At 64.2% G+C, this 56636-nt stretch carries 51 protein-coding genes (1 of these 51 only partly in view); 23 read left to right on the top strand and 28 right to left on the bottom strand.

From position 1 onward, the window contains the following. Position 1 precedes the first annotated feature (1 nt). The 3 genes from paaZ (at position 2) to ACOZK4_RS23045 (ending at position 2917) form a co-directional block, all read left to right on the top strand. Entirely contained in the window at positions 2–2059 is a 2058-nt protein-coding gene (gene paaZ, locus ACOZK4_RS23055; RefSeq protein WP_421594026.1) for a phenylacetic acid degradation bifunctional protein PaaZ, read from the top strand. A gap of 4 nt (positions 2060–2063) precedes the next feature. After that, positions 2064–2564 (top strand): acyl-CoA thioesterase, encoded by a 501-nt coding sequence (locus ACOZK4_RS23050; RefSeq protein WP_421594025.1) that lies wholly within the window; start codon positions 2064–2066, stop codon positions 2562–2564. A 104-nt stretch (positions 2565–2668) separates the two neighbouring features. Beyond that, entirely contained in the window at positions 2669–2917 is a 249-nt protein-coding gene (locus tag ACOZK4_RS23045; protein ID WP_421594024.1) for a hypothetical protein, read from the top strand. Positions 2918–2929: 12 nt separating this feature from the next. Here the strand turns inward: ACOZK4_RS23045 and ACOZK4_RS23040 are convergent, their stop codons facing one another. The 4 genes from ACOZK4_RS23040 to paaG form a co-directional block, all read right to left on the bottom strand. Further along, positions 2930–3526, bottom strand: coding sequence for a TetR/AcrR family transcriptional regulator (locus tag ACOZK4_RS23040; RefSeq protein ID WP_313532162.1), 597 nt, complete (start codon positions 3524–3526; stop codon positions 2930–2932). Positions 3527–3621: 95 nt separating this feature from the next. Continuing rightward, the gene (gene paaK / locus ACOZK4_RS23035) at positions 3622–4932 is read right to left on the bottom strand and encodes a phenylacetate--CoA ligase PaaK (RefSeq protein WP_313532160.1); all 1311 of its coding nucleotides are present in this window, start codon (positions 4930–4932) and stop codon (positions 3622–3624) included. Positions 4933–4977: 45 nt separating this feature from the next. Beyond that, positions 4978–5418: a hydroxyphenylacetyl-CoA thioesterase PaaI gene (gene paaI / locus ACOZK4_RS23030; protein WP_421594023.1), complete on the bottom strand. Its 441-nt coding sequence runs from the start codon at positions 5416–5418 to the stop codon at positions 4978–4980. After that, on the bottom strand, positions 5415–6203 hold the full coding sequence (gene paaG / locus ACOZK4_RS23025; protein ID WP_421594022.1) for a 2-(1,2-epoxy-1,2-dihydrophenyl)acetyl-CoA isomerase PaaG: 789 nt from the start codon (positions 6201–6203) through the stop codon (positions 5415–5417). Before paaG ends, paaI begins: the two co-directional genes overlap by 4 nt. A gap of 100 nt (positions 6204–6303) precedes the next feature. Here paaG and paaN point away from each other — a divergent pair, with 100 nt between their 5' ends. The 10 genes from paaN to ACOZK4_RS22975 all read left to right on the top strand — a co-directional run bounded on the left by paaN (position 6304) and on the right by ACOZK4_RS22975 (position 19111). Beyond that, the gene (paaN, locus tag ACOZK4_RS23020) at positions 6304–7965 is read left to right on the top strand and encodes a phenylacetic acid degradation protein PaaN (protein ID WP_421594021.1); all 1662 of its coding nucleotides are present in this window, start codon (positions 6304–6306) and stop codon (positions 7963–7965) included. A 49-nt stretch (positions 7966–8014) separates the two neighbouring features. Next, the gene (locus ACOZK4_RS23015; RefSeq protein WP_421594020.1) at positions 8015–9154 is read left to right on the top strand and encodes an ABC transporter substrate-binding protein; all 1140 of its coding nucleotides are present in this window, start codon (positions 8015–8017) and stop codon (positions 9152–9154) included. Positions 9155–9224: 70 nt separating this feature from the next. Next, a complete protein-coding gene (locus ACOZK4_RS23010; RefSeq protein WP_421594019.1) occupies positions 9225–10097 on the top strand; it encodes a branched-chain amino acid ABC transporter permease in 873 nt (290 codons plus the stop codon). Positions 10098–10099: 2 nt separating this feature from the next. Next, the gene (locus ACOZK4_RS23005) at positions 10100–11056 is read left to right on the top strand and encodes a branched-chain amino acid ABC transporter permease (protein WP_421594018.1); all 957 of its coding nucleotides are present in this window, start codon (positions 10100–10102) and stop codon (positions 11054–11056) included. Beyond that, positions 11053–11838, top strand: coding sequence for an ABC transporter ATP-binding protein (locus tag ACOZK4_RS23000; RefSeq protein WP_421594017.1), 786 nt, complete (start codon positions 11053–11055; stop codon positions 11836–11838). The genes ACOZK4_RS23005 and ACOZK4_RS23000 overlap by 4 nt, the downstream gene beginning before the upstream one ends. Then, entirely contained in the window at positions 11825–12526 is a 702-nt protein-coding gene (locus tag ACOZK4_RS22995; protein WP_421594016.1) for an ABC transporter ATP-binding protein, read from the top strand. Before ACOZK4_RS23000 ends, ACOZK4_RS22995 begins: the two co-directional genes overlap by 14 nt. A 4-nt stretch (positions 12527–12530) precedes the next feature. Then, complete coding sequence (locus ACOZK4_RS22990) at positions 12531–14591, top strand: 3-hydroxyacyl-CoA dehydrogenase NAD-binding domain-containing protein (protein WP_421594015.1); 2061 nt, start codon at positions 12531–12533, stop codon at positions 14589–14591. A gap of 69 nt (positions 14592–14660) precedes the next feature. Next, positions 14661–15584 (top strand): helix-turn-helix domain-containing protein, encoded by a 924-nt coding sequence (locus tag ACOZK4_RS22985; protein WP_421594013.1) that lies wholly within the window; start codon positions 14661–14663, stop codon positions 15582–15584. 115 nt (positions 15585–15699) lie between these two features. Then, the gene (locus ACOZK4_RS22980) at positions 15700–17106 is read left to right on the top strand and encodes an aldehyde dehydrogenase family protein (protein ID WP_421594011.1); all 1407 of its coding nucleotides are present in this window, start codon (positions 15700–15702) and stop codon (positions 17104–17106) included. Between the two features lie 25 nt (positions 17107–17131). Next, a complete protein-coding gene (locus ACOZK4_RS22975) occupies positions 17132–19111 on the top strand; it encodes a tyramine oxidase (protein ID WP_421594010.1) in 1980 nt (659 codons plus the stop codon). 197 nt (positions 19112–19308) lie between these two features. On the opposite strand, the gene ACOZK4_RS22970 is transcribed toward ACOZK4_RS22975, so the two are convergent. Further along, on the bottom strand, positions 19309–20685 hold the full coding sequence (locus ACOZK4_RS22970) for an FAD-containing oxidoreductase (protein ID WP_421594156.1): 1377 nt from the start codon (positions 20683–20685) through the stop codon (positions 19309–19311). Continuing rightward, positions 20682–21149 (bottom strand): DUF4126 domain-containing protein, encoded by a 468-nt coding sequence (locus tag ACOZK4_RS22965; protein WP_421594009.1) that lies wholly within the window; start codon positions 21147–21149, stop codon positions 20682–20684. Before ACOZK4_RS22965 ends, ACOZK4_RS22970 begins: the two co-directional genes overlap by 4 nt. Before the next feature lie 323 nt (positions 21150–21472). Here ACOZK4_RS22965 and osmF point away from each other — a divergent pair, with 323 nt between their 5' ends. Genes osmF through ACOZK4_RS22945 form a run of 4 tightly spaced genes read left to right on the top strand, consistent with a single transcriptional unit; the run spans position 21473 to position 25275 of the window. Then, positions 21473–22384 carry a glycine betaine ABC transporter substrate-binding protein OsmF gene (gene osmF / locus ACOZK4_RS22960; RefSeq protein WP_298101683.1) on the top strand — a complete coding sequence of 304 codons (912 nt, stop codon included), beginning with the start codon at positions 21473–21475 and terminating at the stop codon, positions 22382–22384. A gap of 55 nt (positions 22385–22439) precedes the next feature. Beyond that, positions 22440–23600 (top strand): ABC transporter permease, encoded by a 1161-nt coding sequence (locus ACOZK4_RS22955; protein ID WP_421594008.1) that lies wholly within the window; start codon positions 22440–22442, stop codon positions 23598–23600. Beyond that, on the top strand, positions 23597–24535 hold the full coding sequence (locus ACOZK4_RS22950; RefSeq protein ID WP_421594006.1) for an ABC transporter ATP-binding protein: 939 nt from the start codon (positions 23597–23599) through the stop codon (positions 24533–24535). The genes ACOZK4_RS22955 and ACOZK4_RS22950 overlap by 4 nt, the downstream gene beginning before the upstream one ends. Further along, entirely contained in the window at positions 24532–25275 is a 744-nt protein-coding gene (locus ACOZK4_RS22945; RefSeq protein ID WP_313531620.1) for an ABC transporter permease, read from the top strand. Before ACOZK4_RS22950 ends, ACOZK4_RS22945 begins: the two co-directional genes overlap by 4 nt. Here ACOZK4_RS22945 and ACOZK4_RS22940 read toward each other — a convergent pair. The 8 genes from ACOZK4_RS22940 to ACOZK4_RS22905 form a co-directional block, all read right to left on the bottom strand. Continuing rightward, positions 25272–25589: a Dabb family protein gene (locus ACOZK4_RS22940; RefSeq protein WP_313531621.1), complete on the bottom strand. Its 318-nt coding sequence runs from the start codon at positions 25587–25589 to the stop codon at positions 25272–25274. The genes ACOZK4_RS22945 and ACOZK4_RS22940 overlap by 4 nt on opposite strands. A 7-nt stretch (positions 25590–25596) precedes the next feature. After that, positions 25597–27252, bottom strand: a complete 1656-nt coding sequence (locus tag ACOZK4_RS22935) for a GMC family oxidoreductase (RefSeq protein ID WP_421594005.1) — start codon at positions 27250–27252, stop codon at positions 25597–25599. Between the two features lie 20 nt (positions 27253–27272). Beyond that, entirely contained in the window at positions 27273–28043 is a 771-nt protein-coding gene (locus tag ACOZK4_RS22930) for a 3-ketoacyl-ACP reductase (RefSeq protein ID WP_421594003.1), read from the bottom strand. Beyond that, the gene (locus ACOZK4_RS22925) at positions 28040–29539 is read right to left on the bottom strand and encodes a GMC oxidoreductase (protein WP_421594002.1); all 1500 of its coding nucleotides are present in this window, start codon (positions 29537–29539) and stop codon (positions 28040–28042) included. The genes ACOZK4_RS22930 and ACOZK4_RS22925 overlap by 4 nt, the downstream gene beginning before the upstream one ends. Before the next feature lie 7 nt (positions 29540–29546). Continuing rightward, entirely contained in the window at positions 29547–30662 is a 1116-nt protein-coding gene (locus ACOZK4_RS22920; RefSeq protein WP_421594155.1) for an ABC transporter ATP-binding protein, read from the bottom strand. A 21-nt stretch (positions 30663–30683) separates the two neighbouring features. Continuing rightward, a complete protein-coding gene (locus ACOZK4_RS22915; RefSeq protein ID WP_421578399.1) occupies positions 30684–31565 on the bottom strand; it encodes a carbohydrate ABC transporter permease in 882 nt (293 codons plus the stop codon). Next, a complete protein-coding gene (locus tag ACOZK4_RS22910) occupies positions 31562–32443 on the bottom strand; it encodes a sugar ABC transporter permease (RefSeq protein ID WP_313531626.1) in 882 nt (293 codons plus the stop codon). Before ACOZK4_RS22910 ends, ACOZK4_RS22915 begins: the two co-directional genes overlap by 4 nt. Before the next feature lie 147 nt (positions 32444–32590). After that, a complete protein-coding gene (locus tag ACOZK4_RS22905; protein WP_421594001.1) occupies positions 32591–33841 on the bottom strand; it encodes an ABC transporter substrate-binding protein in 1251 nt (416 codons plus the stop codon). Positions 33842–34182: 341 nt separating this feature from the next. Between ACOZK4_RS22905 and ACOZK4_RS22900 the strand changes: the two genes are divergently transcribed. Then, positions 34183–35226, top strand: a complete 1044-nt coding sequence (locus ACOZK4_RS22900; protein ID WP_421594154.1) for a LacI family transcriptional regulator — start codon at positions 34183–34185, stop codon at positions 35224–35226. A 47-nt stretch (positions 35227–35273) separates the two neighbouring features. On the opposite strand, the gene ACOZK4_RS22895 is transcribed toward ACOZK4_RS22900, so the two are convergent. From ACOZK4_RS22895 to ACOZK4_RS22875, 5 genes are read right to left on the bottom strand one after another with little or no spacing between them, the layout of a single operon-like run. Next, on the bottom strand, positions 35274–36776 hold the full coding sequence (locus ACOZK4_RS22895) for an aldehyde dehydrogenase family protein (protein WP_421593999.1): 1503 nt from the start codon (positions 36774–36776) through the stop codon (positions 35274–35276). Continuing rightward, a complete protein-coding gene (locus ACOZK4_RS22890; protein WP_421593997.1) occupies positions 36773–37555 on the bottom strand; it encodes an enoyl-CoA hydratase/isomerase family protein in 783 nt (260 codons plus the stop codon). The genes ACOZK4_RS22895 and ACOZK4_RS22890 overlap by 4 nt, the downstream gene beginning before the upstream one ends. After that, complete coding sequence (locus ACOZK4_RS22885; protein ID WP_421593996.1) at positions 37548–39158, bottom strand: acyl CoA:acetate/3-ketoacid CoA transferase; 1611 nt, start codon at positions 39156–39158, stop codon at positions 37548–37550. Before ACOZK4_RS22885 ends, ACOZK4_RS22890 begins: the two co-directional genes overlap by 8 nt. A gap of 19 nt (positions 39159–39177) precedes the next feature. After that, complete coding sequence (locus tag ACOZK4_RS22880; protein ID WP_421593995.1) at positions 39178–40179, bottom strand: Gfo/Idh/MocA family protein; 1002 nt, start codon at positions 40177–40179, stop codon at positions 39178–39180. Then, on the bottom strand, positions 40176–41216 hold the full coding sequence (locus ACOZK4_RS22875) for a LacI family DNA-binding transcriptional regulator (RefSeq protein ID WP_421594153.1): 1041 nt from the start codon (positions 41214–41216) through the stop codon (positions 40176–40178). Before ACOZK4_RS22875 ends, ACOZK4_RS22880 begins: the two co-directional genes overlap by 4 nt. Positions 41217–41566: 350 nt before the next feature. Between ACOZK4_RS22875 and ACOZK4_RS22870 the strand changes: the two genes are divergently transcribed. Together ACOZK4_RS22870 and ung are read left to right on the top strand one after the other, a co-directional pair. Then, entirely contained in the window at positions 41567–42733 is a 1167-nt protein-coding gene (locus tag ACOZK4_RS22870; protein ID WP_421593994.1) for a dihydrodipicolinate synthase family protein, read from the top strand. A gap of 86 nt (positions 42734–42819) precedes the next feature. Further along, positions 42820–43515 carry a uracil-DNA glycosylase gene (ung, locus tag ACOZK4_RS22865; RefSeq protein WP_421593993.1) on the top strand — a complete coding sequence of 232 codons (696 nt, stop codon included), beginning with the start codon at positions 42820–42822 and terminating at the stop codon, positions 43513–43515. A 43-nt stretch (positions 43516–43558) separates the two neighbouring features. On the opposite strand, the gene ACOZK4_RS22860 is transcribed toward ung, so the two are convergent. Together ACOZK4_RS22860 and ACOZK4_RS22855 are read right to left on the bottom strand one after the other, a co-directional pair. Then, the gene (locus tag ACOZK4_RS22860) at positions 43559–44509 is read right to left on the bottom strand and encodes a nucleoside hydrolase (protein WP_421593992.1); all 951 of its coding nucleotides are present in this window, start codon (positions 44507–44509) and stop codon (positions 43559–43561) included. Positions 44510–44549: 40 nt separating this feature from the next. Then, positions 44550–45785 (bottom strand): NAD(P)/FAD-dependent oxidoreductase, encoded by a 1236-nt coding sequence (locus tag ACOZK4_RS22855; RefSeq protein WP_421593991.1) that lies wholly within the window; start codon positions 45783–45785, stop codon positions 44550–44552. Positions 45786–46009: 224 nt separating this feature from the next. Between ACOZK4_RS22855 and ACOZK4_RS22850 the strand changes: the two genes are divergently transcribed. Further along, positions 46010–46309 carry a hypothetical protein gene (locus ACOZK4_RS22850; RefSeq protein ID WP_313525581.1) on the top strand — a complete coding sequence of 100 codons (300 nt, stop codon included), beginning with the start codon at positions 46010–46012 and terminating at the stop codon, positions 46307–46309. Here the strand turns inward: ACOZK4_RS22850 and ACOZK4_RS22845 are convergent. The 4 genes from ACOZK4_RS22845 to ACOZK4_RS22830 are packed head-to-tail and all read right to left on the bottom strand — an operon-like array spanning position 46303 to position 49797. Beyond that, on the bottom strand, positions 46303–47184 hold the full coding sequence (locus ACOZK4_RS22845) for a metal ABC transporter permease (RefSeq protein WP_421593989.1): 882 nt from the start codon (positions 47182–47184) through the stop codon (positions 46303–46305). The genes ACOZK4_RS22850 and ACOZK4_RS22845 overlap by 7 nt on opposite strands. Continuing rightward, positions 47181–48053: a metal ABC transporter permease gene (locus ACOZK4_RS22840; protein WP_421593988.1), complete on the bottom strand. Its 873-nt coding sequence runs from the start codon at positions 48051–48053 to the stop codon at positions 47181–47183. The genes ACOZK4_RS22845 and ACOZK4_RS22840 overlap by 4 nt, the downstream gene beginning before the upstream one ends. Next, on the bottom strand, positions 48050–48910 hold the full coding sequence (locus ACOZK4_RS22835) for a manganese/iron ABC transporter ATP-binding protein (protein ID WP_421593986.1): 861 nt from the start codon (positions 48908–48910) through the stop codon (positions 48050–48052). The genes ACOZK4_RS22840 and ACOZK4_RS22835 overlap by 4 nt, the downstream gene beginning before the upstream one ends. Beyond that, complete coding sequence (locus ACOZK4_RS22830) at positions 48907–49797, bottom strand: metal ABC transporter substrate-binding protein (protein ID WP_421593985.1); 891 nt, start codon at positions 49795–49797, stop codon at positions 48907–48909. The genes ACOZK4_RS22835 and ACOZK4_RS22830 overlap by 4 nt, the downstream gene beginning before the upstream one ends. Positions 49798–50008: 211 nt before the next feature. Between ACOZK4_RS22830 and ACOZK4_RS22825 the strand changes: the two genes are divergently transcribed. Further along, the gene (locus ACOZK4_RS22825) at positions 50009–50743 is read left to right on the top strand and encodes a hypothetical protein (protein WP_421593983.1); all 735 of its coding nucleotides are present in this window, start codon (positions 50009–50011) and stop codon (positions 50741–50743) included. 127 nt (positions 50744–50870) lie between these two features. Here ACOZK4_RS22825 and lysS read toward each other — a convergent pair whose 3' ends face one another. The 3 genes from lysS to ACOZK4_RS22810 form a co-directional block, all read right to left on the bottom strand. Beyond that, positions 50871–52364 (bottom strand): lysine--tRNA ligase, encoded by a 1494-nt coding sequence (gene lysS, locus ACOZK4_RS22820; RefSeq protein ID WP_421593981.1) that lies wholly within the window; start codon positions 52362–52364, stop codon positions 50871–50873. Positions 52365–52376: 12 nt separating this feature from the next. Further along, positions 52377–53846, bottom strand: coding sequence for a glutamate--tRNA ligase (gene gltX, locus ACOZK4_RS22815; protein ID WP_421593980.1), 1470 nt, complete (start codon positions 53844–53846; stop codon positions 52377–52379). A 129-nt stretch (positions 53847–53975) separates the two neighbouring features. Further along, positions 53976–55748, bottom strand: a complete 1773-nt coding sequence (locus ACOZK4_RS22810) for an SLC13 family permease (RefSeq protein ID WP_421593979.1) — start codon at positions 55746–55748, stop codon at positions 53976–53978. A 378-nt stretch (positions 55749–56126) separates the two neighbouring features. On the opposite strand from ACOZK4_RS22810, the gene ACOZK4_RS22805 reads away from it, so the two are divergent. Beyond that, positions 56127–56636, top strand: the 5' portion of a protein-coding gene (locus ACOZK4_RS22805; RefSeq protein ID WP_421593978.1) for a porin. Its footprint extends 648 nt past the window's final position; the window shows 510 of its 1158 coding nt (coding positions 1–510); it begins with the start codon at positions 56127–56129; its stop codon lies off the right edge, out of view.

Raw genomic sequence — 56636 nt, 5'->3', positions numbered from 1 at the left:
TATGAACGTCATGGCAAACCGGCCGCGCCGGCTTGAAAGCTATGTCGGCGGCCAGTGGGTTGCCGGCGCTAAGGACGGCGTGCCGCTGCTCGACGCCTCGACGGGCGCGCCCGTCGCCTTCATCGATTCCACCGGCATCGATTTCAAGGCGATCCTCTCCTACGGCCGCGACAAGGGCGGCCCGGCGCTGCGCCGCCTATCCTTCCACGAGCGCGCCGCCCTGCTGAAGGCGCTTGGCCAGGCGCTGATGGAGCGCAAGGAAGAATTTTACGCGCTTTCGACCGCCACCGGCGCCACGCGTGCCGACAGCTGGGTCGATATCGAGGGCGGTATCGGCACGCTGCTCTCCTATGCCTCCAAGGGCCGGCGCGAGCTGCCGAACACCCGCGTGCTGCTCGATGGCGACGTGGAGCTGCTCTCCAAGGACGGCACGTTTTCCGCGCAGCATATTCTGAGCCCCTTGCAGGGCGTGGCGGTCCATATCAACGCCTTCAACTTCCCCTGCTGGGGCATGCTGGAAAAGCTCGCGCCGACGCTGCTGGCCGGCGTTCCCGCCATCGTCAAGCCGGCGAGCCAGACGGCCTATCTAACGGAATTGATGGTCCGCCGCATTATCGAGATGGGCATTCTGCCCGAGGGGGCCTTGCAGCTGGTCTGCGGCTCGGTCGGCGATCTGCTCGACCATGTCGAGGGGCAGGATGCCGTGACCTTCACCGGCTCGGCCTCGACGGGCCAGCGGCTCAAGACGCACAAGGCCATTGTCCAGAATTCCGTGCGCTTCACCATGGAGGCCGACAGCCTCAACGCCGCCGTGCTCGGCCTTGATGCGGCACCCGGCACGGAAGAGTTCGACCTCTTCGTCAAGGAAGTCGCGCGCGAGATGACGGTCAAGGCCGGGCAGAAATGCACGGCGATCCGCCGCGTCATCGTCCCGCGTTCCTACAGCGAAGCCCTTATCGAAGGCCTGCGCGCTCGTCTCGGGAAGACCGTTATCGGCAATCCCGTCGACGAGGCCGTCCGCATGGGCCCGCTCGCCAGCCTGGACCAGCGCGAGGAGGTTCGCGCCCGTATCCGCGATCTATCGGCGGATGCCGAAATCGTCGCCGGCGATCCTAATAATGCGGACATCCAGTCCGGCGATCCCGCGGCCGGCGCTTTTCTCAATCCGGTGCTGCTCTATTGCGACAAGCCGGGCGCGGCGCGCGCTATCCATGATGTCGAGGCTTTCGGTCCGGTCAGCACCGTCATGCCCTATGACACGGCGGAAGAAGCGGTCGATCTGGCGCGGCGCGGCAAGGGTAGCCTCGTCGCCTCAGTTTTCACCAATGATCCGGCTTTCACCGAAGAGGTCGTGCTCGGCCTCGCGCCGTTCCACGGCCGCGTGATGATCGGCAACCGCGTCAGCGCCAAGTCATCCACCGGCCACGGTTCGCCCCTGCCGGGCCTCGTGCACGGCGGCCCCGGCCGCGCTGGTGGCGGAGAGGAACTGGGCGGCATGCGTGGCGTCAAACATTACATGCAGCGCACCGCCATACAGGGTGCGCCGACGCTGCTTACCGCAGTCACCGGCCGCTGGATGCAGGGTGCTGAGGCGCATGTCGGCAGCGAGCATCCGTTTCGCAAGTCGCTGGCGGAACTCAAGATCGGTGACCAGCTGATCACCGGGTCGCGGACGGTGACGCTTGAGGACATCGAGCATTTCGCCAACTTCACCGGCGACACCTTCTATGCTCATATGGACGAGGACGCGGCCAGGGCGAACCCGTTCTTCGACGGGCGCGTGGCGCATGGCTATCTCATCGTCTCCTTCGCCGCCGGTCTCTTCGTCGATCCGGCGCCGGGTCCGGTGCTTGCCAATTACGGCGTCGATAACCTACGCTTCCTGACACCGGTTAATCCCGGTGATACGCTCCAGGTGCAATTGACCTGCAAGGAGATCAATCCGCGTGCCAATGCCGAACACGGCGAGGTGCGCTGGGATTGCAATGTGACGAACCAGCTGGGCGCTACCGTCGCGCAATACGACGTTCTGACGATGGTAGCCAAAACGAGAGAGTGAACGAATGGACCCGCGCCGCCTTGAGATGACCGTTCTGATGACGCCCGACATGGCGAATTTTTCAGGAAAGGTCCACGGCGGCGCGCTTCTCAACCTGCTCGACCGCGTGGCCTTCTCCTGCGCCTCCCGCTATTCGCAGCAATATGCGGTGACGCTGTCGGTCGACCAGGTGATGTTCAAGGAGCCGATCAACGTCGGCGAACTCGTCACCTTCCGCGCCTCGGTCAACCACACCGGCCGTACCTCCATGGAGATCGGCATCCGTGTCGAGGCGGAAAACATCCGCTCCGGCCAGCGTCGGCACACCAATTCCTGTTACTTCACCATGGTCGCGGTGGACGATGCGGGAAGGCCGGTGCGCGTGCCCGAATTGCAGCCGAAGGACGCTGTGGATGTCAGACGCTACAAGGCGGCTGAGTTGCGCCGCACGTTGCGGCGGGAGTTTGCCGAGCGGTTGGAGTCGGTTGCCGCGACGGGCAAGGATGTGGAGAAGGATGGCGCGTAAGCGTTCCTGCGCGTTGCCCGGCTTGTCGCCGCATGCCTGGCTGTCACTTTGACGATGCCTTCGGCGGGGTGTATTCTATTCGCCTTCGTCCGGAGGCATCGATCATGCATCTTGGAGCGCTCATATTGAGTCTGGCCTTGGCCCTGACCCCCACTGTGGCGGATGCTCACAACTGCAAATGCCGAAATCGCGGCGTTATGTTCGAACTCGGCCAGACATCCTGCTTAAGGGTCGATGGCGGCTCCTATCTCGCGCGTTGCGAGATGAAGCTCAATGTCTCGTCCTGGACAAAGATCGAGCGAGGCTGCCCGGTGACGGAGCGCACGCTGTTGCGGCCGACGCGCGTCAATTAGAATGCGTAAGCCTCAGGTTACGGCCTTGACGCCCTCGAGGATCAGTGTCGTGGCGATATCCGCATATTCGTCCCGCGTTACCGGTCCGTTGGGACGGAACCACATATAGACCCAGTTCATCATGCCGAAGAGCGACATGGTGACGGGCATGAGGAGCGGTCGGTCCTTGTTGAGATCCGGGTTGATGTCGCGGATGACGCCGGAGAAACGTTTGACGATCTGCCGCTCGATGGCCTGCAATTCGGCAAGCTGCTCCGGTGAAAGGGCGCTGGTGCCGTTGAGCTGCACCTTGTGCTCGTTGTCGCGGCCTTCGTAGTTCGCCAGAACCGCCTTCACGAGCAGCCGCAACCGGTCTTGAGGAGGCACATCCTGACGATCCGCCGCTTCGATGGCGCTTTCCAGCTCCGAAAGATGCGTGCGCACGATGTCGAAGATCAGCGCGTCCTTGCTTGGATAGTAGTGGTAGAGCAGGGCCTTCGAGACATTGCTGTGTGAGGCGATTTGCGACATGGACGCCTTTTCCATGCCCATCTCGGCGAAGACCGCCGCGGCACTCGACAGAATGCCACGCTGTTTTTCCTCGAAATCGACTGCGCGCGTGCGTGCCATGGTTCCTGCTCTGCTCATATGGCTTCAAAACCGCGTCGGGAGGGCGGCTACCCTCCCTATACACAGTCAAGCCGGTGCCGGGCTATCCCAGCGCTTCACTCTTTGGGTCGGTTGTCGACCACCCGTTTCGCCTTGCCTTCAGAGCGGGCGACGCCGCCCGGCTCGTGCACGGTGATCTTGGTGGAGACGCCGACGATGCTCTTGATGTGATGGGCGAGTTCCTTGGCCGAGCCAGCGCGGGCACCCTCGTCCGCCATCTCGACGGTACATTCGACATGAACCGTCATATTGTCCATACGGCCCGACCGCGTCAGCTCGATCTGGAAATGCGGGGCAAGGCCGCGGCATTTCAGGATCTGTTCCTCGATCTGCGTCGGGAAGACGTTGACGCCGCGCAGGATCATCATGTCGTCGGAACGGCCGGTGACCTTTTCCATGCGGCGCATGGAGCGGGCGGTGCCGGGCAACAGCCGCGTCAGGTCGCGTGTACGATAACGGATGATCGGCAAGCCTTCCTTGGTGAGCGTGGTGAAGACCAGCTCGCCGATCTCGCCATCCGGCAGCACGTCGCCGGTCTCGGGATGGATGATCTCGGGATAGAAATGATCTTCCCAGATATGTAGGCCGTCCTTGGTCTCGACGCATTCGTTGGCGACGCCAGGGCCCATGACTTCCGACAGGCCGTAGATATCGACCGCATGCATGTCGAAGGCCTGCTCGATTTCCTCGCGCATGGCGTTCGTCCAGGGTTCTGCGCCGAAAATGCCGACAGCGAGCGAGCTTTGACGCGGGTCGATGCCGTGTTTGCGGAACTCGTCGAGAATGGAGAGCATGTAGGACGGCGTCACCATGATGATGCGCGGCTTAAAATCCTGCATCAGCGTGACCTGGCGTTCCGTCATGCCGCCGGAGATCGGCACCACGGTGCAGCCGAGTTTTTCCGCGCCGTAGTGGGCGCCGAGGCCGCCGGTGAACAGGCCGTAGCCATAGGCGACATGCACGATATCGCCGGCTCGGCCGCCCGAGGCGCGGATGGAGCGCGCGACGACGGTCGCCCAGGTGTCGATATCGTTCTTCGTGTAACCGACGACGGTCGGCTTGCCCGTGGTGCCGGAGGAGGCGTGGATGCGCGCGAGCTTTTCACGCGGCACGGCGAACATGCCGAAGGGGTAGGTGTCGCGCAGGTCCTTCTTGGTGGTGAAGGGGAATTTCGCGAGATCGGACAGCGTCTTCAGGTCGGAAGGGTGGACACCGGCCTCGTCGAAGCGCTGGCGGTAGAAGGGGGAATTCTCGTAGGCGTGGGTCAGCGACCACTTCATACGCTCAAGCTGCAGTCCGGAAATCTCGTCGCGCGAGGCGGTCTCGATTGCTTCGAGGTCTCCGGGGCGGGGTGACAGGTCTTCCATAAATTCTCCTCCAAGAATACGGGCAGGAATGCGGGATGATCTGCCTCACTCCGGCAGGTGCGTGCCCTTGACTGTTCGCGCGTGGCCACGGAATTCCGCGATCGCCTCGCCCTCCTGATTAGTGATGCGGATATCGTAGATGCCGCCCCGTCCGCGGCGCGATACTTCGCGCGCGGTGGCCGTCAGCCTGTCGCCCCTGAAAGCCGGTGCGATGAACGTCATCGAACAGTGCTGGGCGACGGTGCGCTGGTTGTAGGTGTTGCAGGCGAAGGCGAAGGCCGAATCCGCCAGCGTGAACATGTAGCCGCCATGGCAGGTGCCGTGGCCGTTGGTCATGGTCTCCGCAATCGTCATCGTGATCGTCGCCTCGCCGGGGGCGACGGAGACAAGCTCCATGCCGAGATGGCGGGTGGCGTTGTCGTCGTCCCACATCGCTCTGGCGCAGGCTTCGGCGAGTGCTTGCGGAGAAAGGCTGGCGGCGCTCATTTGCCTTTGAACTCCGGCTTGCGCTTTTCGAGAAAGGCGGAGACGCCTTCGGCATAGTCGGCGCTGCGGCCGGCTTCGCGCTGCAGGTCGCGTTCGAGGTCGAGTTGCTGATCCAGCGAATTGGTCGCGGCGGCCTGGATGGCGCGCTTGGTCATGCCGAGGCCGCGCGTCGGACCGGCGGCAAGGCGGGTGGCGAGCGCCGTCGCCTCTTCCATCAGCTTGTCGTCATCGACGGCGCGCCAGATGAGGCCCCAGTCGGCGGCGGTTTCCGCGCCGAGCGGTTCGGCCGTCAGCGCCAGCGCCTTGGCGCGGGCCTCGCCGATGAGGCGCGGCAGGCTCCAGGTGCCGCCGGAATCGGGCACGAGGCCGATCCTGGCGAAGGCCTGAATGAAGCGGGCGGAGCGGGCGGCAAGCGTGATATCGCAGGCAAAGGCGATATTGGCGCCCGCACCGGCGGCCACGCCGTTGACGGCGCAGATGACGGGCTTTTCGAGGCTGCGGATCAGGCGCAGCAGGGGATTGTAGAAGGTCTCGATCGTATGGCCGAGATCCGGCACGCCCTTCTTCGGGTCACGGTCGCCGAGATCCTGCCCGGCGCAGAAGCCACGGCCGGAACCGGTCAGCAGCACCGCACGGACGGCGTCGTCCGCATGGGCCCGCTCGAAGCCGGCGCGCAGCGCAAGATGCATCTCGTCGTTGAAGGCGTTGAGCTTGTCGGGGCGGTTCAGCGTGAGGGTGAGAACGCCATCGGCAAGCGCCGACAGAATGGTGTCGGAATTGGACATTTTTCCTCCCTGTCGCCCTTCCCAGCGGCGACCGTAAAAAAACTCTTGCATAAACCGACCGGTCAGTCAATTATAAAAGCACTGACTGGGAGGACAGATCATGACCGCACTTTTCGAGCGCCATCGCCCGACGCTGGAAGCCGCCTTGCAGGCCGCCGCCAAGCGCGATTTCTGGTCCGCCTATCCGGAAGTGCCAAGCGGCAAGATCTATGGCGAAACCGCCAAGGACGACGGCCTTGCCGCCTACAAGGCGCGCCTCGGCCAACCCTTCGCGCTTGTCGATCATCCCTCCGAGGGCACTGTCGGTGCGGAAGTCTCGCCTTACGGACCCTCTCTCGGCATCACCTATCCCGCCGCCTCCGTCGATAGGATTGTCTCGGCCTCGCGTGCCGCCGCCCCGCAATGGGCCGCCGCCGCGCCGGAAACCCGCGTCGGCATCTGCCTTGAAATCCTCGCACGCCTCAATGCGCGCAGCTTCGAGATGGCCAATGCCGTCATGCACACGACGGGCCAGGCCTTCGCCATGGCCTTCCAGGCCGGCGGTCCGCATGCACAGGATCGCGGCCTCGAAGCCGTCACTTACGCCTATGCGGAGATGACCCGCATACCGGCGACCGCGACCTGGACCAAGCCGCAGGGCAAGGGCGCGCCCATCGTCATGGAAAAGCACTGGCGCATCGTGCCGCGCGGTGTCTCGCTCGTCATCGGCTGCAACACGTTCCCGACCTGGAACAGCTATCCGGGCCTGTTCGCCAGCCTCGCCACCGGCAATACCGTCATCGTCAAGCCGCACCCCGCCGCTATCCTTCCGCTTGCCATCACCGTCGAGATTATCAGGCAGGTGCTGGTGGAAGAAGGCTTCGCCGCCGATATCGTGCTGCTCGCCGCGGATGCACCTGGTTCGGAGATCACCAAGGACCTCGTGCAGCACCCGGCCGTCGCCATCGTTGATTACACCGGTTCCAACAGCTTCGGCACATGGGTGCGCGAAAATGCCGGCGGGGCCGACGTCTATACCGAAGAGGCCGGCGTCAATTCGATCGTCATCGGCGCCACCGACAATTTCGCCGGCATGTGCGGCAACATCGCCTTCTCGCTGTCGCTCTATTCCGGCCAGATGTGCACGGCCCCGCAGGATATCTTTGTCCCGCGCGGCGGCATCGAGACGAATGAGGGCCACAAGAATTTCGATGAAGTGGCTGCCGGCATCGCCGCCGCCATCGATGGCCTTCTCTCCGATCCGGCCCGCGCGGCCGGCATCTGCGGTGCCATCGCCAATCACGCGACGCTTGCCCGCATCGCCACCGTTCGCGCGCTCGGCCGTCTCGTGCGCGATTCCGCACCGGTTGAAGGTCTCGACGATGCCCGCACAGCAACACCGCTGATCCTCGCCGTCGATGCGGCAGACAGCGAAGCCTATGCGGAAGAACGTTTCGGCCCCATCGCCTTCGTCGTTGCGGTCGACGATGTCGTCGATGGCGTGAACCGCGCGGCTGAACTTGCCGAGCGCAAGGGCGCGATCACCGCCGCCCTATATGCCACCGACGAGGCGCAGATTCTCGCCGCCGCCGACCGGTTTGCCGCGGCGGGCGTCAATCTTTCGGTCAACCTGACCGGCGGCATCTATGTGAACCAGAGCGCCGCCTTCAGCGACTTCCACGTCACCGGCGCCAACCCGTCCGGCAATGCCAGCCTCACGGATGCGGCTTTCGTCGCCAACCGGTTCCGCGTGGTCATGTGGCGCCGCCCTGCGGCGGCGTGAGAGGAGTTTTCGTTTTAACCCTTTGTATTTGTTGGGAGGAGAAACCGACATGAAATTTGCGCTCACCACCACCGCACTTGCCCTGATCCTAGGCCTTGCAGCGCCCGCGCTTGCCGATATCAAGATCGGCGCAACCATTTCCGAAACCGGCCCCGCCTCGTTCCTTGGCGACCCGGAAGCCAAGACGCTGAAGCTGCTGGTCGAAGAGATCAATGCGGCCGGCGGCGTCAACGGCGAGAAGCTGGAGCTTGTGATCTATGACGACGGCGGCGACCCGAACAAGGCGCGCACTTTTGCCACCCGTCTCGTCGAGGACGACGAAGTGGTCGCCGTGATCGGCGGCACGACGACGGGCACCTCCATGGCCATCATCCCGGTCTTCGAGGATGCGGAAGTGCCCTTCATCTCGCTGGCCGGTGCCATCGAGATCATCGATCCGGTCAAACCCTATACCTTCAAGACGCCGCACACGGACCGCATGGCCTGCGCGAAAATCTTCGAGGACATGAAGAAGAACGGCATCACCAAGATCGGCATGATCTCCGGTTCCGACGGCTTTGGCGCGTCTATGCACAAGCAGTGCCTTTCGATTGTCGGCGATTACGGCATCGAGGTGCTGGCCGACGAGACCTACGGCCCGACCGACGCCGACATGACGCCGCAGCTGACCAACATCAAGGGCAAGGGCGGTATCCAGGCCGTGCTGAACCCCGGCTTCGGCCAGGGTCCGGCCATCGTGACGCGCAACTATGCCCAGCTCGCCGTCGGCCTACCGCTTTACCAGTCGCATGGCGTTGCCTCGGATGGTTTCATCGAGCTTGCCGGGGCGGAAGCGGCCGAGGGCGTGCGCCTGCCGGGCACGGCGCTTCTGGTTGCAAAGTTGCTGCCGGAAAGCGACCCGCAGCGCGCCGTCGTCACCGCCTACAAGGAAGTCTATGAGAAGGCGACCGGCAAGCCGGTCTCGACCTTCGGCGGTTATGCCCATGATGCGCTGCGCATCCTCGTCGATGCCTTAAAGCGCGCCGGCAGCGCCGAACCGTCGGATATCCGCGATGCCATCGAAGGCACCAAGGGTCTCGTCGGTACCACGGGCACCGTCACCATGACGGCCGAGGACCACCTCGGCCTCGACCTCTCGGCCTTCCGTATGCTGCAGATCGAAAAGGGCGGCTGGAAGATCGTCGAGTAATCGAGCCTGCCGGCCCATGCCTTCAAGGCGCGGGCCGGCGGATACCGTCGTGCGCGAAGCGGAGGCATCCATGCCCGAACTCCTGCAATTCCTTCTGTCCGGGATCACGGTCGGCGCCGTCTATGCGCTGGTCGCACTCGGCTTCACGATCATCTACAACGCATCCGACGTCGTGAACTTCGCCCAGGGCGAGTTCGTCATGCTCGGTGGCATGATCACCTTCTTCGCGCATGCTAGCGGCCTGCCGTTGCCGCTCGCCGCGCTGATCGCCATCATCGTCACGTCGGCGGTGGGCGTGGCGCTCAACAAGCTCGCCATCGAGCCCGCCCGCGGCGCGCCTGTCGTCTCGCTGATCATCATCACCATCGGCGCGTCGATCTTCATTCGTGGTGCAACGCAGCTCGTCTTCGACAAGCAGCTGCACCGTTTTCCGGCCTTTTCCGGCGACCAGCCGATCCTGATCGGCGGCGCGACCATCCTGCCGCAGAGCCTGTGGGTCATTGCCGGCGCACTCGCCGTCTTCCTCTGTCTCTGGCTGTTCTTCACGCGCACGCTGATCGGCCGCGCGGTGCTGGCGACGGCGAACAACCGCATCGCCGCCCAACTCGTCGGCATCAACACCAATTATGTGATGACGCTCTCGTTTGCCATGTCCGCCGCCATCGGCGCGCTCGCCGGCGTGCTGGTGACGCCGATCACGCTGACCGGCTACGATGTCGGTCTCGCGCTGGCGCTGAAGGGCTTTGCCGCCGCCATGCTCGGCGGCATGGGCAACCCCAAGGGTGCGCTGGTCGGCGGCCTGCTGCTCGGCGTGCTCGAGGCGATGACGGCCGGGTATCTCAGCTCGCAATACAAGGATGCGGCGGCCTTCGTCGTCATCCTCGCCGTGCTCTTCGCCATGCCGCAGGGCCTGTTCGGCCGCAAGTCGACGGATCGGGTGTGATCATGCGGCTCTCCAGCAAGGTTACCACGCTCCTCATTCTCGCTGCGGTCATCGCGCTCGCGCCGGTCTTCTTCCCGTCCTCCTACTATTTCCGGGTGGGATCGCTGATCTTCGTCAACGGCCTTGCGGTGACGGGCCTCGTCATCCTTATCGGCTATGCCGGCCAGATCAGCCTCGGCCATGCCGGTTTCGCTGGCATCGGCGCCTATGCCTGCGCGCTGGCGCCGGTTCATCTCGGTCTGCATCCGGCACTCGCCGCCCTGCTCGGCGCGCTTTTGTCCGCGGCAATCGCCTATCTCGTCGGCCGGCCGATCCTGCGGCTCAAGGGCTATTATCTCGCCGTCGCCAGCCTCGGCTTCGGCATCCTCGTCTCCATGGTGCTCTCCAACGAGGCGCAGCTGACCGGCGGGCCGGATGGCATGGCGGTGCCGGAATTCGGCCTTCGCGGCGCGCTGAAGGCCATCGGAATCGATCTCTCGAACACCGAGTTCTGGTATGCCTTCTCCGGTTTCGTGCTGGTGCTGGGTGCCTGGCTCGCGCTCAATCTCTATCACAGCCCGACCGGCCGCGCCCTTCGCGCCCTGCACGGTTCGGAGATTGCGGCCCGCACTGTTGGCGTCGATGTCGCGCACTACAAGCTCGTCGCCTTCGTCATCTCGGCGGTTTATGCCTCCGTGTCCGGTTCGCTGCTCGCCTTGCAGAACAAGTTCATCACGCCTGATGTCGCCGGTTTCATGCATTCCATCGAGATGGTCACGATGACGGTGCTCGGCGGGGCTGGCTCGGTGCTTGGCGCTATCCTGGGGGCTGCGATCCTGACCACGCTGCCGCAGGTGCTGACGATCTTCCAGGAATACGAACAGCTCATGCTCGGCCTGGTCATGATGCTCGTGATGATTTTCATGCGTGAGGGGCTGCTGCCCTCCATTGCGCGCCGTGTCCGGGGGAGGGCGGAATGAGCCTGCTTCAGATCGAAGGCCTGGGTATCGATTTCGGCGGCCTGCGCGCCGTCAACGATGTCGGCTTCTCCTTGAAACCCGGAGAGATCGTCTCCGTCATCGGCCCGAACGGCGCCGGCAAGACGACGCTGTTCAACATGATATCAGGCGTCTATGCCCCGGCGCGCGGCCGCGTCGTGCTCGACGGCGAGGATGTCACGCGCATGCCGCCGCATCTTCTGGCGCGCCGCGGCCTGTCGCGCACCTTCCAGAACCTGCAAATCTTCCAGTCGATGAGCGTGCTCGAAAACGCCGTCACCGGCCATCACCTGCATGAGCGCGGCTCGGTGCTTGCCGATCTCTTCGCGCTGCCTGCCGCGCGCCAGCGCAGCAAGGCCTCGGAGGAAAGCGCCCGTGCATTGCTCGACCGCGTCGGCCTCGGCCGCGCCGCCGAACAGGAGGCGGGTTCGCTCTCCTACGGCGCGCTGAAGCGGCTGGAAATCGCCCGTGCGCTGGCGCTGAAGCCCCGCGTGCTGCTGCTCGACGAACCCGCCGCCGGCTGCAATGCCGTTGAGACGGAGGAGATCGATCACCTCATCGCGCAGGTCGCAGCCGAGGGCGTTTCGATCCTGCTGGTGGAGCACGACATGAAGATGGTCATGCGCATTTCCAACCATATCGTGGTGCTCGATCACGGTGAGAAGATCGCCGAAGGCGAGCCGGCGGCGATTGCGCGCGATCCGCGCGTCATCGAAGCCTATCTCGGTGCCCAGGCGGCGGAGGCGAAACATGCTGACGGTTGAGGGACTGCGCTCGCGCTACGGCCGGATCGAGGTGCTGCACGGCATCGACCTCGACGTCGCCTCCGGCGAGATCGTCACGGTGGTCGGCGCCAACGGTGCAGGCAAGACGACGCTGCTCAAATGCCTCTCCGGTATTCAGCCGGTCTCGTCTGGCTCGATCGTCTTCCGCGGCGAGGCGCTGACAACGGTGCCGGCCCATGCCCGCGTGCGCCGTGGCCTCGCCCAGTCGCCCGAGGGAAGGCAGATTTTCACCAACCTCACGGTGGAGGAGAACCTGCGTCTCGGCGCCTATCTCTTCGCCGACGAGAAGGTGGACCGCGACATGCAGGACGCCTTCGTGATGTTCCCGATCCTCAAGGAGAAGCGGAACCTCGCGGCCGGCGGCCTCTCGGGGGGGCAGCAACAGATGCTGGCCATTGCCCGCGCGCTGATGGCCCGTCCCTCCTGCCTGCTGCTCGATGAACCGAGCATGGGTCTTGCCCCCATCCTCGTCGCGCAGATCTTCGACGTGGTCAAAAGCATGAAGGCACTCGGCGTCACCGTGCTCCTTGTCGAGCAAAACGCGTTTGGCGCGCTATCCGTTGCCGACCGGGGTTATGTCATGGAGACGGGGCGCATCACAATGTCCGGTCCGTCAGCCGAGTTGATTGCGGATGAACGCATCCGCGCCGCTTATCTGGGAATTTGAGATTATGACCGTCACCATCGACCGAGAAGGTTCCATCGCCGTCGTCACCGTTGACAATCCGCCCGTCAACGCGCTTTCGCAGGCGCTGCGCCAGGCGCTTGTCGACACGGTCGTGGGGTTGGATGCGGATGCGGCGGTGAAGGCCGTGGTCCTGATCTGCGCCGGCCGCACCTTCATCGCCGGCGCCGATGTCAGCGAATTCGGCAAACCGCCGCAGCCGCCGCATCTGCCGGATGTCGTGGCGGCTATCGAGGGGGCGAAAAAGCCCTGGATTGCGGCGATTCATGGTAGCGCGCTCGGCGGCGGCCTCGAAGTGGCGCTCGGCTGCGCCTATCGCGTCGCCGTCTCCTCCGCCAACCTCGGCCTACCGGAGGTGAAGCTCGGCATTATTCCCGGTGCCGGTGGCACGGTGCGTCTGCCGCGCCTGATCGGTGCAGCGGCGGCCGTCGATCTGGTGACGGGCGGCAGCCCGCTCAGTGCGAAGAAGGCGGAAGGCCTCGGGCTTATCGATGCCGTCATCGACGGGGATCTGCGCGCGGGTGCTGTCGCTTTCGCTGAGCGCATTGCGGAAAAATCGCTGCCCCAGCCGATCTCCCGCCGTGCCGTTCCGGCCATCGAAGCCGGCTTCTGGGAGAGCGCCGAAAAGGCCGTCGCAGCCAAGGCGAAGCGCGAGATCGCGCCGTTGCGCGCGCTCGCCTCCATCCGCAAGGCCTGCGAGACGGATTTTACCGATGCCATGGCCTTCGAGCGCGAAACCTTCCTCGCTCTGCGCGGCTCCGAACAGGCCGCAGCTCTGCGCCATGTCTTCTTCGCCGAGCGCGCCGCGCCCCGTCCGCCGGAACTCGCCGGCATCACCCCGCGCGACATCCGTTCGGCGGCCGTGATCGGCGGAGGCACGATGGGGGTGGGCATTGCCGCGGCCCTGCGCGATGCCGGCCTGCCGGTGGTGCTGATCGAGCGCGACGCCACGGCGGTCGAGCGCGGGCTTGCCAATGTGAAGTCGATCTACGACGGCTCCGTCAAACGCGGGCGTACGACGCAGGCGGTTGCCGATCAGCGCATGGCCGGTGTGACCGGCGGCGATGATTACGGCCTGCTTGCCGACACGGACCTCGTCATCGAGGCCGTCTTCGAGGACCTCGCCGTCAAGCGCGCCGTCTTCGAAAAGCTCTCGGCGGTCTGCCGGCCGGATGCGGTGCTCGCCACCAACACGTCCTATCTCGATCCCGGTGCGATCAGCGCCGGCATCGTCCATCCCGAACGGTTCCTCGGCCTGCATTTCTTCAGCCCGGCCCATGTCATGAAGCTGCTGGAGATCGTGCCGACGGAAGCGACCGCACCGGAGGTTCTCGCGGCCGGCTTTGCACTCGCTCGCCAGCTTGCCAAAATTCCCGTCCGCGCCGGCATCTGCGATGGCTTTATCGGCAATCGCATCCTGAAGGTGACGCGTGCGCAGGCCGAGCGTCTGCTGCTATCGGGTGCGACGCCCTCGGCGGTCGATGCCGCCATGCGCGATTTCGGCCTGCCCATGGGGCCGTTCGAAGCACAGGATCTCGGCGGTCTCGACATCGCCGCTTTCCAGCGTAAGGCGGCGCGCGAACGGGGCGAAACGCCCTTTGCCCCCGTGGCGGAGCGGCTTTGCGCGCTTCAACGGTTCGGCCAGAAAACCGGCGGCGGCTGGTACGATTACCAGTCGGGTGATCGTGCGCCAAAACCCTCGGAAACCGTGGCGGCGATCATCGCCGAAGAGGCGGCGGACCGGCCGCAACGAGCATGGAGTGAAGCCGAGATCGCCGACGCGATCCTGCTGCCGATGGTCAACGAGGCGACGCGTATTCTGGAGGAGCGCGTGGCGCTTCGCGCCGCCGATATCGATCTCGTGAAAATCCACGGCTATGGTTTTCCGCGCTGGCGTGGCGGGCCGATGCACTATGCTGAGGCGTGTGGGCTTGCGGAGGTGGTGGCCGTGCTCGACCGGCTCGCGGCGGAGGGGCTTGCCGAGGCGCCCTCGGAGGGGCTGCGCCGGGCGGCGGCGGCCGGTGGTTTTTCAGCGCGTGAGCGATAGGCAAGCGCTGCGGACTGTGATGAGATAGTTTGGGAGACGTAGCATTCTGCGGAAGCCGGGGAGGGCGCAATGCAGTCGCTGATGACGCCGGGACACAAGCCGGTACAGGTGGAAATTCTCGAAGCGGAAATCCGCAAGGTCTGCGGGTCCTTCGATCTGGAGCCCATGCGGCGCACCGGCGTCGTCAATGGCGACGTGACCACGCGGCGCATCGGCCCGTTCGATACGGCAATCGTCGCACTCGATGCCTCCGAGGTGGCGCGCAGCACCCGCTCCATCCGGCAGGATCCAGGCGAATATTTCTTTCTGCTCGTGCAGGATGCCGGCCAGTGTCGCGTCGAACAGGGCGATCATGTGGCCGAGCTTTTGCCGGGAGACATGTTCCTCGTCGATTCCGTCAAGCCCTCGACCTTCCTCTATCGCGGCGAATGCTCCAACCAGGTCTCGCTGCACATTCCCCGCGACGAAGTGGTGCACCGTTTCGGCAATGCCTGTGCGGGCGGTCTTTCGATCTCGCGGGAGGACACGCTCTGGGTCGCCATGCGCGCGGTCATCGCCAAGATGCTTTTGGAAGACGGCGCGCAGGCGCAGCTCGGCGAAGCCTTCCTCTGCCTGATGGGCGCTTACCTGCATTCCAGCCGGGTGACGGGTGCCGCAACGCCGGCCGAGACCCTGCTGTCGCGCGCCCTGGCGATGATCGATCGTAACCGGGCGGACCCGACCTTCGGCCCGCGCGAATTGGCCACCCGTCTCAATGTGTCCGAACGCATGCTGCAAAGGCATTTCCGGCCGCTTGGCGAAACGCCCGGCCACCGGCTGCTCAACCGCCGGCTGGAACTTGCCCATGCCCGGCTGACGGCGCGCCGGGAGCAGCCGTCGGAAGGCGTCACCGCCGTCGCCTTCGACTGCGGCTTCAACGATCTCTCCTATTTCTACCGCGAGTTCCGCAAGAAATACGGCGCGACGCCGGGTGCGGTTGCGCGCTGCCATTGACGCTTTTGTCCAAAAGGCGGGACGGCGCCGTCCAAGTCTGATGCCGCGCCCGCTTCTAATCTCTGCCACAAGATAGGACCGCCGGAGGAGGTGGCCTGCCATGGAGGAGGCGGAAATGATGGAATTCAAGGCGACCATCGGCGGCAAGCCGGCCCCTGTCGGCGCGGACTTCGCCGTCATCAACCCGGCGACGGGCGAAGAGGTCGGCCGCGCGCCGAACATGGGTGGCGTCGAGCTGGATGCGGCCGTCGCGGTCGCCAAGGCGGCGTTCGCGTCGTGGTCGGCGCAGAGCGATGAGGCGTTGCAGGCGGCCTGTGCGGCTGTCACGGCGAAGATCGAGGAACATGCGGCGGAACTCGCCGAAATCATCACGCTGGAGCAGGGCAAGCCGTTGAACGGCCTCGGTTCGCGCTGGGAGGTCGGCGGCGCCGTCGCCTGGGCGGGCTATACGACGGGGCTGTCGATCCCGGTCAAGGTTTTGCAGGACAACGAGCAGGGGCGCGTGGAACTGCACCGCAAGCCGCTTGGCGTCGTCGGCTCGATCACGCCGTGGAATTTCCCCGTGATGATCGCCGTCTGGCATATCCTGCCGGCGTTGCGCACCGGCAATACGGTCTTGGTCAAGCCGTCGCCCTATACGCCGCTGTCGACGCTGCGGCTTGTACAGATCATGAACGAGGTGCTGCCGCCCGGTGTCGTCAATGTCGTGACGGGCGATGACAAGGCGTTCAATCTCGGCGGTGCCATGTCGGCGCATCCGGATATCGCGAAGATCGTCTTCACCGGCTCCTGCGCCACCGGCCAGAAGGTCATGCAGTCCGCGGCCGCGACCATGAAGCGCCTGACGCTGGAAATGGGCGGCAACGACGCGGGCATCGTGCTGCCGGATGCCGAACCGCAGGCGATTGCCGAAGGCCTGTTCTGGGGCGCCTTCATCAACAACGGCCAGACCTGCGCGGCGATGAAACGGCTCTATGTGCATGATTCCATCCACGACGCCGTCTGCGATGCGCTCGTCGCCTATGCGAAAAACATTCCCGTCGGCAACGGCATGGAGGAGGCGAGCATTTTGGGGCCGATCCAGAACCGCATGCAGTTCGACAAGGTTTCGCGCCTCGTGGCGGATGCCAGGGGACGCGGCAAGGTGCTGCTCGGCGGCGAACCGGGCGAGGGCCTGTTCTTCCCGCCGACCATTGTCGCCGGTCTGCGCAATGGCGACGCGCTCGTCGACGAGGAGCAGTTCGGGCCGGCGCTGCCGATCATCCGCTATTCGGATGTCGAGGAGGCGATCCGGCTGGCGAACGACAGCCCGAACGGGCTCGGCGGCTCGGTCTGGTCGTCGGATATCGAGGCGGCGAAGAAGGTCGCGAGCCGCATGGCCTGCGGCTCCGTGTGGATCAACAAACACGGCGCCATCCAGCCGAATGCGCCCTTCGGCGGCGTCAAGCAATCCGGCATCGGCGTCGAGTTCGCGGAGGAAGGCCTGGCCGAATACACCGATATCCAGGTGGTCTTCGCCTGAGAAAACAACATAAGAGGGAACGATCATGAGACTGACGAGATATCTTGCCGCAACGGCGCTGGCCTTCGGCCTGACCGCCACCGCCGCGGCCGCCCATCCGCTGGATGGCCTGTCCGCCGAGGAATACCAGAAGATCAACCAGATCCTGCGCAATGAGAAGGTCGCCGACGACACCACGCTCTATCCGCTGATCGAGCTCAAGGAGCCCGCCAAGGCCGACGTGCTCGCCTGGAAGGAGGGCGACAGCCTCGACCGCAAGGCAACGGTTTACCTGACCAGCAAGGAAGGCTTCAGCGAGGCCGTGGTCAACATCACCAAGGGCGCGGTGGAGAGCAACGAGAAGACCAAGGGACAGCCGATGGTGCTGTTCACGGAGTTCATGGGCGCGCTGGAGGGCGTGCTCGGCAATTCCGATATGGTGGCCGGCCTTGCCAAGCGCGGCCTGAAGCCGGAACAGGCCTTCTGCCTGCCGCTCACCGCCGGCAATTTCTTCACCGACGAATACACCAATTCCCGCCTGATGAAGGTGCCCTGCTATCAGGTGCCTGACGGCTCCAACTTCTATGCCAAGCCGATCGAAGGCCTGTTTGCACTCTACGATATCGGCAAGAAGGAAGTGCTGCGCGTCGTAGATACGGGCGTGCTTGATGTGCCTAAGGATGGCTGGGGCTATACGGAGGAGGAAGTCGCCAAGCGCACGCCGCTGCGCGCCGAGACCAATTCCGTCAAGCTGGTGCAGGAGGGCGGCCCGAACTACAAGATCGACGGCAGCCATCTCGAATGGGATATCTGGCGCTTCAACTTCCGCGTCGACAAGCGGCCGGGCCTGGTACTCTCCAATCTCGACGTCAACGATGACGGCACGTGGCGTTCGGTCATCTATCAGGCCCATCTGTCGGAAGTCTTCGTGCCCTATATGGACCCGTCGGAAGGCTGGTACTGGCGCACCTATATGGACAGCGGGGAATATGGTTTCGGCCTCTTCCTGACACCGCTGCGCGCCGGCATCGATTGCCCCGCGCATGCCACCTTCCTGCCGGCGACGATCGCCGACGACAAGGGCCAGCCGCTGGTCATTCCCGATGCCATCTGCGTCTTCGAGCGCAGCATCGGCGATCCGGCCTGGCGCCATTTCGAGGTCTTTGCCCAGACGCCGGAAAAGCCGATCCCGGCGGAGGGACGCCCGGCGACGGAGCTCGTGGTGCGCACGGCCTCGGAAGTCGGCAACTATGACTATCTCATCGACTACCGCCTGCAGCAGAACGGCCAGGTCAACATCTATGTCGGCGCGACCGGCCTCGATGCGGTGAAGGGCGTTGCCTCCACTTCGATGAAGGATGCGACGGCCAAGGCCGATACGGCGCATGGCACGCTGATCGCACCGAACCTCGTTGCCGCCAACCACGACCACTACTTCAACTTCCGCATCGACTTCGACGTCGACCAGCCGATCAACCACTTCTCGACGATGGATATCGTGCCGGCCAAGCTCGATGCATCGAGCCCGCGCAAGTCGATGTGGACGGTCGAACACAAGATGCCGATGACGGAAATGGAGGCGCGCTACAAGCTCTCCTCCTCGCAGCCGCGCTACTTCCACATCTCCGACCCATCGCGCGAAGGCTATCTCGGCCATGAGCCGGGCTACATGATCCACCATGGCGACGTGTCCTACGGCCCGTTCGACTTCGAGAACGACCCGCCGATGAAGCGCAACGCCTATATCGAATACTCAGTGTGGAACACGGTCTACGACCCGGAACAGCGCTATGCCGGCGGCAAGTTCGCCATGCAGAGCGACGGCTCCGATACGCTCGCCGAATGGGTGAAGAAGGACCAGAGCCTGATGGGCAAGGACATCGTCACCTGGTTCTCCGCCGGCTTCCACCACATTCCGCGCATGGAGGACTGGCCGGTCATGTCGACGGAATGGAAGACCGTGCACATCATGCCGCACAACTTCTTCGCCCATAACCCGGCACTAACGATCCGCAATCCGAAGTAAAGGCAAGACGAGGCATGGCATGGGCCATGCCTCGTTTCACAACCCGGTCCGCAACCTCTCCTTCGTCATGCTCGGGCTTGACCCGAGCATCTACCCGCCGCGCGCGCGGCATGGACCCTCGGGTCAAGCCCGAGGGTGACGGAGGAGAGGTGTGGCGGTCTGACGAATGAAAGGCCCGGGAATGTCCCGGGCCTTTCTCATTGCGCCGGCTGCATCTCACCGAAGACGGTCGGGATCAGCTCCGATATGGTCGGGTGGATGTGCACGGCGTGCGTGATGGTCGTGTAGGGCCTGCCGGAATACATCACGTCCAAAATGCTCTGCACCGCCTCGTCGCAACCGGTACCGAGAAGGGAAGCGCCGAGGATTTCCTTCGTCTCGGCATCGGCGATCACCTTCATGAAGCCGAGCGTTTCGCCCTTCTCCTTGGCGCGGCCCACACGCGTCATGGGCCGCGTGCCGATCAAGAGCTTGCGCCCGGTCTTGCGCGCCTCCGTCTCGTTCATGCCGGCGCGACCGAGCGGCGGGTCGATGTAGAGCGCGTAGGTCTGGATGCGGTCGCTTACCTGGCGCTTCTCGTTGTCGAGCAGGTTGGCCGCGACGATCTCGAAGTCGTTATAGGAGGTGTGCGTGAAGGCACCGCGGCCGTTGCAATCGCCCATGGCGAAGATGCCGGGCACGTTGGTCTCGAGCCGCTCGTCGACGGCGATGTAGCCGCGTTTGTCCACCGCAACGCCCGCCTTGTCGAGGCCGAGATCGTCGGTGTTCGGCCGCCGTCCGGTGGCGAGCAGGAGATGCGAGCCGATGATTTCTGGCGCGCCTGCCGTGCAATCGACGCCCACCCCGACATCGTCGCCGCTTTTGAAGAAGCGGATGCATTCCGCCCCGGTGCGGATGGCGATGCCCTCGCGTTCAAGGATATCGCGCACGGCGTCGCTGATATCAGGGTCTTCCCGCGCAATGAGCCGTGGCCCCTTTTCGACGACCGTCACCTCAGCGCCGAAGCGGCGAAACATCTGGGCGAATTCCAGCCCGATATAGCTGCCGCCGATGACGACGAGGTGTTTCGGCACCGCCGTCAGGTCCATGATCGAGACATTGTTGAGGTGGGGTACGTCTTCCACGCCGGGGAAATCCGGCACGACGGCGCGGCCGCCCACATTGAGGAAGATTTGAGGGGCGGACAATAGATCGTCGCCGACGCGGACCTCCGTCGGGCTTTCGAAGCGGGCATGGCCACGGATGAAGGTCAGGCCGTCCATGCTTTCCAGCCAGTCCTCGTTGCCCTTGCGGGCATCGAAGCGCACCCTGTCCTTGCGCGCCATGACCTTGGCGAAATCGATGGCAACAGGACCCGTCACCACGCCGTATTCGGCACCGCGGCGGGCGAGGTGGGCGGCATAGGCGCTGGCGACCATGGCCTTGGTCGGCATGCAGCCGGTGTTGACGCAGGTGCCGCCGACGAGCTTGCGCTCGATCAGCGCAACCTTTTGGCCGGCGGCGGTCAGCCGACCGGCAAGCGACGGGCCGGCCTGGCCCGCGCCGATGATGATGGCGTCGAATGTCTGCATCAGAGAACCGACGAAACGACGAAGAGGCCGAGCAGCACGGCGACCGCGTCTTCGAGAAGCGCGATGGGCAGGTCCTTGCCGCCGGTCGCCGCAACAAGGCGCTGGCGCGCTTCAGCCCCGCCGAGCGTGCCGATGACCGAGCCAATCACGCCGGCCACAAGCCCGCCGATCAGCGCGCCGCCGGCCGTGCCGATGACCGCGCCGCAGAAGGCGCCGCTGACGATGCGGGCGCCGAACTGCTGCGGCACCTTGCGGCTTGGTGTGCTCGGCAGCTGGTCGGTGACGAATTCGACGAGCGCGAGCACACCGAAAACATAGGGCGTGAAGCGATAACCCATGAAGGCGGCCCAGGTGCCGGAAACCGGCAACCAGCCGAGGGCGGCGCCGATGCTGACGGCCGCCGGTGCCGTCATCGCGCGAAGCCCTGCCACGACACCGATCAGCAATGCGAGGATATAAATGCTCATTGTCCCCTCAAAAAATTTGCGCCGGACATCGGGCCCGGGATGGTTCCCGGCAGAGATGAAATGCACTATCGAAATGGAGGATGGGCCTCTAGAAAGACTGTCGGATGGCATGGCCGATTGCAATGGGTTTCTTTTGCCTGATAGGTTCTTCCGGCATAAATTTTAAAGCGCTTTGGACGCGGCAACAAACGTCGTGTCTTGTCCTGCCTTCGCAGTCTGTTTTTTGCGATTTACTGCCATATATGGAATGCTTTGCCCGGACGGGCTTTCTGAAACGTGGTGAAACTGTGGCCACGAATTGCCGCACAAGGAAAGGTTTTAACATGCGCCCAGTCGTCAAGTTTATCGGAGCAGCTCTGGCCCTCGGTCTGGCCGCTGGTGCCGCCCAGGCCCAGGTCGTCGTTTCCTCGAAGATCGATACGGAAGGTGGGGTTCTCGGCAACATCATCCTGTCCGTGCTGAATGCCAACGGCATCCAGACGACGGACCGCGTCCAGCTCGGCGCGACGCCGGTCGTGCGTCAGGCGATCATCGCAGGCGAGATCGACATCTATCCGGAATATACCGGCAATGCCGCCTTCTTCTTCGAAAAGGCCGACGATCCGGCCTGGAAGGATGCGACCAAGGCCTATGAGCTTGCCAAGACGCTCGACTATGACGCCAACAAGATCGTCTGGCTGCAGCCGTCGCCGGCGAACAACACCTGGGCGATCGCGCTGCGCAAGGATGTGACCGAGCCGAACAAGCTCGTCACGCTCAGCGATTTCGGCAAATATGTCTCCGGCGGTGGCCAGGTCGTTCTCGCGGCCTCCTCGGAATTCGTGAACTCGGCGGCCGCCCTTCCGGCCTTCCAGACGACCTATGGCTTCACGCTGAAGCCGGAACAGCTGATCACGCTTTCGGGTGGTGACACGGCCGCGACGATCGCCGCCGCCGCCAACCAGACCAACGGTGCGAACGCCGCGATGGTCTATGGCACGGATGGCGGTATTGCGCCGTCGGGCCTCGTGGTTCTCGAAGACGACAAGGGCGTGCAGCCGGTCTACCAGCCCTCGCCGATCATCCGCGAAGAGGTGCTGAAGGCCAATCCGCAGATCGAGGAACTGCTGAAGCCCGTCTTCGAAAAGCTCGACCTCGTCACGCTGCAGGATCTCAACGGTCGCGTTCAGGTCGGCGGCGAGCCGGCCAAGGCGGTTGCCGAAGACTTCCTCAAGAAGAACGGCTTCATCAAGTAAGCTCTTTTCGCCCTTCGCCCATCCGGGCGGAGGGTTTCCCCATTGAAAGGCGTGCATGCGGTTCAGGATCGACAAGCTCGGCGTGGTGATCGCCGCTTTGCTGGCCTACGGCGCCTTTCTGGCGCCGTTTGCCAATTTCCGGGCCAACCGCATCGTGCCGGGTGAGCCGCGGGCAATCCTCGATGCGCTGCCATCAGGCCTCGGCGTGGCGCTGGTCGTCTTCATCGCCGTAGCCCTCGTGCTTATCGTGCTGAAGACGCCGACGCTGCTGCGGCTGGTACTCGGTCTTGCGGCTCTGGCTATCCTCGCCATCCTCATCGGCCTCTCCGCCGGCCACCTGACGCCGCCGGACAATACCTATGCCCGCGTCTCACCGGCCTCCGGTTTCTGGCTCACCAGCTTCGCCTTCGCGCTGCTGACCGCCGATGCGCTCGCCCGGCTGAAACTCTCGCCGCTTGCGCGGGTGGCGCTTTTGGCGGCCGTCGCCGTGGCGGTCGCCACCCTCCTGATGTCCGGTGCCTGGGATGGACTGTCGATCCTCAAGGAATATGGCAGCCGCGCCGAGACCTTCTGGCTGGAGGCGAGCCGGCATGTCGTGCTGGCGCTCGGCTCGCTGGCGGCCGCGACATTGGTCGGCCTGCCGCTCGGCATTCTCTGCCATCGGGTGGAAGCCTTGCGCGCCGGCGTGCTCAATGTGCTGAATATCATCCAGACCATCCCGTCGATTGCGCTGTTCGGTCTGCTGATCGCACCACTCGGTTGGGTCGCGCTCAACGTGCCGGGTGCGGCGGCGATCGGCATTCGCGGCATCGGCGCGGCGCCGGCTTTTGTCGCTCTTTTCCTCTATTCGCTGCTGCCCGTCGTCGCCAACACGGTGGTCGGCCTTGCCGGCGTGCCGCGCGATGCCAATGATGCGGCGCGCGGTATCGGCATGACGGATCGCCAGCGGCTTTTCGGTGTCGAGCTGCCGCTGGCCTTTCCTGTCATCCTCACGGGCATCCGCATCGTGCTGGTGCAGAATATCGGGCTTGCCACCATCGCCGCGCTGATCGGCGGCGGCGGTTTCGGTGTCTTCGTCTTCCAGGGCATCGGCCAGACGGCCATGGACCTTGTGCTGCTCGGCGCGGTGCCGACCGTAGCGCTCGCCTTCGCCACGGCCATCGTGCTTGACGCCGCGGCCGAACTTTCCAATTCCAAACCCGGCAGGGCCGCATGATCGAGATCGACACCATCACCAAGCGCTACGGCGACAACACGGTCGTCGACAATGTCTCGATGACCATCGCGCCGCGCACGATCACCGTTATCGTCGGCACATCGGGCTCCGGCAAGACGACGCTGATGCGTATGGTCAACCGCCTCGTCGAGCCGACCTCGGGAACCATCCGCATCGACGGCCAGGACAACCGCTCGATGCCCGGCTATGAACTGCGCCGCCGCATCGGTTATGCCATCCAGGGCCACGGCCTCTTCCCGCACCGCACGGTCGCGGAAAACATCGCCACCGTGCCGACGCTGCTCGGCTGGGAGAAGAGCCGCATCGATGCCAAGGTGAAGGAGCTGCTCTCTCTCTTCCAGCTCGATGCCGCCGCTTTCGGGCCGCGTTATCCGCACGAGCTGTCGGGCGGCCAGCAGCAGCGTGTCGGCGTCGCCCGTGCGCTCGCCGCCGAACCGAATATTTTGCTGATGGACGAGCCCTTCGGCGCGCTCGATCCGGTCATTCGCGCCAAGGCGCAGGACGACCTGCTGGCGATCCAGAAGCATTTCGGCACGACCATCATCCTCGTCACGCATGACATGGAGGAAGCCTTCCACCTCGCCGACAAGATCGCCGTTATGGACAAGGGCAGGATCGTGCAATACGCCGCGCCCGAGGACATGCTCGTCAACCCTGCCACCGATTTCGTCGAGACGCTGATCGGCGCCGGCGAGCGGCCGTTCCGGCTGCTCTCCATCGGCACCGTCGGCGATGCCGCGGAAGCCGGTGTCGCAGACGGCGAACCGCTCGCGGCGGCCACCAGCCAGCGCGATGCGCTCTCCGCGCTGCTCTGGTCCGGCCGTGACGCCCTGCCGGTTGTCGGTGCAGATGGCGCAGCCCTCGGCCGCGTGACGCTTGCCGGCCTTGCCCGCCGTGCCGCGAGGCCGCAATGACGCGGCTTCTGCCCAATCTCCTCCGTTTGGCGGCGCTGGTCATCCTGATCGCCTTCCTCGTCCAGCCCGGCCTGTTCGAACCGCTGCTCAAGCCTTTGGTGCAGGCCAATGCGCCGGCGATTTATAATCAGGGCAGCCTGCTTTCGCTGACGCTGTCGCATCTCGCGACGGTTTTCACCGCGACGTCGGCCGCAACCATCGTCGCCGTCGGGCTTGCCATTCTCGTGACGCGGCCGATCGGGGCCGAATTCCTGCCGCTGTCACGCAGCCTGGTGAATATCGGCCAGACCTTTCCGCCGGTCGCCGTGCTGGCGCTTGCCGTGCCCGCCGTCGGCTTCGGCGAGAAGCCGACGCTGATCGCGCTGTTCCTCTATGGCTTGTTGCCGATCTTCGAGAATTCCATGACCGGCCTTTCCACCCTGCCGCCCGCCATCGTCGAGGCGGCGAAGGGAACCGGCATGACGGCATGGCAGCGGCTCACCAAGGTGGAACTGCCGCTGGCGCTGCCGATCATTCTCGCCGGCATCCGCCTTTCGGTCACCATCAGCCTGGCCACGGCCACCATCGGCTCGACGGTCGCGGCGAAAACACTTGGCGAGGTCATCATCGCCGGCCTGCAATCCAACAATCTCGCCTTCGTCTTGCAGGGCGGTCTCGTCGTCGCGGTGCTGGCAGTGCTGATCTACGATGCTTTTTCCGCGCTCGAGCGCATGCTTTCGCGCCGGGCCGGCCGGGGTTAGTCGTCGGTCTCGAGGTCATAGACGAGGATGCCGGCAATGCCGCCTTCGGCCGCCGCGACCAGGCGGCCACCCGTCTGCTTGTGCTCGGGATCTTCCAGATAGGCATCGCGCGAAAAGCTGTCGGCGAAATCGACGATGAAGCCGTCGGAGAACCCCTTGTCCATGCCCGTTTCCGGGCTGACATTGGTGCCGATATGGACGGCCACCATGCCGGGCAGGCGGTCTTTCAGGGCATCGATCTCGTTGAACAGCTCGGTCTTGTAGGCGACGGAAATGGTCGGCTTGAAGCGGATGAAGACGCAGTGGCGGATCATGGTTCACCTATCGGATGTTGGCGCGGGCGCGCGGACGCTGGTCGTTGCGCTCGTATTGGAAGACCTGGGCCGGCAGCGCCGGCAGGCCGCGGATGATGTCGGCGCCCTTTTCGCCCACCATGATGGTCGGCGCATTGGTGTTGCAGGAGGGAACGCGCGGCATGACGGAACTGTCGCAGACGCGCAGGCCTTCAAGCCCATGCACCTTCAAATCGAGCCCGACGACGGCATCCGCGCCGGTGCCCATCTTGCAGGTGCCGACCGGATGGTGGTCCGTCTTGGCATTGGCGCAGCCGTAGTTGAACAGGTCCTCGTCGGTGACGACCTTCGGCCCCGGCAGGCGCTCGGCCATGACGAAGGGTTTCAGCGCGGCCTGCTGCATGATCTCCCGGGCGATCTTGAGCCCTTCGATCGACATTTTGCGGTCATGCGGATCGTCCCAATAGTTCGGATCGATCAGCGGGGCAGCCGCGGGATCGGCGGAGGCAAGCCGCACCGTACCCTTCGAGCGCGGGTGCAGATAGGCGGAGTTCAGCGTCACACCGGCGTTCTTCAGTTTCTCGACGCCCGCCTCGATGCCCGAGCCGAGGCCGAGATGGAACTGGATATCCGGAGAGCGAGCCTCGGGGTCGGCATACCAGAAACCGCCGGTCTCGAAGAGCGAGGAGGCGACGGGGCCGGAGCGGAAGAGCACATATTGCAGGCCCGCCCAGAGTGTGCGGTGCAGCTTGGCCACGCCGTCATAGGTGTGATCGCCAGTGCATTCGGAAATGACGAAGAGATCGAGATGGTCCTGCATGTTGGAGCCGACGCCGGGCAGGTCGTGCTTGACCGCGACGCCGACCGAACGCAGGTGATCCGCCGGGCCGATGCCCGATTGCTGCAGCAGTTTCGGTGAGCCGATGGCGCCGGAGGAGACGAGCACTTCGCGCTCTGCCCGGATCGTTTCGACGCCTTTGCCGCCGACGACCTCGACGCCGACGGCGCGCGTGCCCTCCAGTACGATGCGGGCGACGCGGGCGCCGGTGCGGATCGTCAGGTTCTTGCGGTCCTTGATCGGCGAGAGGTAACCGAGCGAGGCGGAGGAGCGGCGGCGGTTGCGCTGGGTCAGCTGGTAGAAGCCGACACCGGCCTGCTGGCGGCCATTGAAATCGTGGTTGTAGGGAATGCCGAGCTCCTGGCCGGCGCGGATATAGGCGTCGCAGATCGGCAGCGCGGAGACCGGCATGGAAACGCCGAGCGGGCCGCCATAGGAATGGTAATCGTCGGCAAAACGCTGGTTGTCTTCGGCGCGTTTGAAATAGGGCAGGATCTCGCGGTAGCTCCAGCCCTCGCAGCCGTCTTCGCTGGCCCAGAGATCGTAATCGGCGGCATTGCCGCGGGTATAGAGCTGGGCGTTGATCGAGGAGCCGCCGCCGATGACCTTGGCCTGCGTATAGCGCAGCACGCGGCCCTTCATGTGCTTCTGCGGCACGGTCTCCCAGCCCCAGCTGGCGACACCCTTGGTCATCTTGGCAAAGCCGGCCGGCATGTGGAACAGCGGGTTCCAGTCCCCGCCGCCGGCCTCCAGCAGCAGCACGCGGACATCAGGGTCCTCGGAAAGTCGGTTCGCCAGCACGCAGCCGGCGGGGCCGGCGCCGGTGATGATGTAATCGTAGGTCATGCCTTGGTCCTCAAGAATTTTCAGAGCCGGCCGATCGAGAGCCCGCCGTCGAGATTGATCACCGAGCCGGTGGCGAAGGCGAATTTGCCGCTCGCAAGCGCCGCTGCGACGGAGCCGATGTCGTCAGGCTCGCCCCAGCGCTTCATCGGCACGAGGCCGCCTTCGATCAGCGCGTCGTATTTGTTGGAGACGGCCGCCGTCATGTCGGAGCGGATGATGCCCGGACGGATTTCGAAGACGGCGATACCGGTGTCCGCCAGTCTGAGCGCCAGCCCCTGGCTGAAGGCGGCAAGGCCGGCCTTGGTCATGCAATAGTCGAGGCGTTCGGGCGAGGTGAGGCCGGCCGAGACGGAGGTGATGTTGATGATCGCCCGTGGGCCGGCCGCCTGTTTCGAATGCAGCATCACCTTCAGCACGGCCTGGGTGAAGAACACGGTGCCGCGCAGGTTGGTCGAGACGATCGTGTCGAAATGTTCCGGTGCCAGATCGAGGAAATCGCCGCGCACGACGGAGGCGATGCCGGCATTGTTGACGAGGCAGGCAATCGCTCCGAGCTGATCTTCGATGGCCGCGACCGCGGCCGCATGGCCGGCGAGATCGGCGAGATCGGCCTTGAGATAGATAGCCTGTGTGCCGCGTGCGGAAAAATCGGCAATCATGGCGTCGGTCGCGGCATCGCTGTCGCCGATGCCGGTAATGGCGATGGCGAAGCCTTCGTCGGCGAGGGCTTTCGCGATCCCGAGGCCGATGCCGCGGCGGCCGCCGGTGACGATGGCGACGGGGCGAGTCATGCTGACAACTCCTTTGCGCGGATATGGTCGGCGACGCGCAGCGCCTGGGCGGCGATGGTGAGCGCCGGATTGACGGCCGCCGAGGTCGGCAGGCAGCCGCCGTCGACGACGTAGAGATTGGAGTGGTCGAAGGCGCGGCAATAAGGGTCGAGCGGGGCGGTGGCCGGATCGAGGCCCATGCGCACGGTGCCGCACTGATGCGAGGGGGTGCGCTTGTCGAAGGGTTGCGTCAGGACGATCGGGTAGCCGGCGGCCTTGAAATGGGCGCGCATTTTCGCCTCCAGGCCGGCGAGCGCCTCCATGTTGGAACGCTGCCACTGCATGATGATGCCCTTGCCGTCGACCATGATGCGGCTTTCGGGATTGGGCAGATCCTCGGTCATCATGTACCAGTCGATCGCGTGGCCGGCCATGAAGTCGAGGGCGAAGCGCGGGGCGTAGGCTGGGGCGTTGGCTTTCAGGATGTCGCCGTTGATCTTGCCCAGCAGCTGCACATTGCCGAGCGGCAGGTCGTCGCGGCCGCCGGTCAGGTAATAGTCGTTCAGCATCAGCGTCTTCTGGTAGATGCTGTCGTTGCGCCGGTACGGATTGATTGCCAGCATGGCGCTGCAATTGTGGTTCATGAAGTTGCGGCCGACCTGGTCGGAACCGTTGGCGAGTCCCTTGCCGTCGCCGGAGCGCAGCAGGATCGCAGCTGAGTTGATCGCGCCGGCCGACAGGATGACGAGCTTCGGCGAAAGCCGCTTTCTCTCGCCGCCGTGGGTGTAGTGGATCGTGGTGATCCGGCCGTCCGGCCCCGCCTCCAGCGTATCGACATGGGCGGAGGTGACAAGCGTGATATCAGGGTCGAGCAGGGCGGCGGCAAGCGGCGCGGTCTCCGCGTCTTTCTTGCCTTGGCCGGCGTTGGGAAAGCCGTCCCAGGGCGTGCGCCCGCCGGCAAGCCATGTGTCGATATCGACGCCGAGCGGCAGGGTCGCCGGATTGAGCCCCTGCGCCTTCAGCTCGGAGCGGGCGCGGGCGATGGCCGGCTCGTCCGGCACGGGGCCGTGCGGATAGGGCGTGGAATGGTGCGGTTCGGTCGGGTCCTGGCCCAGTTCGCCGCGCACCTCGAACAGGCGCTCGGCCTTGCCGTACCAAGGCTCCAGCTCCTCGTAGGGGAACGGCCAGGCCGGCGAGACGCCGCCGAGATGCTGCATTTCGGTGAAATCCTCGGCGCGATAGCGCAGGAGCACCGCGCCGAAGAGCTTGGAGTTGCCGCCGACGAAATAGAAATTGCCCGGATTGAACGCCGTGCCATCAGGCTCGCGCCACATCTCCTTCGGTCGGAAATGGCCGTCGACGAAGATCGAGCGGTAGCTGCGCGTCTCGGGCGTATCGGGCAGGCGCTCGCCGCGCTCGAGGATGACGATGCGCGCGCCCGAGCCGGCGAGCGCGGCGGCCATAGTGGAGCCGCCGATGCCCGATCCGATGATGACGATGTCCGGCTGCGTGGTCATGGGGCTCTCAGGCGATGCGAAGCTGGCTTGCGGGATCGAAGAACACGGCCTTGTCGAGGTTGAAGGCAAGGCGCGCCGTCTGGCCGGCGGTGATGCGCACGTCGGCGCGCAGGCGGGCAACGATCTCCTTGCCGCCGAGATGGGTGACGGCGAAGGTATCGGCGCCGGCGGGCTCGACCACCTCGATCAGGCAGTCTCCCTCCGCGACGGTGCGGGCATTGCGGTCCGCGCCGTCAGGGTCGGTCAGTGCCTCGGGGCGAATGCCGAAGATGACCTCCTTGCCCTTGTAGGCGTAAAGCCCGCCGGGCGCGTTCGGCACGGAAAGCACCAGCGGGTCGGCCTGGTGGCGGGCAAGCGAGACCGCCATGCCGGCGCCGTTCTGTTCGATCTTTGCCGAGAGCAGGTTCATCGCCGGCGAGCCCATGAAGTCGGCGACGAAGATGTTGGCCGGATTGTTGTAGATTTCCGAGGGGGAGCCGAACTGCTGCAGCACGCCGTCCTTCAAGACGGCGATCTTGGTGGCGAGCGTCATCGCCTCGATCTGGTCGTGCGTCACATAGACGATGGTGGTCTTCATGCGCTGATGCAGGCGCTTGATTTCCGTGCGCATGTCGACGCGCAGCTTGGCGTCGAGGTTCGACAGCGGTTCGTCGAACAGGAAGAGTTTCGGGTCGCGCACCAGCGCCCGGCCCATGGCGACGCGCTGGCGCTGGCCGCCCGAGAGCTGGCCGGGCTTGCGCTCCAAGAGATGGCCGATCTGCAGCATGTCGGCGACCTGCTTGATGGCCTTCTCGCGCTCCTCCTTTGGCACGCCGCGGATTTCCATGCCGAAGGCGATGTTGCCGCCCACCGTCATGTTCGGATAGAGCGCGTAGGACTGGAACACCATGGCGATGTCGCGCTTGGAGGGGTGCAGGCCGGCGACCGAGCGACCGTCGATGGCGATATCGCCCGAGGTGATCGGCTCCAGCCCGGCGATGGTGTTGAGCAATGTGGACTTGCCACAGCCGGAGGGGCCGACGAGCACGAGGAAGCCGCCCTGCTCGATCTCCAGGTTGATGTCTTTCAGGATTTCGAGCGCGCCATAGGACTTGCGCAGGTTGCTGATCTTGAGGAACGACATGTTTGTGGAAGACATGGAGCGTTATCCTTTCACGGCGCCGGACATCAGGCCGCGCACGAAATACCGTCCGGAGACGATGTAAACGATGAGGGTGGGCAGCGCCGCGAGGATCGCGCCTGCGAAATGCACGTTGTATTCCTTCACACCCGTCGAGGACTGCACGAGGTTGTTGAGCGCAACCGTCATCGGCGTCGTATCCGCGCCCGAGAAAGAGGCGCCGAACAGGAAGTCGTTCCAGATATTGGTGAACTGCCAGATGACCGAGACGACGATGATCGGACCGGAAGAGGGCAGCAGGATGCGGTAGAAGATCTGGAAGAAGCTCGCGCCGTCGATCTGGGCGGCACGCACCAGCTCGGTCGGGAAGTTTTCGTAGTAGTTGCGGAAATAGAGCGTCGTGAAACCGATGCCGTAGACGACATGCACGAGGATCAGCCCCCAGAGCGAGCCGGCAAGTCCGATCATCCCCAGAATGCGCGCCATCGGTATGAGCACGATCTGGAACGGGATGAAGCAGGAGAGCAGCAGCAGGCCGAAGAAGACGTTCGACCCTCGGAACTGCCACTTGGTCAGCACGTAGCCGTTCAGCGCGCCGATGATGGCGGAGATCGCGACGGCCGGCACGACCATCAGGATCGAGTTGAGGAAGAACGGCCGCAGGCCCGTCGGCTGCACGCCGATCTGTGCGGTCGACCAGGCTTGCAGCCAGGGCTCGATCGTCCAGACCTTCGGCAGGTTCAGCATGCCGCCCTGGCGAATCTCCTCCAGCGGCTTCAGCGAATTGACCAGCATCACGTAGAGCGGCAGCAGATAATAGACCGCAAACAGGATGAGGGCGGCGTAGATCAGCGCACGGGTCAGCTTGTTGTGCGAGATGACGTTGTCGGGGTTTTGCGCGCTCATCGGCCTTTGCCTCCGCGGATTTCGGAATAGAGGTAGGGGATGATGATCGAGAAGATCATGACCAGCATGATGATGGCCGACGAGGCGCCGATGCCCATCTGGTTGCGGGTGAAGGTGTAGGAATACATGAAGGTCGCCGGCAGTTCGGTCGCCTGGCCGGGCCCACCGCCGGTGAGCGCCACCACAAGATCGTAAGCCTTGATGGCGAGGTGGGCGAGCACGACGAAGGCGGAGAGGAACACCGGGCGCATCAGCGGAATGATGATGCGGCGGTAGATCGTCGAGGTCGAGGCGCCGTCGATCTGGGCGGCCTTGATGATCTCGTTGTCGACGCCGCGCAGCCCCGCGAGGAACATCGCCATGACGAAGCCGGAGGATTGCCAGACTGCGGCGATGACAACGCAGTAGATCGCGTAGTTGCGGTCCTTGATCCAGCTGAAGGCGAAGCTTTCCCAGCCCCAGAGATGCATGGTGTTCTCAAGCCCGATGCCGGGGTCCAGGAACCACTTCCAGGCGGTGCCCGTCACGATGAAGGAGAGCGCCATCGGGTAGAGGTAGATCGGCCGCAGGATGCCTTCGGCGCGGATCTTCTGGTCGAGCAGGATGGCGAGCGCCAGGCCCAGCACCGAGCAGATGACGATATAGAGCGAGGCGAAGATCGCCAGGTTCGAGATCGCCCGCCACCAGTGCGGCAGCGCCCAGAGCTTGGAATAGTTGCTCAGTCCCACGAAATTGTAGGAGGGCAGCATCTTGCTGTCCGTCAGCGACAGGAAGCCCGTATAGGCGATGAAGCCGTAAACGAAGACGAGCACGATGAGGAAACTGGGTGCCAGCACGAGCTTCGGCAGAAGCTCCTGCAGCCGGCTTCGGCTATCCATGGTCGATACCACCGTTGAAATCGGGTTACAGGGCGGCTCGAGGCCCCCTCATCCGGCTCGCCGCCCTCCCTCCGTTGGAGAAGGCATTGCCGCGGCGTTCAGGTTCCCTCTCCCCGTCGGGGAGAGGGAGGGCAAGGAGCGAGCCCCTTACTTCGCGGCCTCGACGGCGGCCTTGAGTTCCGTCACGGCTTCCTCGGAGGAAAGCTCGCCGTTGAACTGTCGGGTCACGACGTCATAGATCGCGTTCTTGACCGAGGCCGGGTTGGCATGGCCATGCGCCATGGAACCGAACAGCGTGCCGTTGGTGTTGGCTTCCGCAAGGTCCTTGATCGCCTTCTTGCCGCAATCGTCGAAGGCTTCGTCCGAGACGTCGGTGCGGGCAGGCGCCGAGCCCTTGACCACGTTGAAGGCCGACTGGAAGGTCGGGTTCTCGATGGCCGAGGCCATGACGAGCTGAGCCGGAACCTTGTCTGCGGCAACCTTGAACATCGCGAATTGGTCGGAGTTGAAGGTGACGGAGCCCTGCGTGCCCGGGAAGCGCATGCAGACGAAATCCGAGCCCGGCTTCTTGCCGGCCTTGATGAATTCGCCCTTTGCCCAGTCGCCCATGAACTGCAGGCCGGCCTTGCCTTCGATGACCATGGCGGACGCGAGGTTCCAGTCACGGCCCGAGAAGTTGTCGTCCACGTAGGAGCGCAGCTTCGTCATGCGGTCGAAGGCTTCCTTCATCTGGGCGCCGCCCAGCGTGTCCGGATCCAGATCGATGAAGGCCTTCTTGTAGAAGTCGTTGCCGAAGGAGAGCACGACCGCGTCGAAGATCGTCGCGTCCTGCCACGGCTGGCCGCCATGGGCGACCGGCGTGATGCCCTGTTCCTTGAACTTGTCGAGGAGAGCGACGAGCTCGTCCCAGTTCGCCGGCTCCTTGCCGCCCGCCTTGTCGAGGGCCGCTTTGTTGATCCACATCCAGTTGGTGGAGTGGACGTTGACGGGGGCCGCGATCCAGTGGCCGTCATATTTGGAGAACTGCTGCAGGGCGGTCGGGATTACCTTGTCCCAGCCTTCCTTGGCAGCCACTTCGTCGAGATTGCCGAGTGCGCCTTCCTTGGCCCAGTCGAGAATGTCGAAGCCGAGCATCTGCACGGCGGTCGGCGCGTTGCCGGCCGTGACGCGGGCGCGCAGCACCGTCATGGCTTCCGTGCCGCCACCGCCGGCAACCGGCATGTCGGTCCAGGAAATGCCCTTGGATTCGAGGTCCTTCTTGAGAACGTCGAGAGCGGCTGCTTCACCGCCCGACGTCCACCAGTGCAGAACTTCCACGTTTTCAGCGGCGCGAGCGGCCGTGCCGCCCAGGCCCATCAGCACCGCAATCGCTGCAGTGGTCGTCAGAAACTTGCGCATCGTATTCCTCCCGTTTGCAAGTTCGAGGGCGAGAGCCTCCTCCCGCCGATATGACCGAGGCCTTTGTGGGCGTCGGAATCCAGTCCATGGCTCAAAGTGCCATACCAATTTAAAACGTTGTAAATTTGCGGAGTCAAGCCGTGCGCAACTGCGCGGGTGGCAGTCTTCAAGATTCCCGTAAATTGGGGTGATTTAGTCCATTTCAGCAAGCCGTGGCGCTTTGTGCGATGCACTGAAAACGTTTTAAATTCTGTGCGGCGCAAGATTGCCGAAGGGCGGGGCGCTCGATATGGTGCCGGAAATCGACGTTCCCCATCCGAAGAAGCCTGCCCGTGTCCCGCATCGAAAAGCCCGCCGACAGTGAAACCGCCCGCAACCCGCTTCGAGCTGGCAAGCCGACGCTGAAGACGATCGCGGAACTGACGGGGTTTGCGATCACCACGGTGTCGCGCGCGCTCGGCAATGCGCCGCAGATTTCCGAGACCACAAGGCGCCGCGTGCACGAGGTGGCAGCCGAGATCGGCTACCTGCCGGATCGCGCCGCCCAGCGTCTCAAGACCGGCCGTACCAACGTCATTTCCGTGCTGCTCGATCCGCATGAGGAAATTCTGGGCTTCGGCACGTCCATCATGCATGGCCTGGCACGCGCGCTTCAGGCGACGCCCTACCATCTCATCGTCACGCCGAATTTCCTCGACGGCAGCAATGTCGATGCGGTCAACTACATCATCCGCAACGGCATGGCCGACGGCCTGATTTTTTCGCGCACCGAGCCGTTCGATCCGCGTGTGCGGCTCCTGCTGGAAAACGGCTTTCCCTTCGTCACGCACGGCCGTACGGAGTTCTCCACCCCGCATGCCTTCGTCGACTACGACAACTTCGCCTTCGCCTACGAGGCCACCAAGCGGCTGATCGTCAAGGGCCGGCGCAAGGTCACGATCATCCTGCCGCCCAAGCGGCTGACCTTCTGCCAACACATGCTGCACGGCTTCATGACCGCCGTGCGCGAAGCCGGTGTCGCCTACGAAATCCCCGACACGCTCGACCTCGACAGCCCCGCCGACATGATCCGCGACTATGTGCGCCGCCGCAGCGGCGAGCCCGATGCGCCCGATGGGTTCACCTGTCCCGGCGAGGTCTCCGCGCTCGCGACCATTACCGGCATGAGCGACAACGGTCTTTCGCTCGGCGTGGAATACGATATCGTCGCCAAGCAGACGTCGCGGCTGCTCAGCCAGATCCAGCCGAAGGTGGAGACCATCTACGAGGACCTGACGACCGCTGGCGAGGCGTTGGGCCAGCTGCTCTTGAAACGCATCGCGGGTGATCCCGTCGAGGGGCTTGCGATCCTCCAGAGCCCGCAGTTCAGCTTCCCGACGCCCTGAGCGGGCGGCGAAGCCGGTCCCATCCATGGTTGCCGAGAAGGGTCTTGTCATCGCGGCATCCACCAGCCGGTGCGGGCGCCGATATGCATGTTGAGCGTCTTGGTCTCGGTATAGTCCTCCACCGCATGGCGGCCGAGCTCGCGGCCGAGGCCGGACTGGCGGTAGCCGCCGAAGGGCAGCTCCGAGGCACCGTCCATGAAGGTGTTCATCCAGACCGTGCCGGCGCGCACCTTGCGGCCGACCGTCAGGCAGGTATCGAAATCGCGGCTCCAGACGCCGGCCGACAGGCCGTAGTCGATGGCATTCGCAATGCGGATCGCCTCCTTGGTCGTCTCGAAGGTCAGCACCGAAAGAACCGGGCCGAAGACCTCTTCGCGGGCGACCGCCATGTCGGGCTCCACGCCCGAGAGGATGGTCGGGACCATGAACTGGCCCAGCCCGAGATCGAGGGCCCCGCCGCCGAGCGTCACCGAAGCGCCGGCCTTCACCGCGCCCTCGACATAGTCGCCGATCTTTTCCAGATGCTGCGGCGTGATGATCGCGCCGACCTGCGTCGTCGGATCGAGGGGATCGCCGACCTTGACCTTCTTCGCCAGCTCGGCGATGCGGGCCGTCACCTCCTCGGCAATCGATGTGTGCAGGATCAGCCGCGAGCCGGCATTGCAGCACTCGCCGGCATTGAAATAGGCGCCGAACACGGCGGCGTCGACGAAGGCGTCGAGATCGGCATCGGGGAAAACGATCTGCGGGTTCTTCCCGCCGAGTTCCAGCGACACTTTTTTCAGCGTCTGTGCGGCGTTGACCATAGTCAGCTTGCCGACACCCGTAGAGCCGGTAAACGAGATCATGTCGACATCGGGATCCGTCGTCATCGGGGCGCCGACCTCAGGGCCGGTGCCGGTGACGATGTTGACGACACCTGCGGGCACGCCGGCCTCGATGAGGATTTCGCCGAGCACGAGCGTCGAGCCGGAGGTCATTTCCGACGGCTTGACGACGGTGGTGCAGCCGGCGGCGAGCGCGAAGGGCAGCTTCTGGCTGACGATCAGGAAGGGGAAGTTCCACGGCGTGATGATCGAGACGACGCCGATCGCCTCGCGCAGCACGACGCCGAGCGTGCCGTCGCCGAGTGTGTTGTAGCTTTCGCCATGCAGGTCGCGCGCAAGCGCCGCGGCATAGCGCCAGATATCGACGGCGCCGCCCAGTTCGCCCTTGGCCTGGCTGATCGGCTTGCCGCTTTCGATACAGTCGAGGAAGGCGAGTTCATCGGCGCGTGCGGCGATGAGGTCGGCGGCCTTGAGCAGGATGTTGGAGCGCTCGGCACCCGTCATGCGCGGCCACGGGCCGTTGTCGAAGGCTTTTCGCGCGGCGGCGATGGCACGTTCGGCATCGGCCTTGTTGCCGGCCGGATAGCGGCTGACGACTACGCTGTGGCCGGGCGCGATGCGCTCGATCATGCCGTCGCCTTCCGTCCAGACACCATCGATCATCATGCGGAAATCGCGTGCCTTGAAGTTGTCGAGCGCCTTGGGTTTCACATGCGCGGTCATGACCAGTCTCCCTTGAACTCTGCGGGGCGTTTTCCGGTGAAGGCGGCGACGCCTTCCTTCAGGTCCCCGGTCTTGGCGACGAGGATCGAGCCCAGGGCCTCCACCGCCGCACCATTGTCTTCGCCGTTCGCCACCGCGATCATCAGTTTGGATACTTCCGTCGCCGCAGGCCCGCGGGCCGCGATGCGCGCGGCATAGGTCTTTGCAGCCTCGACGGCCGTTCCCGTTTCGACAACCTGATCGACGATGCCGAGCGTCTGCGCCTCCACGGCGGTCAACACCTCGCCGCCGATGAGCATGCGGCGCACGGCCTGCGCGCCAAAACGCTTGACCAGCCGCTGCGTACCGGACCAACCGGGCACCATGCCGAGGCCGGCTTCCGGCAGGCCGATCTTCACCTGCGTTTCGGCGATGCGAATGTCGGCGGCAGCCGCCAGTTCCAGCCCGCCACCGAGCGCGTGGCCGTTGACGGCGGCGATCAGCGGCATGCGCAGCGTCGCCAGCCGTTCGAAGACCCGATGGCCGAAGCGCACCCAGGCATGGCCGAACTCATTGGCCTCCATGCCGGCCCAGGCCCGGATATCGCCGCCCGCGGAAAAGGCCTTGCCCTCGCCGGTCAGGATTGCGACGCGCACGCCGGCATTGGCTTCCACGTCGTCGCAGGCGGCGGAAAGCTCCTTCAGCATGTCGATATCGAAGGCGTTCGCCTTTTCCGGCCGCGCGACGGTGATCGTCGCGACAACGTCTTTGACGGAGATGTGGATGCGCGGCTCAGCCATGGTTGGCTCCCAGCGTTCGCGATGCCTTCTGCGGCAGCGTCAGGCCGATGGGCGCATCGGTGAAGAGGGCGGCGTCCATCACCTTCAGATCCGGCGAAACGATGAGATCGAATTCCGACTGGTCGAGGATATGCGCCTGGAGATCGACGCCCGGCGCGATTTCGGTGAGCACGATGCCTTCAGGCGTCAGCTTCAGCACGCAGCGTTCGGTGACATAGGTGATGTCCTGGCCCTGCGCCACGCCGCGCGGACCGGAGAAGGTGACGTGCTCGACTTCATTGACCAGCTTCTTCAGCTTGCCTTCCTTCTCGATCACCAGCTTGCCGCCCTCGACGGCGAGCTTGGCGCCTGCATTGAACATGCCGGAGAACACAATCTTCTTGGCGCGTGCCGTGATATCGACGAAGCCGCCGCAGCCCGCCGTCACATGCGGCCGGAAGGAGAGTTTCGAGACATTGACCGAACCATCCTTGCCGATCTCCAGGAACGAGAGCAGCGAGGCATCGAAGCCGGCGCCCTGGAAATAGGTGAACTGGTAGGGCGAAGGCATGAAGGCATCGGCATTGGAGGCGCAGCCGAAGGCGAAGTCGAGCAGCGGCACGCCGCCGACGGCACCCTGTTCGATCACCCAGGTGACGGCGCCATGCAGGCCTTCTTCCATCAGGATGCGTGGGACGTTGGCGGAAATGCCGAAGCCGAGATTGACGGCGCTGCCGGCTTCCAGCTCCTGCGCGACGCGGCGGGCGATGACCTTCTGGATGTTGAACTCCGGCACGCGGAATGAGTCGAGGGGCCGAAAGATTTCGCCGGAAATGGCGGGATCGTAAAGCGTCTGCGTCGTCTGCTTCTGCTCCGGATCGACCACGATGTAATCGACCAGCACGCCCGGCACGCGCACGTCATGCGGCTTCAGCGAGCCTTCCTTGGTGATGCGCTTGACCTGTGCGATGACGATGCCGCCATTGTTGCGGGCGGCGAGCGCCTGGTCGAGACCACCGAGATACGCACCCTCATGCTCGTAGGTCAGGTTGCCGCGTTCATCGGCCGTCGTGGCGCGGATGATCGCCACCTGCGGCGCGATCGCCTTGAAATAGAGCCACTCCTCACCGGCGAAGGTGATTTTTTCGACCACGGGTTCCTGGGTGGCGGCGGCATTCATCGCACAGCCTTCCCGGCGCGGATCGACGAAGGTTTCGAGGCCGACCTTGGTGATGACGCCGGGGCGCTTGGCGGCGGCCTCGCGGTGCATGTCGAACAGGATGCCCGAGGGGATGTTGTAGGCGGGGATCTCGTTGCCAGTGATCATCTGCCAGATCAGTGGCGGTTCGGAGGAGGAGGGGCCGGACGGGTAGGAGCCGCCGATGATCTTCTTCAGAAGCCCCTTCTTCGCGATGTAGTCGACCCCCTTGATGCCGCTCATGTCGCCGGCGGCGATCGGGTGCAGAGTCGTCAGGTTCTGCGGATGGCCCGTTTCGTCGAAACGCTGGCCGATGGCTTTCAGCGTCAGGTCCGGGCAGCCGAGGCCGGAGGACGAGGAAACCGAAACGACGGCTCCGTCCGGAATGAGGTCTGCGGCCTGGCGTGGGGTGATATGCTTGCTCATGGTCTTTTCCGAATAGTCCTCAAAGGCCCGGTGCGATCTTGACCGTGCCGCCGGTGCGCGCGGCTTCCACCACGGCTAGGCCCGATGCCAGCGACCAGACGCCATCCTCGCCCGTCGCGGACGGCTTTCCCTTGCCGGCAACGGCGGCGTGGAAGGCGGCAAGTGCGGTCTCGTAGAGATTGCGGGGGTCGAGCGGCAAGTCCTGTTCGCCGCCCGCATCGCGCAGCGTCACCGTGCCGATGGCGCGCTGCGTCATGACGTTGCGGCCGATCAGCGAACCCTCGGTGCCGTGGACTTCAAGCCCGGTTTCGGCGAATTTCGTGGTGAAGCCGTCATGGAACTGGGCAATGACGCCGTTTTCGAAGCGCAGCACGCCCATCACGGCATCCTCCAGCCCGGCCTTGCCCATGCCGCCGGCCTGGGAGAAGGCGATGGCCTCGACCGGGTCGCTGTCCAGCACGAAGCGCAGCGTATCGGCATCGTGAACGGTGATGTCGAGGATCACGCCGCCGCCAGCCTCCGGCTTGTCGAGGCGCCAGCCTTGCAGATGCGGCGGCAGATAGACGGCATGGAAGACGCGGGCCGACAGCGGCGTGCCGATACGGCCAGCCTTGATGGCCTCGCGCATCGCGCGGTGCGTCGCGGCATTGCGCAGGTGATGGTTGGTCGCCATGACGACGCCGGCATCCTTGGCGGCCTGTACCATGGCGCGGGCATCGGCAAGCGACATGGCGAGCGGCTTTTCGCACAGGATGTGTTTGCCGGCCTTGGCGGCGGCAAGCGCCTGGTCGCGATGCAGTTCGTTCGTCGTGGAAATGTAAACAGCGTCGATATCAGGATCGTTGACGAGCTCTTCGAGCGTCGTCACCGATTTGGCGATGCCCTGCGCGTCGGCATAGGCCTTGCCGCGCTCGGCGCTGGTGCTCATCACGGACACGATCTCGCCGCCCGTTGCGCGGATGGCGCCGATCACCCATTCCCTGGCGATCGTGCTCGCGCCGATCAAACCCCATTTCGTCATGCCGACATCCTCCGCGTCTTTTCTCCGGCGCCGCAGCTCTGGCGCACGACGAGGCGCACCGAACCGACGATCGCCTCGGGCTCCACCCGACCCGCATTGATTTGTTTCAAAAGCAGCTGTGCCGCGCGCCGGCCCATGCCCTGCGGATCGACGGAGACCGTCGTCAGCGCCGGCACGGCGGTCTCGGCCTCGATCACATCGTCGAAGCCGACCACGCCGAAATCGCGGCCCGGTTCCTTGCCGGCGGCCCGAAGGCCGTCGCAGACCCCAAAGGCGGCCGCGTCGTTGAAGCAGAGGGCGGCCGTCGGCGCATCTTGCAGCGAAAGGGCACGCTCGATTGCCGCTACGCCGCCGGCGCGTGAGGCCGTCGAGCTGATGACCAGCGTATCGGGGGCCGCGAGGCCGGCTTCCGCCAGCGCATCGCGCCAGCCTTGCACGCGTTCGGTGAAGACGGTCGTGTTGGCGATGCCGCCGAGGAAGGCGATGCGGCTGTGGCCAAGCGAAACGAGATGCCGGACGGCATCCTTCGCGCCGGCATAGTTGTCGGAAAACAGTGAGGAGACCTTTGCGCCGACCACGTTGCGCACCACCGCGACGACCGGGATGCCGCTGGCGACCAGCGGCTTCAGGTCGACGGCCTCCGTGCCACGGGCGGGCGAGATGATGAGGCCGGCAATGCCATGCTCGCGCATGGAGGCGATGACCTCGCGCTGGCGATCGACGCTTTCGGCGGAGTTTGACAGAAACTGCACATAGCCCGCCGACTGCATGACCATGTCCATGCCGACCGCGAGCTCCGCGAAGAACGAGTTGGTGAGATCGTTGACGATGATGCCGATGATCTTCGACGACGCCGATTGGCGCAGGTTCGCCGCCCCGCGATTATAGACATAGCCGAGCTCGCGGATGACGGCGTTGACCTTGGCGCGCGTCGCTTCGTTGACGAGGGGGCTTGCCTGCAGGACGAGCGACACGGTCGATTTCGACACGCCGGCGGCGCGCGCAATATCGACGACAGTCACCCGGCCCTTGTTCACCATCGTCCTCCCTGTGCGGGCCTCGTTCCCCGCTTGTTGGCGTTAATTAATTGGATCGTTCCAAATTTGTCAAGCGGTGAATTGTAACCGCTTGCGAGCAGTCGATGCGTCAGGCTTACACGGTGTCGCCTCGGCGTTCAAAGGTGGCGAGGGCGCCGACGTCATTGTCAAATTCGCTGGTAATCAGGGTTTTATGTCGTTCTTCTTGAACGCGGATCGGAAGTGATGAAGCCGTTTTCAGTGTCCCGACTGCAAGATGTCCCTAGCCTCGTTCTCCGCAATTCCGGAAAATCCTGCTTGAAATTTGGAACGATCTAAATTATTGCCCTGAAAACTCTTGGGAGGATTCTATGCCGATCAGCCTTTCCCTGCCGCGTGCCGATGGTGGCGTCGAAGCCTATTCTCTCGTGGGTACGCCCACGGCGCGACCTGCCTCCGCGCCTGTATTCAACCGCATCGCCTATGCTGCGGCCCATGTCGTTTCGGACCCGCGCCGCGACACGCGGCCGTGGGAGGCGCCGGCGGTGGACTGGGACGCCACCCTGGCGTTCCGGCATCATCTCTGGTCGCTGGGCTTCCGCATTGCCGAAGCGATGGATACGGCGCAGCGCGGCATGGGGCTCGACTGGGCCGGCGCGCAGGAATTGATCCGCCGCTCGCTTGCCGATGCCAAGACGGTGCCGGGCGCGGACCTTGCCTGCGGCGCCGGCACGGACCATCTCAACCCAGCCGATGCCCGGTCGCTCGATGATGTCATCCGCGCCTACGAGGAGCAGATCGGCTTCGTCGAAAAGCATGGCGGCAGGGCGATCATGATGGCGAGCCGGGCGCTTGCCCGTCTTGCCAAATCGCCCGACGACTATCGCAAGGTCTATGGCCGCATCCTCGGTCAGGCGAAGGACAAGGTCGTGCTGCACTGGCTGGGCGACATGTTCGATCCACAGCTCCGCGGCTACTGGGGCTCGGAAAACTTCGAACCGGCGCTCGATGCCGTGCTTTCCATCATCGAGGAGAACCGTTCGAAGGTCGAGGGCATCAAGATTTCGCTGCTCGACAATGCCTGTGAAGTCGCGCTTCGCGACCGGTTGCCGGAAGATGTGCTGTGCTTCACCGGCGACGATTTCAACTATGCCGAACTCATTGAAGGCGACGGCCGCAAATACAGCCACGCCTTGCTCGGCATTTTCGACGCCGTCGCACCGCAGGCTTCGAAGGCGCTTGCCTCGCTTGCCGCCGGAGATGTCGATACGTTCCGCGCGGTCATCGAGCCGACCGTGCCGCTGTCGCGCAAGATTTTCGAAGCGCCGACGCAGTATTACAAGGCCGGTGTCGTGTTCCTCGCCTGGCTGAACGGTCATCAGGATCACTTCACCATGCCGGCGGGCATGCAGTCGGCGCGCGGCGTCACGCATTATGCCGATGTCTTCCGCCTCGCGGATCAGGCCAATGTGCTCGACAGGCCGGAGCTTGCCGCCGAGCGTATGAGAAGCCTGATGACGGTGCTTGGTGTCGCCTGAGATTTGCTGTGGATGACCGGCGCTTCGGCCGGTCGTTTCGCGCATCTGGCGTTAAGCTCCGCTCCTGAAACAGAGGGAGCAGGGCGATGGCTGCGACGGACGTAAAGATTGGCGAAAGCTGGAAGGGGCCGCTGGCCCACGAATTTTCCAGCCCCTATATGGCCGATCTGAAGGCCTTCCTGCTGGAGCAGAAGCAGGAGGGCCGCCGCATCTTCCCGAAGGGGGCGGAGTATTTTCGCGCGCTCGACCTCACGCCGCTCGACGAGGTGCGCGTCGTCATTCTCGGACAGGATCCCTATCACGGCGAGGGGCAGGCGCATGGCCTGTGCTTTTCGGTGCAACCCGGCGTGCGCATTCCGCCGTCGCTCGTCAATATCTACAAGGAGATGCAGGACGATCTCGGTATCCCGCCCGCGCGCCACGGCTTTCTGGAGCATTGGGCGAAGCAGGGCGTGTTGCTGCTGAACAGCGTGCTGACCGTCGAGATGGGCCGCGCCGCGTCTCACCAGGGCAAGGGCTGGGAGCGGTTCACGGACGCCGTCATCCGCGCGGTCAACGAGCAGGAAAAGCCCGTCGTCTTCATCCTCTGGGGATCCTACGCGCAGAAGAAGGCTGCCTTCGTCGACAGCAAGCGCCATCTCGTGCTGCGCTCGCCGCATCCTTCTCCTCTGTCTGCACATAACGGCTTCTTCGGCACGAAACCGTTTTCGAAAGCGAATGCCTTCCTCGAGAAACACGGACGCAAGCCGATCGACTGGCAATTGCCCGGTATGGCGCAATGATCAGGGATGAGGCGGCCGGTGAGGGGCACCGGCCGGCTTGGATTTAGCGGACGAGCGTTTCGTCGAGCAGCGCCATGACCTTTTCCGCATCGATGCCGATGCAGGCGTGCTGGCTGGGCAGATCGTCCCAGTTTCCCGGCGGGAAGCTGCGGGCGTCGGGCTTCTGGATCGTCTGGCCATCGGCGATGCCGCCGGCCACGACGCGGATCGCACCGCTGCGGGTGGCGAAGAGCTCGGGGGCGACGAGATAGATGCAGGCGCAGCTGTCATGCACCACCATGCCCTCGTCCTTCACGTGCTGGCCGTAGAAGTCGATATAGAACTGCGACATGTCGGAGAGCAGCTTCAGATGCGTGCTGTTCCGCGCGGTGAGTTCGGCCAGGCGCCGGCGCGTCATCACGGTCTTCATCGTCACGTCGAGGCCGACGACGACGACCTTCCATGGTGCGGTCATCACGGCGTCGGCGGCTTCCGGATCGCCATGGATATTGGCTTCGGCGGCCGGTGTGATGTTGCCGGGCACGTCGAAGGCGCCGCCCATGATGATGACCTGCTTGACGAGGCCGGCAATCTCGGGGTCCTCCTTCAACGCATAGGCGAGGTTCGACATGCGGCCGACGGCGATCAGCGTGACTTCGCCGGGATTGGCGCGCACGGTCTCGATGATGAAGCGTGGTGCGGCGCGCGGATCGACCGCCAGGTCGATCGTCTCTGGCACGTTGATGTTACCTAGTCCGTCATGGCCGTGGATCATCACCGGCCAGTCGACCGGGTTGCGCATGGGATTGTAGGTCTTGCCCTCACCCTTGGCGACCGGCGCCGGGATGCCCCATTCGCGCTTCAGGAACAGCGCGTTGCGCGTCGTGGTCTCGATCGAGGCATTGCCGAAGACGGTAGTGATGCCGATGAGGTCGATGTCGGGGTGATTGTGCAGGAACAGCAGCGCCATGGCGTCGTCGACGCCGGGATCCGTATCAAAGATGACCTTATGCATGGTGGTACCTTTCTTGTTGTTTTGAGCGTTGATCGCGCGCCTACTGGAAGCGGGTGATGGAGAAGGGGGCAAGCGCGCTTTCGCCCTCGCCGGCCAGCAGGCGGGCGACATGGCGGCCGGTCGTTGCCGAGAGCGTCAGGCCGAGATGACCGTGGCCGAAGGCAAAGGCGATGCGTGGATCACGCGGATGCAGGCTGATGACGGGGATCGAATCCGGCGTCGAGGGCCGGCGGCCCATCCATTCCGTTCCGCCGTCCTCCTGAAGGTCCGGCACGTAACGGCGCATCTTTCGGCGCATGGCGGCGGCGCGCTTGTAATTGGCGGGGGCTTCCGGCGAGGCAAGCTCGACTGCACCGCCGATGCGCAACGCGTTTTCGAAGGGCGTCGCGACGAAGCCGTGCTCAGAGAAGAACACCGGCATTTCCAGCGTGGTCGATGGGTTCATGAAGGTGGTGTTGTAGCCGCGCTCGGTTTCGAGCAGCACCTTCAGGCCGAGATCGGCCACGAAGCGGCGCGACCAGATGCCGGAGGTGATCGCCAGCCTGTCGAAGGTGAACTCGCGGCCGCCTTCGGTGCGTACGAGGACGCCGCTCTCAGCCTGCGCGACCGAGGAGACCGTGGCATCGACGAGGGCTGCGCGCTCGCGAAGCGCTGCCTGCAGGCGGCGCAGGAAGGTCAGCGGATATTCGAACGTCTTGTGGCCGTCGTTGAAGACGGCACCGGCAAAGGCGCCCTGCAAAGCCGGCACGCGGCGGCGGGCTTCCTCCACATCGAGCTTTTCGACATTGCAGCCGATCAGCTTGGCGTTCTCAGTCTCATGCGCAAAAACCTTGTCGCGGGCGGCGGCGCTGTCAAAGACCGTCATTGCGCCGGTGTCGCGGATATGGCCGGAAATGCCGACGAACCCACCGAGGCGCAGATGGTCGGCCTCGGCGGTCTTCATGAGATAGAGCAGGGCGGCACGGCTGGCGGCGACCTTGCCCGCGCGGGCCGAGAGCAGCAGCCGGATGAGCCAGGGCGTCAGCGCGGGCAGATCCTGCCATCGCAGCGTCAAAGGCCCGAGTGGATCGAGCAGCCATTTCGGCACGGAGAGCAGCATGTCCGGCCGCGCGATCGGGTCGATCTCCGGCGTTGCGAGAATGCCGGCATTGCCGACGGAAGCCGGCAGGCCACCGGCATCCCGCTCGAGGATGGTGACGGCGTGGCCCTGTTCGAGCAAATGCAGCGCTGAGGCGCAGCCGATAAGCCCGCCGCCGACGATACCGATATGCGCCATGGTGTCCCGTATGCGTTGGTCTTCTGGTCTTTTGCCGCCGAATGCGATGGACCGGCGGGCGATTGCGGCGGACGATAGACGGAAAAGGCAAAGCTGTCGACCGGCGCTGACCTATCCTGCGTCGCTGGCCATGTGCCATGGGGAACAGCCGGCAATGCCGGGATATGCGATCTTTCTTCTCACGGAACGGATAGTCCGGTTCCCCTTAAAGAGGAGAGAAACCCATGAAAAAATCGATCGTAACCATCCTTGCCATCGCAACCCTCGCATCGTCCTTCGCCGGCGTCGCCATGGCCCAGAGCCGTGGTGACAATGGTGGTGGCCGTGGCGGTCACGGTGGTCGCGGCGGCAGTGACGGCGCGGAATACCTGCGTGTAATCACCCATCGCCCGCGCTATGAAGTCGTCAAGGTCAAGGGTGACGTCTTCTGCATGGTGGAAAAGGTCCGCCGCTACGACGCCTACGGCAATCGCTACTTCGAGCACGTCCGCAAGTGCGAAAATCGCGTCGTCGACGTCTATTGATCCGACGCCTCTGACGACATCGTCGCCCGTTGCCCGGCCTGCGTGCCGGGCTTCCGGTTTTCAAGCATCTGCCGCACGAAGGCGAAGACGAAGAGGATGGTCATCAGGAGCACGATGGTGGGCGCCGGCGCGCTGTCGATGATGAAGCTCAGCCAGATGCCGAAGAACGAGGCGCCGACCGCGACGCCGACAGCGACGAGCAGCATGCTCGGAAAACGCCGGGTGAGGAGGGCGGCTATGGCTCCGGGTGCAACCAGCATGGCGATGGCGAGGATGATGCCGACCGCCTTCAGGGCACCGACGACGACCAGCGAGAGCACGGCGAGCAGGCCGTAATGCAGGAGCTTCACCGGCAGGCCGATGGCGGAGGCGTGCTGGCGGTCGAAGGCATGCACCAGCAGGTCCTTGCGGAAGAGCAGGATGAAGCCGGTCGAGGCGATGGCGATCACGCCGGTTTCTATGAGATCGGATGGGGCGATGCCGAGCATGTCGCCGAAGAGGATATGGTCGAGATGGATATCCGGCTGGATCTTGACGTAAAGCACGAGGCCGAGCGCGAACATGCCGGAAAAGACGATGCCGAGGACGGTATCCTCCTTCACGCGGCTGTTGTCCTTGAGGTAGCCGGCGGCGAGCGCGCAGGTGAGGCCGGCGACGAAGGCGCCTGCGGCAAAGGGCAGGCCGACGACATAGGCGATGACGACGCCCGGCAGCACGGCATGCGAGACCGCATCGCCCATCAGCGACCAGCCCTTCAGCACGAGATAGCAGGAGAGCAGCGCCATCGGCACCGCGATGATCAGCGTCACCAGGAAGGCGTTCTGCATGAAGGCGAGCTGGAAGGGCAGGAGGGCGAGTTCGAGCGTCTCGTTCATGGCTGGATGCCTTGCGCGGTTTCAAGCGCCAGTCGGCTGCGGCGGCGGGCGGCCAGCAGGCCGTGTTTCGGCGCGAAGAGGAAGGCGAGGAGGAAGATCGCCGTCTGCAGCACGACGATGATGCCGCCCGTCGCGCCGTCGAGGAAATAGGAGGCGTAGGCGCCGACGAAGCTGGTGCCGGCCCCCAGCGTTGCGGCAATCACCACTAGGCGCTGGAAGCGGTCGGTCAGGAGATAGGCCGTCGCGCCCGGCGTTACCACCATGGCGACGACGAGGAAGGCGCCGACCGTCTGCATGGCCGCGACTGTTGAGGCGCTGAGCAGCGTGAAGAACAGGATCTTCAGGCCCGTCGGATTGAGGCCAATGGAGCGGGCATGGCTCTCGTCGAAGAAGGTGACCATCAGGTCCTTCCACTTGAGCAGCAGGATGACCAGCGTCACCACGCCGATGATGGCGAGCTGGAGCGTATCCTCCGGCGTGATCGCCAGGATATTGCCGAGAACGATGGTCTGGATGTTCACCGGCGTCGGCGAGAGCGACACCATGAAGAGGCCGAGGCCAAAGAAGGAGGAGAAGATCATGCCGATGATCGCGTCTTCCTTGAGCCGCGTCTGGCGGTTGAGAAAGAGCATGGCGGCGGCGGCAAGCCCACCCGAGAGGAAGGCGCCGGCGGCAAACGGCAGGCCCAGCATATAGGCGCCGGCCACGCCCGGCACGATGGAATGCGAGAGCGCATCGCCGATCAGCGACCAGCCCTTCAGCATCAGATAGGCCGAGAGGAAGCCGCAGATGCAGCCGACCAGCGCGCTCACCCACATGGCGTTGACCATGTAGCCGTAGCCGAAGGGTTCGAGAAGCGCGTCGATCACGGCGTCTTCTCCTCGCTGTAGATGACGAAGGGGCGCTCGTCGTCGGTGATGACCTTGACGGAACGCTTGTCCTCGTCGTCGTGCAGATCATGTCCGCCGAGGATGAAGTGGCGCAGCACGCCGCCGAAGGCGCGTTCCAGATTGGCCTCGGTGAAGGTTTCCGCCGTCGGGCCTGAAGCGATGACGGTGCCCTTCACGAAGACCGTGCGGTCGCAGAAATCCGGCACGCTGCCGAGGTTGTGGGTGGAGACGAGCATGACGCGGCCCTCGTCGCGCAGCTTGCCAAGCAGCTCGATGATCTGCTCCTCGGTGTTGACATCGACCCCGGTAAAGGGCTCGTCGAGCAGGATGACCTGGCCCTCCTGCGCGAGCGCGCGGGCGAGGAAGACGCGCTTGCGCTGGCCGCCGGAGAGCTCGCCGATCTGGCGCTTGCGGAAGGCCGCCATGTTGACGCGCGCCAGCGCCTCCTCGACCATGTCATGGTCGCGTTTGCTCGGGATGCGCAGCCAGTTCATGTGGCCGTAGCGGCCCATCATGACGACATCCTCGACCAGCACCGGGAAGGTCCAGTCGACTTCTTCCGCCTGCGGCACATAGGCGACGAGATTTTTCTTCAGCGCCTCACGCACGGTGAGGCCGAGGATCGTCACCTTGCCGGCGGCAATCGGCACGAAGCCCATGATCGCCTTGAACAGCGTGGATTTGCCCGCACCGTTGACGCCGACGAGGGCGGTGATCGTGCCCTTCGGCACCGAGAAGCTGGCATGGGTCAGAGCGGTATGGCCGTTGCGGTAGGTGACGGTCACATCCTCGGCGACGATGCCGTCGACCTTCTTCGTTTTGCTGCCCATCATCATTGCGAAAGACCTTTCACGATGGTCTCGGAGGTGACGCGCAAGAGGTCGAGATAGGTCGGCACGGGTCCGTCAGCCTCGCTTAAGGAGTCGACATAGAGCACGCCGCCATAGGCAGCACCCGTTTCGGCGGCGACCTGCTTGGCGGGGTCCGCCGAGACGGTGCTTTCGGAGAAGACGACGTGGATATTGTGCTCGCGCACCGCGTCGATCACGGCCTTGACCTGCTTGGGGGTGCCCTGCTGATCGGCGTTGATTGGCCAGAGGAAAAGTTCCTTCAGGCCGAAATCGCGGGTCAGATAGGAGAAGGCGCCTTCGCTGGTGACGAGCCAGCGCTTTTCCGCCGGCAGCGCGCCGATCTTCGCCTTCATCTCCTCGCCGAGCGCCTTGATCTTGTCGCTATAGGCCTTGGCATTGGCGTCATAGGTCGCGGCATTGGCGGGATCGAGTGCGCCGAGCGCCTTGCGGATGTTCTCGACATAGATGAGCGCATTGTCCGGCGACATCCAGGCATGCGGGTTCGGCTTGCCCTGGTAGGGGCCTTCCACGATGCTCATCGGCTGGATGCCGTCGCTGACCGTGACGTTTGGTACATCGCCGAGGTTGCGCAAGAATTTCTGGAACCAGAGCTCGAGATTGAGGCCGTTCCACAGGACGAGTTTGGCATCCTGCGCCTTCAGGATATCGCGCGGCGTCGGCTGGTAGTTGTGGATCTCGGCGCCCGGCTTCGTGATCGATTCCACCGTTGCCGCATCGCCTGCCACATTCGCCGCGATATCGGCGATGATGGTGAAGGTCGTGACCACCTTGGGCTTTTCCTGCGCGAGCGCGGGGGTGGTCATCAAGAGGGGCAGGCTGGCAAGAAAGGCATTGAAGGATCGGCGGAGCATCGGATGTCCTGATCTGCTTTTGCGAATGAGTTGCATTAAACTATAGGGGGCTTTTGCAGCCTGTCAACGCAATTGCAAATCATTCGCAAAAACCGTCCCGAAATCGGACGCGGTCGTTTAAAACTTCCGAAACGCCATGGCTGTACGGTGTGCAAAGTTCGCGCGCTCTCGGCGCGTTCGTGTTCCTGCGTTTTAAGAGAAGTTGCCGCCCGTGAAGCTGCTCCCGACGTCCTTTCGCCTGTCCCGCAAGCTTCTGATCATCGTTGCCGGTGTCATGGTGCTGACCGGCGCCTCGGGTGCCGCCGCCATCATCGTCGGGCGCGAGGCGCTGCTCGGGCCGCCAGCCGAGCAGATTTCCGGTGCGGCCTGCACCCTCGTCACCACCGTGCGGCTGGATCGCAACGGCCAGCAATGGCTGCGCAAATATGTGCGTTCGGAGGCCAAGGAGGCAGACGTGCGCATCAAGACGGCGCTGCGTGTCGCCGGGGCCGTCTCCAATCATGAGGAGGCCGATCTCTACCAGATCATCCTGCTCGATGCCGCCGGCCCGCAAAACCGTGCCGACATGCGCGGCCGCGCTATCGGCGCCGAGGTGCTGTTTGCCCGCAATCCCTCCGCCATTCCCGGCATGACGGCGCCCTTCGTCGCCCGTTATACGGACGGCAAGCCCGCCGAGAACGGCGAATTCTACGGCGCGCGCAAGGAACTCTCGCTGGACGAGATCAAGACCATAGTGACCGCAATGGAAGAGCGTGAGGACTGCGTCGATCCCAACGCCGTTGCGGAAGAAGGCGGCCATGGGGAAAGTGCCGGCCATGGCGAAGCCAAAGCCGAGGGTGGGCATGGCGAAGCTGCGGAAGGTGGCCACGAGGCGCCGGCCGAAGGCGGCGAACACGCCGAAGCGGCTGAAGAAGGTTCGCACGAGGTCGCTTCGAGTGAGCACTGACGCCTGAGCTTGGACCGTCGCGCCTCTGCGCGGCGAATGCCCATTTCAAAATCCCGCCCTAAAATAAAAATGCCGCCACCTCGTTTCACCGAAGTGGCGGCAACAATGTCTGCGTGTCTTGCCGACCTCAGTCGGCCTTTGCCCGGCGGGCCGGGAAGAGGATAACGTCGCGGATCGACGGGGCATTGGTGAGCAGCATGATCAGACGGTCGACGCCGATGCCGAGACCGCCGGCCGGCGGCATGCCCTGGTCGATGGCGTCCAGGAACTCATCGTCGAGCTGCTTGGACTTTTCGCCGCGCGCATGGGCCTGTTCGAGCTGCTCGACCATGCGGGCGCGCTGCTCTTCCGGGTCGTTGAGTTCGGAAAACGCGTTGCCGAGTTCCCAGGTGTTGCAATAGGTCTCGAAACGCTCGACGAGACGCGGCTCGCCCGGCACTTCCTTGGCGAAGGGCGAGATGTCCTTCGGGAAATGCGTCACGTGGCTCGGCTGGATCAGCGTGCCCTCGACCTTCTCCTCGAAGATGAAGGCGAGGCATTCGCCCCAGGTCCAGTCCTTCTCGACTTCGAAGCCGGCAGCCTTGGCGGCGGCGCGGGCTTCCTCGTCGGTCTTGATCGCGAGGAAATCGATGCCGGTCACTTCCTTGACGGCGTCGGGCATCGGCACGCGCTTGAACGGGCCTTTGAAGGAGATTTCCTTGTCGCCATAGGCGAACTCGGTCGAGCCGTGGATTTTTACGGCAAGCTCGGCGAACAGACGTTCCACGAGGTCCATGATGTCCTCGTAGTCGGCATAGGCCCAGTAGCACTCCATCATGGTGAATTCGGGATTGTGCCTTGTAGACACGCCCTCATTGCGGAAGTTGCGGTTGATCTCGAACACCTTGTCGGTGAGGCCGGAGACCAGCGTGCGCTTCAAAAACAGTTCCGGCGCGATGCGCAGGTACATGTCGAGCTTCAGCGTGTTGTGGTGCGTCTTGAAGGGTTCGGCCGTCGCGCCGCCATAGACGGAATGCAGCATCGGCGTCTCGACTTCCATGAAGCCGTCATTTTCCATGAAGCGGCGGATGCCCGAGACGATCTTCGACCGCTGCTGGAAACGCAGCTTCGATTCCTCGTTGCTCATGATGTCGAGGTGACGCTTGCGATAGCGGATCTCGACGTCGGCAATGCCGTTCCACTTCTCCGGCATGGGAAGAAGCGACTTGGTCAGCATCACGATCTGCTGCGCGTTGATCGTCAGTTCGCCACGCTTGGTGCGGCGCACGACGCCGGTGACGCCGATGATGTCGCCGATGTCGATCATCGGCAGCAGGTTGCGGGCCTCTTCCGGCGTGGTGTCCTTGTGGGAGAAGATCTGGATCTTGCCCGAGGCGTCATGGATATCCATGAACATGCCGGAATTGCGCGAGGAATAGACGCGGCCGGCCACGGTCACGACGTCGCCGCTTTCCGTGTCAAGCTCCAGCGTCTCGTATTTGGCCGCCAGCTCCGCATTGGTCATCGTGCGGTGGAAATGTGCCGGATAGACATCGCCGATCGTCTCGCGCAGCTGGCCGAGCTTCTGGCGGCGGACTTCCGTCGGATCGGAGGAAAGGGCGGTTTCTGTCTTGTCGTTCATTCTTTTATGTCCTTACTTTCCGCTGCTGACCATCGAGGCCACCACCTGTGCGGCGACCTTCAGGCGCTGGCGCACGACGGAGCGGCCGAGGATAGCCATCGAGTCGAAGAGCGGCAGCGAGCGCGACGAGCCGGAGACGGCGACGAAGAGCGGGGCGACGACGACCTTGAGCTTCTTGCCGAGCCGGTCGGCGCTGGCGCGCAGTTCCGCTTCGATGCTTTCGACGGTCCATTCCGGCATCTTTTCGAGGTCCGGCTGCACCTGGTTCAGCACTTCGAGAATTTCCTCCGGGGTGGACTTCACCTTGGCGAAGACCTCCGGCGTCAGGCCGAGGTCCGACTTCAGGAGGAAGCCGGCGAGATCGGGCAGTTCGCCGAGCTTGGAGATGCGCGACTGCGACAGCTTCAGGCCTTGGCGGATGCGATCGTTTTCCATCGCCCAGTTGAGGACTCGGGCGACGAATTCCTCTTCGGTCAGCTTTTCGCGCAGCCAGCGGCCGTTCAGCCAGTCGAGCTTCTGGATATCGAAGATCGCGCCGGCCTTGGAGAGGTTCTCCGGGTCGAACTTTTCGGCGAGCTGATCCATGGTGAGCAGCTCTTCGCCCTCGGCGATCTGGATGAAGAACAGGCCGAGGAAGTTCATCAGCGCTTCCGGCAGGTAGCCGAGCGCCGAATAATAGGAGATCGAGGTCGGGTTCTTGCGCTTCGACAGCTTCGACTTGTCGTGATTGCGCATCAGCGACAGGTGCATGAAGACCGGCGGCTCGAGGCCGAGATATTGATAGATAAGGATGTGCTTCGGCACGGAAGCCAGCCATTCCTCGCCGCGCGCCACATGGGTGATCTTCATCATGTGGTCATCGACCACATTCGCCATGTGGTAGGTCGGCATGCCGTCGGCCTTGAGCAGGACCTGCATGTCGACGGCGTCCCACGGGATTTCGACCGGACCATAGACGCCGTCGACGAACTTGCAGGAACCCTCGGTCGGGATCTTCATGCGCACGACATGCGGCTCGCCGGCTTCGACGCGCTTCGTCACTTCTTCTGCCGTCAGATGCAGGCAGAGACCGTCATATTTCGGCGGCTTGCCGGCGGCGCGCTGCGCCTCGCGCATCTGCTCCAGCCGCTCGGGCGTGCAGAAACACTTGAAGCCGTGGCCGTTGTCGACGATCTTGTCGACGTAGGGGCGGTAGATGTCCTTGCGGTCGGACTGGCGATAAGGGCCGTAGGGGCCGCCGATATCGGGGCCTTCGGACCATTCGAGGCCGCACCATTTCAGCGCGTCCAGCACCTTCTGTTCGAATTCCGGCGTCGAGCGCGTGGCGTCCGTATCCTCGATGCGCAGGATGAAGGTGCCGTTGTGCTTCTTGGCGAAGAGATAGTTGAACAGCGCGATATAGGCGGTGCCGACGTGGGGTTCGCCGGTCGGGGAGGGTGCGATGCGTACGCGAACGCCGGATGCGGTTCCGGAAGTGCTCATGATAGGGCCCGTCTTGACTTATGGGAGGAAGAGCCCGGTTTTGTGCCGTTTTACATGGGCGGAGAGGGCTTTCCGTTGGGCTGGTTGAGACCATATTCAGCCCGGCACGTCAAGAAAAACTCAAAGTCCCTATTGCAGCGGCCAGACGACGAGCAGTGCCGGAATGCTGACGAGCACGATGAGGAAGGACAAGGGCAGGCCGACGCGCGGATAATCGGCGAATTTGTAGCCGCCCGGTCCCATGACCAGGGTGTTGCACTGGTGGCCGACGGGGGTGAGGAAGTCGCATCCGGCGCCGATCGCCACCGCCATCAGGAAGGCCTCGGGCTTGTAGTGCAGCGCCCCGGCGAAACTTGCGGCGATGGGCGCCATGACGAGCACGGTTGCCGCATTGTTGAGAAAGGGCGTCACGGCCATCGCCGTCAAGAGGATGAGGGCAAGCGCGCCGAAGGGCGGCAGGTGCACGGCGACGGCACCGAGCCACCCGGCGATGAGTTCGCTGGCGCCCGTCGTGCGCAGGCTGTCGGACACGGGGATGAGGGCTGCGAGCATGACGAGGATCGGCCCATCGAGCGCGCCATAGGCCTCGCGCAGCGGCACGGCGCGAAACAGCACCATGGCGACGGCGGCGGCGAAGAAGCCGGTCGCGACCGGCACGAGGCCGAGCGCCGTCGAGGCCATGGCGGCAATCAGGATCAGCACGGGAATGATCGCCTTGCGCGGCGAGCCGAGCAGGATTTCGCGCTGGGCGAGCGGCAGCAGGCCGAGCTCCGGCAATAGGGTCGGGAGCGCCCGGTTGTTGCCCTGGATGACGATCACGTCGCCGGGGCGCAGCCGCACGGCGGAGAGCTTTTCGCGCAGGCGCTGGCCCTGCCGGCTGACGGCGAGCAGATTGATGCCGTAGGAATGAAAGAGCGCGATGGAGCGGGCGGAAATGTCGATAAGGCGGGATTCGTTGCCGACGACCACTTCGATGGCGCTGATTTCATCGGCTTCGCCGCGCCCGGATTGGATCGGCTTGCCTGAAAGCGTCAGACCGGCGGCGGAGACGACCTTGTCGAGCGCGCTCGCCGTGCCCTCCATCAGGATCGTGTCACCGGCGGTGAGCCGCACGTCGGGCAAGGGCGTGAGGTGGACGTGGCCACGAATGATGGCGGTGGCGATCACGTCGCCGTCGCCGTTGCGCAGGACTTCGTTCAGCGATTTCCCGACGGAGGGTGAGCCTTCCTCCACCGTCGCGTCGGAGGAATAGGCGGAGGCCTCCAGCGATTCCTCGATGCTCGCATTGCCGTTTTCCCGCTCGGGTACGATGCGGTTGAAAAACAGCATGAAGAGGATGCCGCAGACCGTCAGCACCGCGCCGACGGGCGTGAAGTCGAACATGGTGAAGCTCTCGCCGGTGATCTCCTGACGTAGCCGCGAGACGACGATGTTCGGCGAGGTGCCGATCTGCGTCATCAGGCCACCGAGCAGGGCGGCGAAGGCCATGGGCATCAGGAATTTCGAGGCGGGCGTGTTGGATTTCTTGGCGAACTGGAAGGCGAGCGGCATCATGATGGCGAGCGCGCCGATATTCTTGATGAAGGCCGAGAGCACCGCGACCGAGACGAGCAGCAGCGCGAGCTGGCTCTGTTTCGAGATGAGGTTGGGGAAGAAGCGCTTCACCGCCAGATTGACGATGCCGGAGCGCGCGACGGCCGCGCTCACCATCAGGGCGCTGGCGACGATGATGACGATATCGTCGGAAAAGCCGGAAAAGGCCTTGTCGAAGGGGACGATGCCGAGCGCCAGCGCCAACAGAAGCGAACAGCAGGCGACGAGATCGTAGCGGAACCTTCCCCATATGAACGCCGCCATCATGAGCGCGATGACGACGAAGGCGAAGGTCTGCTCAAGGGTCATGTCAGGGTCCGTGCGGCGGGACGATGTTCGGATGGAATTCCGCTGACGCCTTCGGGTTCCGTCGACGGGCAACGGAAACGCACGCGCTCTTTTCGGAACAATCCCTCCGCCGCAAGGTTTGCCAAGGGAAGACGGGCCGTGTCAACCGGACAGGACGGAGATGGAGAACGCAGGGATTTTTCCGGTTTCTCCCTGCGGCCAACGAAACGGCAGGCGAGCTCCCCACCCGCCCGGCCCGTCTTCGACCCCATTGCTTCCAGTTTGGTGATACAAGCTTCGCGCAAGCCTGACATTTTGGATGATACCAAGCTATTGTCTTTCAATAATTATGTGCCATAGTTTTGAATGAATGTTCAGTTAATGGTTCGGGGGCTTACCATGGCGGGAAGAACAGGCAGGGCACGCGCGTTTGTGACGATCAAGGGGAAAGTTTCGCGGCTTCTTGGAACGGCTGCGGCCTGTGCGATATCCGGTTCCGCGCTTGCGGCCGATGCCATCGTCGCGGCCGAACCGGAGCCGATGGATTATGTCCGGGTTTGCGATGCCTTTGGCGCCGGTTTCTTCTACATTCCCGGCACGGAGACCTGCCTGAAGATCGGCGGCTATGTGCGGTTCGATATCGGCGTGGGCAATATGCCGGACTATGGATTTGGCGCCGATGCGCCTGACGATATCGACACGGATGGCGACGGCATTGCCGACACCGGCGATGGACGCGGGGACGCGCGTTACGAGCAGGCACGCTTTGCGCTTGATGTCGATGCACGGACGGACAGCGAGTACGGGACGCTGCGCGGCACTGCGAAGTTGCATTTCAACTACGATCAGGACGCGACCAGCAGTTCTCACTATATCGAGGTGGAATATGCCTATATCGAGCTTGGCGGT

It is taken from the genome of Shinella sp. M27, assembly GCF_049199905.1.
Lineage (GTDB): Bacteria > Pseudomonadota > Alphaproteobacteria > Rhizobiales > Rhizobiaceae > Shinella.
The sequence above is the reverse complement of the archived record's forward strand: the minus strand, read 5'-3'. Positions and strand labels throughout refer to the sequence as shown.

Coding starts and splice junctions, on each gene's coding strand:
- paaZ (WP_421594026.1), top strand. CDS start 2: ATGAACGTCATGGCAAACCGGCCGCGCCGGCTTGAAAGCTATGTCGGC.
- ACOZK4_RS23050 (WP_421594025.1), top strand. CDS start 2,064: ATGGACCCGCGCCGCCTTGAGATGACCGTTCTGATGACGCCCGACATG.
- ACOZK4_RS23045 (WP_421594024.1), top strand. CDS start 2,669: ATGCATCTTGGAGCGCTCATATTGAGTCTGGCCTTGGCCCTGACCCCC.
- ACOZK4_RS23040 (WP_313532162.1), bottom strand. CDS start 3,526: ATGGCACGCACGCGCGCAGTCGATTTCGAGGAAAAACAGCGTGGCATT.
- paaK (WP_313532160.1), bottom strand. CDS start 4,932: ATGGAAGACCTGTCACCCCGCCCCGGAGACCTCGAAGCAATCGAGACC.
- paaI (WP_421594023.1), bottom strand. CDS start 5,418: ATGAGCGCCGCCAGCCTTTCTCCGCAAGCACTCGCCGAAGCCTGCGCC.
- paaG (WP_421594022.1), bottom strand. CDS start 6,203: ATGTCCAATTCCGACACCATTCTGTCGGCGCTTGCCGATGGCGTTCTC.
- paaN (WP_421594021.1), top strand. CDS start 6,304: ATGACCGCACTTTTCGAGCGCCATCGCCCGACGCTGGAAGCCGCCTTG.
- ACOZK4_RS23015 (WP_421594020.1), top strand. CDS start 8,015: ATGAAATTTGCGCTCACCACCACCGCACTTGCCCTGATCCTAGGCCTT.
- ACOZK4_RS23010 (WP_421594019.1), top strand. CDS start 9,225: ATGCCCGAACTCCTGCAATTCCTTCTGTCCGGGATCACGGTCGGCGCC.
- ACOZK4_RS23005 (WP_421594018.1), top strand. CDS start 10,100: ATGCGGCTCTCCAGCAAGGTTACCACGCTCCTCATTCTCGCTGCGGTC.
- ACOZK4_RS23000 (WP_421594017.1), top strand. CDS start 11,053: ATGAGCCTGCTTCAGATCGAAGGCCTGGGTATCGATTTCGGCGGCCTG.
- ACOZK4_RS22995 (WP_421594016.1), top strand. CDS start 11,825: ATGCTGACGGTTGAGGGACTGCGCTCGCGCTACGGCCGGATCGAGGTG.
- ACOZK4_RS22990 (WP_421594015.1), top strand. CDS start 12,531: ATGACCGTCACCATCGACCGAGAAGGTTCCATCGCCGTCGTCACCGTT.
- ACOZK4_RS22985 (WP_421594013.1), top strand. CDS start 14,661: ATGCAGTCGCTGATGACGCCGGGACACAAGCCGGTACAGGTGGAAATT.
- ACOZK4_RS22980 (WP_421594011.1), top strand. CDS start 15,700: ATGATGGAATTCAAGGCGACCATCGGCGGCAAGCCGGCCCCTGTCGGC.
- ACOZK4_RS22975 (WP_421594010.1), top strand. CDS start 17,132: ATGAGACTGACGAGATATCTTGCCGCAACGGCGCTGGCCTTCGGCCTG.
- ACOZK4_RS22965 (WP_421594009.1), bottom strand. CDS start 21,149: ATGAGCATTTATATCCTCGCATTGCTGATCGGTGTCGTGGCAGGGCTT.
- osmF (WP_298101683.1), top strand. CDS start 21,473: ATGCGCCCAGTCGTCAAGTTTATCGGAGCAGCTCTGGCCCTCGGTCTG.
- ACOZK4_RS22955 (WP_421594008.1), top strand. CDS start 22,440: ATGCGGTTCAGGATCGACAAGCTCGGCGTGGTGATCGCCGCTTTGCTG.
- ACOZK4_RS22950 (WP_421594006.1), top strand. CDS start 23,597: ATGATCGAGATCGACACCATCACCAAGCGCTACGGCGACAACACGGTC.
- ACOZK4_RS22945 (WP_313531620.1), top strand. CDS start 24,532: ATGACGCGGCTTCTGCCCAATCTCCTCCGTTTGGCGGCGCTGGTCATC.
- ACOZK4_RS22940 (WP_313531621.1), bottom strand. CDS start 25,589: ATGATCCGCCACTGCGTCTTCATCCGCTTCAAGCCGACCATTTCCGTC.
- ACOZK4_RS22935 (WP_421594005.1), bottom strand. CDS start 27,252: ATGACCTACGATTACATCATCACCGGCGCCGGCCCCGCCGGCTGCGTG.
- ACOZK4_RS22930 (WP_421594003.1), bottom strand. CDS start 28,043: ATGACTCGCCCCGTCGCCATCGTCACCGGCGGCCGCCGCGGCATCGGC.
- ACOZK4_RS22925 (WP_421594002.1), bottom strand. CDS start 29,539: ATGACCACGCAGCCGGACATCGTCATCATCGGATCGGGCATCGGCGGC.
- ACOZK4_RS22920 (WP_421594155.1), bottom strand. CDS start 30,662: ATGTCGTTCCTCAAGATCAGCAACCTGCGCAAGTCCTATGGCGCGCTC.
- ACOZK4_RS22915 (WP_421578399.1), bottom strand. CDS start 31,565: ATGAGCGCGCAAAACCCCGACAACGTCATCTCGCACAACAAGCTGACC.
- ACOZK4_RS22910 (WP_313531626.1), bottom strand. CDS start 32,443: ATGGATAGCCGAAGCCGGCTGCAGGAGCTTCTGCCGAAGCTCGTGCTG.
- ACOZK4_RS22905 (WP_421594001.1), bottom strand. CDS start 33,841: ATGCGCAAGTTTCTGACGACCACTGCAGCGATTGCGGTGCTGATGGGC.
- ACOZK4_RS22895 (WP_421593999.1), bottom strand. CDS start 36,776: ATGACCGCGCATGTGAAACCCAAGGCGCTCGACAACTTCAAGGCACGC.
- ACOZK4_RS22890 (WP_421593997.1), bottom strand. CDS start 37,555: ATGGCTGAGCCGCGCATCCACATCTCCGTCAAAGACGTTGTCGCGACG.
- ACOZK4_RS22885 (WP_421593996.1), bottom strand. CDS start 39,158: ATGAGCAAGCATATCACCCCACGCCAGGCCGCAGACCTCATTCCGGAC.
- ACOZK4_RS22880 (WP_421593995.1), bottom strand. CDS start 40,179: ATGACGAAATGGGGTTTGATCGGCGCGAGCACGATCGCCAGGGAATGG.
- ACOZK4_RS22870 (WP_421593994.1), top strand. CDS start 41,567: ATGCCGATCAGCCTTTCCCTGCCGCGTGCCGATGGTGGCGTCGAAGCC.
- ung (WP_421593993.1), top strand. CDS start 42,820: ATGGCTGCGACGGACGTAAAGATTGGCGAAAGCTGGAAGGGGCCGCTG.
- ACOZK4_RS22860 (WP_421593992.1), bottom strand. CDS start 44,509: ATGCATAAGGTCATCTTTGATACGGATCCCGGCGTCGACGACGCCATG.
- ACOZK4_RS22855 (WP_421593991.1), bottom strand. CDS start 45,785: ATGGCGCATATCGGTATCGTCGGCGGCGGGCTTATCGGCTGCGCCTCA.
- ACOZK4_RS22850 (WP_313525581.1), top strand. CDS start 46,010: ATGAAAAAATCGATCGTAACCATCCTTGCCATCGCAACCCTCGCATCG.
- ACOZK4_RS22845 (WP_421593989.1), bottom strand. CDS start 47,184: ATGAACGAGACGCTCGAACTCGCCCTCCTGCCCTTCCAGCTCGCCTTC.
- ACOZK4_RS22835 (WP_421593986.1), bottom strand. CDS start 48,910: ATGATGATGGGCAGCAAAACGAAGAAGGTCGACGGCATCGTCGCCGAG.
- ACOZK4_RS22830 (WP_421593985.1), bottom strand. CDS start 49,797: ATGCTCCGCCGATCCTTCAATGCCTTTCTTGCCAGCCTGCCCCTCTTG.
- lysS (WP_421593981.1), bottom strand. CDS start 52,364: ATGAACGACAAGACAGAAACCGCCCTTTCCTCCGATCCGACGGAAGTC.
- gltX (WP_421593980.1), bottom strand. CDS start 53,846: ATGAGCACTTCCGGAACCGCATCCGGCGTTCGCGTACGCATCGCACCC.
- ACOZK4_RS22810 (WP_421593979.1), bottom strand. CDS start 55,748: ATGACCCTTGAGCAGACCTTCGCCTTCGTCGTCATCGCGCTCATGATG.